Origin of the sequence: Anabaena azotica FACHB-119, assembly GCF_014697625.1 — a bacterium.
Lineage (GTDB): Bacteria > Cyanobacteriota > Cyanobacteriia > Cyanobacteriales > Nostocaceae > Trichormus > Trichormus azoticus_A.
The window spans coordinates 57,672-115,342 of sequence record NZ_JACJSG010000023.1 but is presented as its reverse complement, the minus strand read 5'-3'; the positions used below and the strand labels follow the sequence as shown (position 1 = coordinate 115,342).

The 57,671-nt window shown below is 42.2% G+C and carries 41 protein-coding genes, 1 tRNA gene and 2 pseudogenes (1 of these 44 only partly in view); 24 read left to right on the top strand and 20 right to left on the bottom strand.

The annotated features are described in order from the left end of the window. Window positions 1-379 precede the first annotated feature (379 nt). The 4 genes from H6G83_RS17655 to hetF all read left to right on the top strand — a co-directional run bounded on the left by H6G83_RS17655 (window position 380) and on the right by hetF (window position 8,556). Window positions 380-3,493 (top strand): coiled-coil domain-containing protein, encoded by a 3,114-nt coding sequence (locus tag H6G83_RS17655; protein ID WP_190474658.1) that lies wholly within the window; start codon window positions 380-382, stop codon window positions 3,491-3,493. Window positions 3,494-3,969: 476 nt separating this feature from the next. Then, complete coding sequence (gene psb28 / locus H6G83_RS17650; RefSeq protein WP_190474647.1) at window positions 3,970-4,305, top strand: photosystem II reaction center protein Psb28; 336 nt, start codon at window positions 3,970-3,972, stop codon at window positions 4,303-4,305. Window positions 4,306-4,445: 140 nt separating this feature from the next. After that, complete coding sequence (locus H6G83_RS17645; RefSeq protein ID WP_190474646.1) at window positions 4,446-4,949, top strand: MogA/MoaB family molybdenum cofactor biosynthesis protein; 504 nt, start codon at window positions 4,446-4,448, stop codon at window positions 4,947-4,949. 1,135 nt (window positions 4,950-6,084) lie between these two features. Next, window positions 6,085-8,556, top strand: coding sequence for a cell division protein HetF (gene hetF, locus H6G83_RS17640; RefSeq protein WP_190474644.1), 2,472 nt, complete (start codon window positions 6,085-6,087; stop codon window positions 8,554-8,556). 237 nt (window positions 8,557-8,793) lie between these two features. On the opposite strand, the gene H6G83_RS17635 is transcribed toward hetF, so the two are convergent. Further along, on the bottom strand, window positions 8,794-9,378 hold the full coding sequence (locus H6G83_RS17635) for a CAP domain-containing protein (RefSeq protein WP_190474642.1): 585 nt from the start codon (window positions 9,376-9,378) through the stop codon (window positions 8,794-8,796). Between the two features lie 365 nt (window positions 9,379-9,743). Between H6G83_RS17635 and H6G83_RS17630 the strand changes: the two genes are divergently transcribed. After that, entirely contained in the window at window positions 9,744-10,466 is a 723-nt protein-coding gene (locus tag H6G83_RS17630) for a SnoaL-like polyketide cyclase (RefSeq protein ID WP_190474640.1), read from the top strand. Between the two features lie 67 nt (window positions 10,467-10,533). On the opposite strand, the gene H6G83_RS17625 is transcribed toward H6G83_RS17630, so the two are convergent. Then, window positions 10,534-11,583 carry a glycosyltransferase family 4 protein gene (locus H6G83_RS17625; protein ID WP_190474656.1) on the bottom strand — a complete coding sequence of 350 codons (1,050 nt, stop codon included), beginning with the start codon at window positions 11,581-11,583 and terminating at the stop codon, window positions 10,534-10,536. Window positions 11,584-11,954: 371 nt separating this feature from the next. Here H6G83_RS17625 and H6G83_RS17620 point away from each other — a divergent pair, with 371 nt between their 5' ends. From H6G83_RS17620 to H6G83_RS17600, 5 genes are all read left to right on the top strand, one after another. Beyond that, complete coding sequence (locus H6G83_RS17620; RefSeq protein ID WP_190474638.1) at window positions 11,955-13,211, top strand: nucleotidyl cyclase domain-containing protein; 1,257 nt, start codon at window positions 11,955-11,957, stop codon at window positions 13,209-13,211. 167 nt (window positions 13,212-13,378) lie between these two features. Beyond that, window positions 13,379-14,953, top strand: a complete 1,575-nt coding sequence (locus tag H6G83_RS17615; RefSeq protein WP_190474636.1) for a mechanosensitive ion channel family protein — start codon at window positions 13,379-13,381, stop codon at window positions 14,951-14,953. A 445-nt stretch (window positions 14,954-15,398) separates the two neighbouring features. Then, window positions 15,399-16,064, top strand: a complete 666-nt coding sequence (locus H6G83_RS17610) for a phytochelatin synthase family protein (protein WP_190474635.1) — start codon at window positions 15,399-15,401, stop codon at window positions 16,062-16,064. A gap of 55 nt (window positions 16,065-16,119) precedes the next feature. Further along, the gene (locus H6G83_RS17605) at window positions 16,120-16,341 is read left to right on the top strand and encodes a hypothetical protein (protein WP_190474633.1); all 222 of its coding nucleotides are present in this window, start codon (window positions 16,120-16,122) and stop codon (window positions 16,339-16,341) included. Between the two features lie 193 nt (window positions 16,342-16,534). Next, window positions 16,535-16,696 carry a hypothetical protein gene (locus H6G83_RS17600; protein ID WP_190474631.1) on the top strand — a complete coding sequence of 54 codons (162 nt, stop codon included), beginning with the start codon at window positions 16,535-16,537 and terminating at the stop codon, window positions 16,694-16,696. Window positions 16,697-16,951: 255 nt separating this feature from the next. Here the strand turns inward: H6G83_RS17600 and H6G83_RS17595 are convergent, their stop codons facing one another. From H6G83_RS17595 to H6G83_RS17565, 7 genes are all read right to left on the bottom strand, one after another. Beyond that, the gene (locus tag H6G83_RS17595) at window positions 16,952-18,316 is read right to left on the bottom strand and encodes an NAD(P)/FAD-dependent oxidoreductase (RefSeq protein ID WP_190474628.1); all 1,365 of its coding nucleotides are present in this window, start codon (window positions 18,314-18,316) and stop codon (window positions 16,952-16,954) included. A gap of 115 nt (window positions 18,317-18,431) precedes the next feature. Then, the gene (locus H6G83_RS17590) at window positions 18,432-18,671 is read right to left on the bottom strand and encodes a hypothetical protein (RefSeq protein WP_190474626.1); all 240 of its coding nucleotides are present in this window, start codon (window positions 18,669-18,671) and stop codon (window positions 18,432-18,434) included. Window positions 18,672-18,708: 37 nt separating this feature from the next. Further along, window positions 18,709-19,377: a cytochrome c oxidase subunit 3 gene (locus tag H6G83_RS17585; protein WP_190474624.1), complete on the bottom strand. Its 669-nt coding sequence runs from the start codon at window positions 19,375-19,377 to the stop codon at window positions 18,709-18,711. 198 nt (window positions 19,378-19,575) lie between these two features. Next, on the bottom strand, window positions 19,576-21,252 hold the full coding sequence (locus H6G83_RS17580) for a cytochrome c oxidase subunit I (protein ID WP_190474622.1): 1,677 nt from the start codon (window positions 21,250-21,252) through the stop codon (window positions 19,576-19,578). Next, on the bottom strand, window positions 21,242-22,159 hold the full coding sequence (locus tag H6G83_RS17575; RefSeq protein WP_190474620.1) for a cytochrome c oxidase subunit II: 918 nt from the start codon (window positions 22,157-22,159) through the stop codon (window positions 21,242-21,244). The genes H6G83_RS17580 and H6G83_RS17575 overlap by 11 nt, the downstream gene beginning before the upstream one ends. A gap of 19 nt (window positions 22,160-22,178) precedes the next feature. Next, a complete protein-coding gene (locus H6G83_RS17570) occupies window positions 22,179-22,784 on the bottom strand; it encodes a DUF2231 domain-containing protein (RefSeq protein WP_190474618.1) in 606 nt (201 codons plus the stop codon). Further along, complete coding sequence (locus tag H6G83_RS17565; protein WP_190474617.1) at window positions 22,781-23,275, bottom strand: DUF2231 domain-containing protein; 495 nt, start codon at window positions 23,273-23,275, stop codon at window positions 22,781-22,783. The genes H6G83_RS17570 and H6G83_RS17565 overlap by 4 nt, the downstream gene beginning before the upstream one ends. 1,133 nt (window positions 23,276-24,408) lie before the next feature. Between H6G83_RS17565 and H6G83_RS17560 the strand changes: the two genes are divergently transcribed. Next, window positions 24,409-31,554 carry a DUF4347 domain-containing protein gene (locus H6G83_RS17560; RefSeq protein ID WP_190474615.1) on the top strand — a complete coding sequence of 2,382 codons (7,146 nt, stop codon included), beginning with the start codon at window positions 24,409-24,411 and terminating at the stop codon, window positions 31,552-31,554. 118 nt (window positions 31,555-31,672) lie between these two features. Here the strand turns inward: H6G83_RS17560 and H6G83_RS17555 are convergent. From H6G83_RS17555 to H6G83_RS17545, 3 genes are all read right to left on the bottom strand, one after another. Beyond that, window positions 31,673-31,745, bottom strand: a tRNA-Ala gene (locus H6G83_RS17555). 49 nt (window positions 31,746-31,794) lie between these two features. Next, window positions 31,795-32,523 carry an HAD family hydrolase gene (locus H6G83_RS17550; protein ID WP_190474613.1) on the bottom strand — a complete coding sequence of 243 codons (729 nt, stop codon included), beginning with the start codon at window positions 32,521-32,523 and terminating at the stop codon, window positions 31,795-31,797. A 4-nt stretch (window positions 32,524-32,527) separates the two neighbouring features. After that, a complete protein-coding gene (locus tag H6G83_RS17545; protein ID WP_190474611.1) occupies window positions 32,528-33,421 on the bottom strand; it encodes a class I SAM-dependent methyltransferase in 894 nt (297 codons plus the stop codon). A 795-nt stretch (window positions 33,422-34,216) separates the two neighbouring features. On the opposite strand from H6G83_RS17545, the pseudogene H6G83_RS17540 reads away from it, so the two are divergent. Both H6G83_RS17540 and H6G83_RS17535 read left to right on the top strand, forming a co-directional pair. Then, window positions 34,217-34,678: pseudogene (locus H6G83_RS17540) on the top strand (RtcB family protein); the annotation flags it as partial. A gap of 325 nt (window positions 34,679-35,003) precedes the next feature. Further along, window positions 35,004-35,723, top strand: a pseudogene (locus H6G83_RS17535) (RtcB family protein); the annotation flags it as partial. 306 nt (window positions 35,724-36,029) lie between these two features. Here the strand turns inward: H6G83_RS17535 and egtB are convergent. Then, a complete protein-coding gene (gene egtB, locus H6G83_RS17530; RefSeq protein WP_190474609.1) occupies window positions 36,030-37,325 on the bottom strand; it encodes an ergothioneine biosynthesis protein EgtB in 1,296 nt (431 codons plus the stop codon). Beyond that, window positions 37,300-38,088: an ergothioneine biosynthesis protein EgtC gene (gene egtC / locus H6G83_RS17525; RefSeq protein ID WP_190474607.1), complete on the bottom strand. Its 789-nt coding sequence runs from the start codon at window positions 38,086-38,088 to the stop codon at window positions 37,300-37,302. The genes egtB and egtC overlap by 26 nt, the downstream gene beginning before the upstream one ends. Before the next feature lie 96 nt (window positions 38,089-38,184). Here egtC and H6G83_RS17520 point away from each other — a divergent pair, with 96 nt between their 5' ends. Together H6G83_RS17520 and H6G83_RS17515 are read left to right on the top strand one after the other, a co-directional pair. Beyond that, the gene (locus tag H6G83_RS17520) at window positions 38,185-38,532 is read left to right on the top strand and encodes a DUF6717 family protein (protein ID WP_190474605.1); all 348 of its coding nucleotides are present in this window, start codon (window positions 38,185-38,187) and stop codon (window positions 38,530-38,532) included. Window positions 38,533-38,753: 221 nt separating this feature from the next. Continuing rightward, window positions 38,754-39,995 carry an HhoA/HhoB/HtrA family serine endopeptidase gene (locus H6G83_RS17515; RefSeq protein WP_190474603.1) on the top strand — a complete coding sequence of 414 codons (1,242 nt, stop codon included), beginning with the start codon at window positions 38,754-38,756 and terminating at the stop codon, window positions 39,993-39,995. A 79-nt stretch (window positions 39,996-40,074) separates the two neighbouring features. Here H6G83_RS17515 and H6G83_RS17510 read toward each other — a convergent pair whose 3' ends face one another. From H6G83_RS17510 to H6G83_RS17490, 5 genes are all read right to left on the bottom strand, one after another. Then, on the bottom strand, window positions 40,075-40,446 hold the full coding sequence (locus H6G83_RS17510) for a sulfite exporter TauE/SafE family protein (RefSeq protein ID WP_190474600.1): 372 nt from the start codon (window positions 40,444-40,446) through the stop codon (window positions 40,075-40,077). Between the two features lie 24 nt (window positions 40,447-40,470). Beyond that, window positions 40,471-41,436: an acetamidase/formamidase family protein gene (locus tag H6G83_RS17505; RefSeq protein ID WP_190474599.1), complete on the bottom strand. Its 966-nt coding sequence runs from the start codon at window positions 41,434-41,436 to the stop codon at window positions 40,471-40,473. A gap of 107 nt (window positions 41,437-41,543) precedes the next feature. After that, a complete protein-coding gene (locus H6G83_RS36270) occupies window positions 41,544-42,437 on the bottom strand; it encodes a WGxxGxxG-CTERM domain-containing protein (RefSeq protein WP_190474597.1) in 894 nt (297 codons plus the stop codon). A gap of 746 nt (window positions 42,438-43,183) precedes the next feature. Beyond that, window positions 43,184-45,106 (bottom strand): Hsp70 family protein, encoded by a 1,923-nt coding sequence (locus H6G83_RS17495; protein ID WP_190474594.1) that lies wholly within the window; start codon window positions 45,104-45,106, stop codon window positions 43,184-43,186. A gap of 147 nt (window positions 45,107-45,253) precedes the next feature. Continuing rightward, entirely contained in the window at window positions 45,254-46,147 is an 894-nt protein-coding gene (locus H6G83_RS17490) for a hypothetical protein (RefSeq protein WP_190474592.1), read from the bottom strand. A 565-nt stretch (window positions 46,148-46,712) separates the two neighbouring features. On the opposite strand from H6G83_RS17490, the gene H6G83_RS17485 reads away from it, so the two are divergent. The 9 genes from H6G83_RS17485 (at window position 46,713) to H6G83_RS17445 (ending at window position 56,947) form a co-directional block, all read left to right on the top strand. Then, entirely contained in the window at window positions 46,713-48,077 is a 1,365-nt protein-coding gene (locus H6G83_RS17485) for an LLM class flavin-dependent oxidoreductase (protein WP_190474590.1), read from the top strand. A 272-nt stretch (window positions 48,078-48,349) separates the two neighbouring features. After that, window positions 48,350-49,876: an amidohydrolase family protein gene (locus tag H6G83_RS17480; RefSeq protein WP_190474589.1), complete on the top strand. Its 1,527-nt coding sequence runs from the start codon at window positions 48,350-48,352 to the stop codon at window positions 49,874-49,876. Between the two features lie 135 nt (window positions 49,877-50,011). Next, a complete protein-coding gene (locus tag H6G83_RS17475) occupies window positions 50,012-50,677 on the top strand; it encodes a carboxylesterase family protein (RefSeq protein ID WP_190474586.1) in 666 nt (221 codons plus the stop codon). Between the two features lie 82 nt (window positions 50,678-50,759). After that, window positions 50,760-51,383, top strand: coding sequence for a GDSL-type esterase/lipase family protein (locus tag H6G83_RS17470; RefSeq protein ID WP_190474585.1), 624 nt, complete (start codon window positions 50,760-50,762; stop codon window positions 51,381-51,383). Between the two features lie 364 nt (window positions 51,384-51,747). Next, window positions 51,748-52,746 carry an aldo/keto reductase gene (locus H6G83_RS17465; RefSeq protein ID WP_190474583.1) on the top strand — a complete coding sequence of 333 codons (999 nt, stop codon included), beginning with the start codon at window positions 51,748-51,750 and terminating at the stop codon, window positions 52,744-52,746. 90 nt (window positions 52,747-52,836) lie between these two features. Then, window positions 52,837-53,877, top strand: a complete 1,041-nt coding sequence (locus tag H6G83_RS17460) for an ABC transporter substrate-binding protein (protein ID WP_190474581.1) — start codon at window positions 52,837-52,839, stop codon at window positions 53,875-53,877. A gap of 244 nt (window positions 53,878-54,121) precedes the next feature. Then, window positions 54,122-55,945: an ABC transporter ATP-binding protein gene (locus H6G83_RS17455; protein ID WP_190474579.1), complete on the top strand. Its 1,824-nt coding sequence runs from the start codon at window positions 54,122-54,124 to the stop codon at window positions 55,943-55,945. A 195-nt stretch (window positions 55,946-56,140) separates the two neighbouring features. Then, a complete protein-coding gene (locus tag H6G83_RS17450; protein ID WP_190474577.1) occupies window positions 56,141-56,482 on the top strand; it encodes a hypothetical protein in 342 nt (113 codons plus the stop codon). Between the two features lie 36 nt (window positions 56,483-56,518). After that, window positions 56,519-56,947 (top strand): type II toxin-antitoxin system VapC family toxin, encoded by a 429-nt coding sequence (locus H6G83_RS17445; protein ID WP_190474575.1) that lies wholly within the window; start codon window positions 56,519-56,521, stop codon window positions 56,945-56,947. A gap of 80 nt (window positions 56,948-57,027) precedes the next feature. Here H6G83_RS17445 and H6G83_RS17440 read toward each other — a convergent pair whose 3' ends face one another. Continuing rightward, on the bottom strand, window positions 57,028-57,671 hold the end of the coding sequence (locus H6G83_RS17440) for a hybrid sensor histidine kinase/response regulator (protein ID WP_190474573.1). The gene runs 5,941 nt beyond the window's last position; only the last 644 of its 6,585 coding nucleotides appear in the window; the start codon falls outside the window, past its right edge — the gene reads right to left on this strand; its stop codon occupies window positions 57,028-57,030.

Sequence of the window (57,671 nt, the reverse complement as noted above, 5' to 3'; positions counted from 1 at the left end):
GAATAATTTCTACCTCTATCATTAGATATAGATGAGGTTTTTTAATTAAAAATAATCAATATCTTTCAGATAAAGTTGGGGAAATTGGTGAGCTTATTTCTAATAAATAAAGATTTATGATCATTTGTAAAATTAGTAGATTGGCATTGCCTAGCAAAACCATTACACAAAAAATACTAATATTGTTTTTAAATCAACTGGGATAACCATAGCAAAATATGGTGCATCTTGTATTAGATAAATAAAAAATATTACTTTTGATAAATGTAAGTATTACCTGGGAAAGTGTAGGGCGCTGTCAACAATAAATAGACTGGGATATGAGCCATTCAGATAAGTAATGGGCATTTCATCTATCGGACGTAAGAAAAAAAGTCCTATGCTTAATAATTTTGTCAGTTTGTTGACTTCTCCCTGGCTATCGTTGGGAATAGTACCAGCAGATAGCACAACAGCCACTATTGATTTTTCCGCTACTAAAATATTGGTGGCTTTGTTAGCTGGTACTTTGATGGCGATCGCCTTTCATTTACTATTAACTAATCTTTCTGTTGCTGTGGGAATTTCCACATACGGAAAGACCCCATCTAGTGATGATGATGACGATTCCGAAAGCCTTGGTGAACAGGTTCGAGAAATAGAAGCTAAAGTTGGCGGTTGGGCGATCGCTACCGCCAGTATCGCCTTATTTGCTGCTAGTTTTTTAGCAGTAAAATTGACCTTTATTCAAAGTGCAGCTTTAGGCGCAATTAGTGGTGTAGTCATTTGGTCTACCTACTTCTTCTTAATAGCTTGGTTTGGTTCCTCCGCCGTAGGTTCCTTACTAGGTTCGATTATCAGCACCGTCAGTTCTGGGATACAAGCTATCACCGGAACAGCTACTAGCGCCATTGGTGCGGCAACAGCTAGAAATCAAATGGTATCAACAGCAGAAGATATTACCGCCGCCGTCCGGCGGGAATTAACTGCTGGCTTGGATCAGGATACTATTAGAAATACCCTCCAATCCTCTTTATCCGCCCTACCAATACCAACATTAAATTTAAACGAAATTCGCAGCCAGTTTGATAAAGTTTTGGGTGATATTGATTGGCAATCTTTGGGTGATAGTGATTTACTACGCAATGTAAATCGGCAAACTTTTGTTGATTTAATTAGCGAACGCACCAATTTATCCAAAGCGGATATTAATCAAATCGCCGACCAATTACAAGCAGCTTGGCAACAAACTTTTAATCGCCGTAACCCCACAGAACAAGTAATTAATTTACTGCAAACTGCCACACCAGAAGAATTAAAATCAGCAGATTTGGGTCAACGTTTACAAGAACTAGTGACAACTAGAAAAAATGGCAATGGCAGAAATGGGGTGATACAACAAGCAGTACAATATGGTATTGGTGCTGCTATACCTGCTGTGTTAGACCGAGTAGACCTTTCCGACATTGATGTAGATAGAATTAGCAATCAAATACAACAGTTGCGAGGCAAAGTACAAGATATTGATGTCGAAAGAATTACTCAACAACTGCAACAAATTAGAGAAAAAACGACTGAGAAAATCAGTCAAACATTCACACCTCCCAACGATAACACTGTCAAAACAGACGTAGAAGAATACATCCGCAATTCTTTTCCTTGGCATTTCAACCGCCTTACCATTAGAAATGAATTTCCAGATGTCATCTACGACCCACAGGCAGATTCTACAAATGTCCGCCAGCAAATTGAACAACTGAATACGGATGATTTTATTAACTTGTTGACTCAAAGAGGCGACCTCAGCGAAGCTAAGGTGAGAGAAATCGCTCAAGAAATGGAAAGCATTCGTCAGCAAGTTTTAGAAACAGTGCAGTTATCGGAGAAATCGGAAAAAGGTAAAGAAATTCGCAACCGCATCGCAAATTATCTCCGTGCTACTGGTAAGCAAGAACTATACCCGGAAGCAATTGACCGAGATTTTGGTAATCTGCTAAGAGAAGCAGACCAAGAGTTTGCAGATATCAGCAGTCGCTTACAAGGATTTGACCGGGAAGCGTTTATTCAGTTATTATTGCAACGTCAAGATTTCAGCGAAGAAGAGGCTAATAATATTGTTAGTCAACTCGAAAGCATCCGCGATAACTTCTTAACTCAAGCTAGGGAAAGTCAAGCACAAGCAACAGCTAAAGCTGATGAATTATGGCACAGGGTGGAAGACTATCTCCGCAATACTAACAAAGAAGAGTTAAATCCTGATGCTATTAAGCGTGATTTGCGAGTATTGCTAGAAGACCCCCAAGTGGGAATTAACTTGTTGCGATCGCGCCTATCTCAGTTTGACCGTGATACCCTAGTGCAACTACTCAATCAGCGTCAAGATTTAAGCGCAGAACAAATCAATCAAATCATTGACCAAGTAGCAGCAGTTAGGGATAATGTATTACAATCACCGCAATTAGTGGTAGACCGAGCTAAAGAACAATATGAAAAAACTACCGCAGCGATCGCTAATTATCTCCGCAATACTCATCTAGAAGAACTCGATCCCGCAGGTATCAGACAAGATTTGGAAACTTTACTCAGCGACCCCAAAGAGGGTGCTGTGGCTTTACGACACAGGTTGTCACAAATTGACCGGGAAACCTTAGTCACCCTCCTCAGTCAACAGCAAAACTTGAGTGAAGACCAAGTTAATCAAATTATTGACCGAGTACAAGACGCTATCCGCGATATTATCAAAGCGCCGCGCCGTTTAGCTCAACGCACTACGCAAAGAATCGTAGACTTTGAAGCTAGTTTAGAGGATTATCTGCGTCAAACCAATAAAGAGGAATTGAATCCTGATGCTATCAAACGGGATTTACAATTACTCTTGCAAGACCCCCGCTTGGGAATTGGTACTTTAAGCGATCGCCTTTCCCGATTTGACCGTTCAACGGTTGTGGCTTTACTATCGCAACGGGAAGACATTTCCCAAGAAGAAGCCAACCGCATCGCCGACCAAATTGAGTCAGTTCGCAGTAACATTGCCAAACAAATACAGCAAATTCAGGATAGGGTACAGTCAGCAATTGATCAAGTGTTTGATAAGATTCGTAACTATCTCAACTCCTTGAATCGTCCAGAACTCAGTTATGAAGGTATCCGTCAAGACTTTGCGAAATTGTTCGATGACCCCCAAGCAGGGTTTGAGGCGTTACGCGATCGCCTCAGCCAATTCGACCGTGATACCCTAGTAGCCATCCTCAGTTCCCGCGAAGATATCGCCAGCGAAGATGTCAACCGCATCATCGACCAAATCGAAGCCGCAAGGGATAATGTATTGCATCGCGCCGGACGCATCCAACAGGAAGCACAAAACCGCATCAAAGCCATTAGAAGACAAGCGAGAAAGCAAGCCGAAGAAACCAGAAAAACCGTTGCTAGCGCCGCTTGGTGGCTATTCGGTGCTGCTTTTTCTTCCTTAATAGCTAGTGCGATCGCTGGTGCATTAGCTGTTACAGGAGTGTAAGGGGGTAGGGGTGTAAGGGTGTAAGGGGGTAGGGGTGTGCTGACAGGTGTAGGTTTTTTATTGGTGTTCCAAAAACCTTGGTTTGGGGTGTAAGGGTGTAGGGGTGTAGGGGTGTAGGGGTGGATGAAACAATGATTTTCTCGTTAGTAGGGGCGGGTTTACCAAGATCATCATCAATCATCAAAGGTATTTATCAACCCGCCCCTACAACTCACTGCTATATTAAAAACCTACACTTGTGAGGGTAGGGGTGTGAGGGTGTAAAAAAGGATTAATCTTGAAAGAAAGATACCACCCTCTATTTAGTTTCCCTAAACCCCTAAACCCCTAGACCCCTATACCCTTACTTATTTCCTAACCCCCAAACCCCTACACCCCTATACCCCTATACCCTTATTTCCTAACCCTAGTCTACTGAGTTCTAAATGATGAGAGAATATTAAACTAACCATCACAAAACTTTAAACTTATCCATCATGGCAAAAATCCAGTTTTCCAGGGGAATCGACGAAGATGCAATTCCAGATGTACGCTTAACGCGATCGCGCAGTGGTGATAGCGGTACTGCAACATTCGTTTTTGTCAATCCCAAAGCTTTAGATCAAAATACCACTGATGATATTACCGGAATGTACCTCATCGACGAAGAAGGGGAAATCATCACCCGTGAAGTTAAAGCTATATTTGTCAATGGTAAACCGGAAAAACTAGAAGCTATTCACCTCATGAAATCTAGTGACGAATGGGATCGTTTCCTCCGCTTTATGCAACGTTACGCCGAAGAAAACGGTTTAGATTTCCAGAAATCTTAAATGGTTATGAGTCATTAGTCATTAGTCATTAGTCAGTCATGTCTAGACTATGGACTATTGACTATAGACTTCTGCCATAAAATCCTGATAGCAAGCGACTTTTTACCCAGTCCCCAGTCCCCAGTCCCCAGTCCCCTGCTATGACCCAAAAACCTCATCCCGATGCGCCGGGAATTACCATCAATTGTGCAGTTGTCACCGTTAGCGACACACGCACGCCAGAAACAGATAAAAGCGGTCAACTGATTCAACAGTTGTTAACTGACACAAATCATACTGTATTAGCTTACGTAATTATACCTGATGAGCCAGCCCAAATCCAAGCCCAGATAGAATTTCTGAGCCAAAAGGGTAATCTAGATGCAGTAATTTTTAATGGCGGTACAGGTATTGCGCCTAGAGATAATACGTATGACGCTATGGAAAAATTGCTAGAGAAAACCCTACCAGGATTTGGGGAGATATTTAGATATTTAAGTTATCAGGAAATTGGCTCACGAGCGATCGCATCCCGTGCAGTTGCAGGCGTATATCAAAATAAACTAATCTTCTCACTTCCCGGTTCTAGCAATGCAGTGAGATTAGGGATGGAAAAACTCATCATACCAGAACTTCCTCATCTAGTCAGCCAAATGCGAAAATAAAACGTTTCCTTATCCTGAACTCAGGGAAATTAGCCAAAAAAAAGCCCCCAGTTAGTGTCAGCCAACTAGGGGAGTTAGTTATCAGGGTGCATCTACCATTTAATTGTTCTACCTCTAGTCAGTCTGTTCCGGATGAATTTGCAGATGATGAGTGCAGATTTTTAAGCATAAAAAAGCCCTAGTGGTGGCAGCCAACTAGGGGAGTCAGTTATCAGGGTGCATCTACCAACTACTTTTTCTCAATCCAATTATGCCTTTCCGGATAAATTTGCTTAAATAATGATGCTATTTGCTGCATTTAAAAATTATAATTACAGGACTTACGCACCAAGGTTATGTGTTAAGGCTGGGTATAGGGGAAGTGTTTAAAACCCTTACACCCTTAACCCCCTTTGGACATGAGGAAATTTTGACTCTCACCGGACTGAAGTCACGGTGATTCAAACTGTTGTTTTGATTGAGGCTAAAGCCATCAATCTCCACAGTCATCTTTCAAGGGATAACCTTGTGGGACAGTCAAAAGTCCCCTACCGTACTTGGCTAAACTAGCATGGTTTAGCTGTGACGTTACCTAGTTTTTTCTAGTTTCCACTCTTCGGAAGTCCACATATTTCACAAATTAAGACGCTCCCAATCCTGCTATTATTTGCCAGTGGTATAGGCGACGATTACACGGCTGACTTACTGTGCGGGAGTTCCACCCCTACTAGGATTGTTCAATGCGCTCTTGGTTATTCCTACTCACGTTGAAACTAAAGCCATTTTACCAGAACTGGTAGGTTAAAACCTACCAAATAGTTTTCATCCCTGGACTGAAGTCACAGGGTTTTCAACATATCTTTTATAAATTTCCCTGACCAAGAAAGTATAATTATCTCAGTATATGCTAGTAATAGAAAAAACCCCTAGTCGGTACCACCCAACTAGGAGAGTTGAAGATCAAGGTGCATCTACCATCAAAATGTTCTGGGCGGATGCTGAATAATCCGGATAAAGTTGTAAATGTAGACAAAGCAAAACCATTGAGTAGTCAAACATTCTGTGGTTTGGTGCATCTCAAGTAACATAAGGAGTGGGAAATTGAATTGAAACTTTGGCGTTTCAAAATAGATTTAGGAGGCAAGCAGGAGTAGTTGTGTCCCAGGAATTTCACATTTCTGTTACCCCAGTAGGTAAGAATGACTACTTGGTGCGGACGGAACAAGTCGCGCCTGGGGTTCCTTTGGCTGAAGAACTGGTGACATGGCCTGTGGCTGATTGGTTGGCGGCGGCTGGTCATTTGATGAATGACCCATTAAAGTCTGTATTACAGGGAGATATGTTTCTCTCTAATGGCCGGGAAAGTGCGATCGCCAGAAATTCTGTTAACTTAGTCACACTGGGTCAACAACTATATAATGCACTGTTTCAAGGCACTCTGCGAGATAGCTGGATTACTGCCCAAGGAATTGCCCAAAACCATCAACAAGTACTGCGTTTACGGCTAGGTCTGAAGGATACTAGGTTAGCACGTCTGCCTTGGGAAGTGATGCACGCAGGCGATCGCCCTTTGGCAACTGGCCCCTATATTGCTTTCTCCCGCTACCAAAGTGGCATTTCTCCTGTGTCTCGTTTACCTTCAACTAACAGACTCAAGCATTCAGAAGATGGTGTTGTCAGAGTTTTGATGGTACTCTCATCACCCGCAGATCAAGAGAGTTTGGATCTGCTGAAACAGGAATCTATCAAGCTACAAGCCGAACTGCATCGTCAACTACCCAGATCAATCGAAGGCGGCAATTATCTGCCAGAAATTGACCTAACTTTACTTAACCAACCAGGTAGAGAAGAATTAACCCAAGCCTTAGAACAAGGCAGATACCAAGTTTTACACTACTCCGGTCATAGCAACTTAGGGCCGAATGGTGGGGAAATTTACTTGGTAAGTAATCGGACTGGCTTGACAGAAACCCTCTCTGGCGATGATTTAGCGGGTTTGTTGGTGAACAATAATATCCAAATGGCGGTGTTTAATTCCTGTTGGGGTGCATACTCAGCTACACTAGAGAACAACGACACAGGAGAACGCAACCTCACAGATAGCTTGGTTAAGCGTGGTATTCAAAGCGTTTTGGCGATGTCAGAACGCATTCCTGATGAAGTGGCTTTGACTCTGACACAGTTGTTTTACCGCAACTTGAGTCAAGGATATCCAGTAGATTTATGTGTAAGTCGGGTACGCCAAGGATTAATTTCCGCCTATGGTTCACACCAACTTTACTGGGCATTACCAATTTTATATTTCCAACCGGGATTTGATGGTTTCCTCGGCTCGAAAATTGCCGCCGCCACCAATGTAGACTCATTAAATGAATATAATTCACCCTTACCAGTCAATACCACAGTCGCTTACTCTGGTGTACTAGATGACCAGGAAGTGTCTTTTCCGATTGAAGAGATGATTCCCTCTGGTTTGGGGCGTGATGTGGGGTTGGACTGGTTGGGGGAGGAAACCTGGGGCGATCTCGTCGATGAAATTGAGTATGATGATCCCACTTATGCAGAAGATTCTGCTTTTGTCTCGGATATATTTCGTCAACTAGACCAGCAGAGTATCACAGATGAAGAACCTGATTTACCACCAGAACTTGTCCAACCTCCACAAGAGGGTGTTTTAGAAAGGCAGATTCCGGCTGTACCCAAGGAAGATTTATCCCCTATAGTGCCACCTGTAACTCAGCATACAGCCCAAAACCAGAGTCAGGAGTTAGAAAATTTTCGGCTTGTGGCGGCGAAAAATCGTCTGCGTCGCCAGCGTTGGCTGGGCGGGATCATTGGGGCTGGTGCGATCGCCACTTTACTTATTTTTGGTTGGTGGTGGCATCGTCGGTCACAAGATATACCCCCCATTCCCGCCTCATCGGTATCTGTAGAGAAGCAACCAACGGATGTAAGGCAAATGACCACAGCAATGGTTACAGCCACGGCTACAACAAAATTCAATCAAGGCGATTTACAGGCGGGGTTGGCGGCTGTGGAAGAATTACTCAATCGCAACGCCCTCGAATTTGCCCAAGCAGCTTTAAATCTAGTTCCGTCCAACCAAAATAACCAAGCATCAGTTAACTTCCTGCGCGGAAGATTAGCTTGGCAAGCTGTGCAAACAGGAGATAAAAAATACAGTATTGATGATGCCCGTCGTTATTGGGAAACTGCGGTGAAAGCTAACCCCAACTCGTTTGCATATACCAATGCTTTAGGATTTGCTTATTATGCTGAGGGTAATGTCAATCGCGCCAATGCTACTTGGTTTCAAGCATTAAATTTAGCATTGAAACAAGGTAGTACAACTGCCGCAGAAATACCCCCTAGTGCAGATGTGCCGCTTGAAGCTTTACCAGCCTATGCTGGTTTAGCCTTGGGGATGTATAAATCCGCGCGTGATATGCCTCGTGATAAACAGGCAGAATATATGAATGAAGTCCTGAAATTACGCCAAACCGTGCTAGAAAAAGACCCCGTTAATTATCAGCTAGATGAGTTGAGCAAAAATTGGCTATGGACAGAAGCAATTTTACAAGACTGGCGATCGCTTCTGCAATATAATCCCAAGCAGAGTAAGCAATAGCACAACTAGTGGACTGTCTAGACTAAATTTGTGCATTAGCAAACTCTTGTGGGATGGGCATCTTGCCCGTCCAGTGCAGGCAAGATGCCTACACCACAAGTACCTGTAGGGTGGGCATTGCCCACCTTATCATGGTTTTGTAAGTCATAGCCCTACCTACTGTCGCATTCTTTTTGCAAATTGCTATGATATTTAATTCTTTCCCCTACACCCCTATACCCTTACACCCTTACACCCTTAAGGCCAACCAAGAGGCGATCGCCGCAAGAACAACTGAGTAATATAATAGGTGTTGCCTACCCGCCACACTCCAACACCTGTCTCCGCAAATACAGGACGGAGGATATTTTCACGGTGTCCAGGGCTATTCATCCACCCTTCAATAGCTGATGGTACAGGGCGAGGAATATTTGTACTTGTGTATAGATTCTCACCAACTACTAAATAAGAAATACCACCAGCCCGGACTCTATCTGCTAGGGTGCTACCATCCGCACCAGTATGACTAAAGAATTTCTTCTCTGCCATTTGTCGGCTATAATTCCGGGCTACTTGTGCTAATTGGACGTTATTTTTTAAAGGTTGCAACCCGTTTTTTTGCCTGACTTGGTTGATCCCTTGGCGCACTGCTGCTTCCATTTGGGCAGTTGTCGCAGATTCAACGGGGATTTGTGGTCTGGGTGGCTGATTTGGCGGTAATTCGACTACTGGTAGAGGTGGCAAAGATTCAATTATTTGTTCGCAGCCAGTGGATAATAAGGCGATACCTACGGTAAGCTGCGCTAACGCACCCCACATTACCCAACTCTTTCTTAGTAACATATTTCTATAATTGCGACGTAGATCCACTTTGATGTCCTTAAATAGCAGTCTTTCTGTATTACCTGAGTCAGTTTAATTTTTAGTTATTCGATATTTCCTGAATAGGATAAAAACTACTTATTGCTAATTATTTAGCAATCTTTAATGGATTTAACCTGCTAATAGGCTCTAAATTAACAGCCTTAATTAAGCTAACTGGCATAATTATGAAAGCAGTAAATACAGATAAGTGACATAGTGCAAACATGACAAATAATCAATAAATTAACAGTTGATAATCTGTATATTTAACTGCAAAAATGAGGGGAGTTAACTGCGGAATTGTAGTAATTGTTATTTTTTACATTGATTTCGCAGAGGGGTTTATGAGCCAAATCGACATTGAAAAACTTCATCTTTGGGTACAAGACAGAGACACGGTGTTAAAATACAGCACTCATGTAGAGTGGCGTTATGGTAAAAAACCAGACTATACCTATTCTAATGAAAAATTTGCCCAAGAAAGTACACGTAATCACTTACCCAATACCCTAGAAACACTGGTACAAAACTTAGTCCGCACCTTTGATATTGAAGCCAACTTCAAGACAAATCCCGCTCAATGGCTTTCTGTTGTTCCCGATCAATTTCGCATGAGTATCAATGGTGGTTCTCGCTACACCATCACAGACTTGATTAATTCAGGTACTTACAAATTGATGATTGGTAATACCAAAGATTACAAAGCCAGCGAAGAAAATTTTACCACTTCAACTAATCTATTTCATACAGCCTTTCCTGATGGCTTCTTGTGGGAAGTGCTAGAAGTTTATTCGGGGCCGCCGTATATTGTTTATAAATGGCGACACTGGGGACAATTTACAGGGGCATTTAAAGACTATGCACCCACTCTTGAGACTATAGAAGTCATTGGTACTAGTGTTGCTCACGTAACAGATGATTTTAAAATCCTGTCTTTGGAACAATATTACGACAATACCAACTTCCTCGCAAAGCTGACATCAGGCGGTAAGTTAGTCAAAACACCCGAAGAACAGCCAAAACCCAAGTCTTTTTGGCAGAAGTTGAGGTTAGGGGCTAGGGGTTAGGGGTTGGGGATTGGGGCTTCCCTTTCCCCTTTCCCCTTTCCCCTTTAACCTTTTCCCCTCATCTCCCTCATCTCCCCGCTAAAATATCTCTAAACCACTGTTCGATGCGATCGCCCATTGCTTGTTGAGAATATTCCCTCTCTACTTGTTGGCGACAAGTATGGCGATCAATTTGATCTAGTTGTTTAATTGCATTGACTAACCCATCTACACTATCTGGTTCCACAAGAAAACCCGTTTCCCCATCCTTGACAATTTCCGTTAGTCCACCACGACGATAAGCTATCACAGGTACACCACAAGCTAAAGCCTCAATCGCCACATTACCAAAGGCTTCTACCCAGCGAGGCGTAACCAATAGCGCCCGACATTGACCCAGTTCTTGTTGCAGTTCTGCTGTAGGTAAGAAACCCCGATAGATAATAGGCGCATCAGGGTATTTTTGACAAATATCTTGCCAATATTGCTCATTTTGCTTGACTCCAAAAATTTTTAGGGGAATCCCTGTAATTTTCGCGGCGGAAACTGCATCCTCTAAAGCTTTTTCTGGGGCTATCCTCCCTACCCAAGCTAAAAAGTTACTCGGACGGGCGCAAAATTGATATATGGATAAATCCATCCCATTGGCTAGACAACGACATTTATCTGCAAAGGTAAAAGTCTGTGCTTGAGACAGGCTATGTACACCAATGGTTTGGGGAAAATTAGTTGCTATCTGCTCAATTATCGAGTCCATTGCATCAGTCAACGAACCCATACTAATCAAATGTGCTATGGGAGTGTTAAAAAATGGCGTTAAATATAAAGGCAACCAATCATAAGCATAGTTGACAATCACATCATAATCTGATTGCACTTGCCGAGCATAATCCCACATATTTGCTAACACCGAGTTTTTCGGTAAAACAATCGGTTCTGCACGGGTTTGAGTTTGGGCTGGTATTTGCGATTCACCAGCAATTTCTACAATAGGTACACTTTTAACTACCGACCCTTGAGGAGCGACAATTTTAACAATATGCCCACGCCGGATCATTTCTAGGGCAATATTGGTGAGAGTGAGTTCAACCCCTCCCCCAATACCTGAACCAATTGCACCTACAGGTGTAGATAACATCAGCAACTTGAGTAAGTTGCTTTGGTCTGTAGTCACGTTGCTGCGCTCCCCATTCAAAATTCAAGATTATAGCAGAGGAGTAGGCAAGAGGGGAAAAGCTAACTCTAAACCTAATCCCCCAGCCCCCTCAGCAGGGCTGTTTCATTCCACAAGGGCAAGTATTGTGTGAATATCATTTGTAGTATAAGAGCTTTCGCCAGACCCACATCATAATTTTAAAAGTTTTATAAAGCAATTAAGCTATTACATTAAGTTTAGTTAAATGTTGGCTTAACTGTCTTAACTGTCTTAACTGTCCTTGCATTTTTAATAGTGCTTATTAGAAAATACAAAACCTATCACACCTCAAGATATTATGTGAGTGAGAATATATGACTACGACAAGGAAATTTACTACAGAACAGTATAATCCAGCGTTATTCGACATCAGCCAAGATATTATCGGGAGCCTACCACTGACACTAATTAAAAATTGGTTAGTGAGTGAGCAAACCCAGCAAGCAACGTTAGAACTGCTAGAACCTTACAAAGTCAAGGGTTACGCCATATCTTCCGATTCTGCTGGGCTAACTAAGCTAACTAAACAAAAAGGCTTATTAGAAATTTTGGCAATTATTAATCAACCAAAAGAAATTGTATATAGTGTTGGGACTGCTATTGGTGGAGAAGGTGTCGGTATTTGGGCTGCTGACAATACTCAAATGTTTTACCCAGCATCAGTTCAGCCTGAAACCCTTCTGTCTGCGTTACTAACTATTCAACGCCAAATTAGTGAAACTTGTCAAATCAAAATCGGACTCGGCGCACATTATGGAGAGTTTTACTACATTAACGGTGGTTTGTATGGTTTAGAAGCTGATGTGATTGAAGAAATTGCCGAAAACGACACTGAAGGTGGTGAGATAGTAATTAGTCAGGGTTTTTATGAACTCTTACCAGAGAACCACAATTTTACAATTACTCAAAAAAGCGAAGTAGTAACCCAAATAGGTAAGCTTTTCCGGGTTGTAGACGGGCCAAGTTTGACAGAAATACCATCTTTAAACCCGCAATATCCTATTCCTTATTCTGAAGATTTTTATGCTGACCTATTAGCATATGGAAATCGTCTAACTGATACTGAGTTTGGCAAACAATTAGCCGATAAATACTTACAAAACAAAGTAGTTGTTCTTATTGAACGGGAAACTGAAGAAGCCCAATCCCATGAAATCGGGATGTTTACTAACTTAGCTCTTACGGCTGAACTGAAAGATACGGGCTTGCAACTTTTGCAAAAATATAATGGTGTGGAAGTTAAGGTAGTCGGTTCGATAGGAATTTATGTTTTTGATGAAGCCGATACCGCACTCAACTTTGCCCAAGCATTCCGTCAAGAACTAGCAGCACAAAATATTGCTTCTCGTACAGGTATTGATGCTGGTTCTATTTTACTTTTTGACTTGGCTGCTGGTGGTAGAGACATTGCTGGTAATCCAGTTAATGTTGCATCTAAAATGGCTCAAGATAAAGGACAGTTTGGCAAATTATATTTAAGTTCCACGCTGAAAACATTGGTGGACGTGAGCCAATTTACACAGATTACTTACACCGTTTCTGGCGTAGAAATTACTATCTACGAAGCTTAGAACTACACAAGGCGAAGCAACAAGAATCTTTGTATTGAGTGGAATTAAACTGCGTTGTACTTTTTTAGGTACATCGCAGGATTTTCTAGATAACGACATTATCTCGCCTTTTAGTACTATGTATTTTTTTAAAAACCAAATACTAGTTTTATATTTATACTCAAAAGATGAATATACTAATTATCCTGGCTGAAATCATATTTTTAATAGTCATATTTTGGTTATTTAACTGGCTGATTGGCTTAATCTTCAAACAATTCACTAAAGTTTCTTGGCTGCAAGAGAAAACTGCCAATATTACCTTTGTGCGCCGGAGTATTGGCAGAGTTTTATTTCTGACTCTTGTGGTGTTATGTCTGGCGCTGGTTGGTGTGAATGGGATGGTGATTTATCGAGGTGGAAACATTCAGGAATTTCAACTTAATTTGATTCGCAGTCTGCCTACTCAATTTTGGCTCAATCTCTTCATTGCAATTTTAAAATCTGTCAGTTTGCTGATGCTAGTTAAATTGAGCATACCAGCAGTAAATTACAGTATAACCTGGGTTGGCAATTATATTAAGCAGGTCGATCACATCAAGGCTAATGATGAGAGTACTGAGGCTTTTTTTAGAGCCTTAAAAAGAATTACTATTCATAGTATATGGATAGCTTCTGCTATCCTATGTGCTAAATTTCTCTATCTCCCTGAAGTCATTCCCAAATATATTTACATTGCCTTAAAAATCTACGTTACTATCTCAGTTGGTTTACTCATTGTCAAAGCTGTAGCTACTATAGTTGATACTCTCGATGCCCTGAGTCTTAAATACTCTAGTTCTAGTAATCTACTGAGTTTATATGAACATTTACGTGATCTCATACCCCTGTTCAAAAGGTGTTTGGAATACATTCTCTATGTCGGTATAGTAAATCTCATTGTTCCAGAAATAGAACCTATAGCTTGGATCAGTTCTTATACCCCTGTAATTGTGCAGATTATTGGGGTTTTCTTTATTAGCAACGTTTTGGTGGAAGTCGTTTACTTCATTCTTGATGAGTTCTACTTAAAAACTACAGATGTCAATGATTCAAAACGACAGAAACGGCTAACGCTGATTCCCTTAATGCGGAGTTTTGCCAAATATTTCGTCTATTTTACCGCCACCGTGACTATACTCAAGCTGATTGGCATTGATCCTGCGCCTATCTTAGCAGGTGCAGGAATTGTGGGTATAGCAGTTGGTCTGGGAGCGCAAAACCTGATCAACGATGTTGTTTGTGGATTTTTAATTTTGTTTGAAAACTATTATTTGGTGGGTGATTATGTTGAAGTTGGGAAAGTGGAGGAGAGAAATATTGAGGGAGTTGTCGAGGCTATTGAATTGCGAACTACTCACGTCCGCCATCCCGATGGGCAATTGCAGATTGTTCGCAACGGTGATATTGGATCTATTATTAATTACTCCAAGCAGTATATATATGCAAGGGTGGAAGTTAGCGTTTCTTATGACTCCAATTTAGATCATGTATATAGAGTAGTTGACAAGATAGGACAGCAATTAATGGTGGATGAAACAGATGTTCTTGAACCGACGCGAGTAGCTGGACTAGAACATTTTGGGGAGAGTAACCTATTGCTGCTGACGTTGACAAAAGTTAAACCGGGAAAACACCTGCATATTCAACGTGTTCTTCGCAAGTTGTTGAAGGATACATTTAGCAAAGAAGAAATTGAAATTTGTGGTTTTTCCAAGAATTGAGACTAGTTTATCCTCATATAATACCATAATTGAGGCGCGATCGCCGCAGGGTCGCAAGCATTTTTCCTTAACTATCTTAACTGTCTCCAAAATTTTCTTAAATGTCTTAAGTTTCCTGGCATCTTGAATAGCGATCGCACTTATGATACAAGCAAGGTCTTTATAAAAGCTAACACAACAATGCTGAACCAGTGTCAGGATCAATGGTAAAGTTAGTGATGTGATCATCTTAGTAATTAAAGAGGATGAATTTAACGATTTGAAGTTACCTTTTTTCTCACTTCCACAAAACAATAATTAAAGCCAAGTCTTGGCATTTGGCATTAATTAAAGTTTAAGGCAATTCTCGATCAAGCATTAACTCACTCTTGCTATTATTCCATTTTGAAAACAGATGTTTTCCAACATCGCTCTAAATTAATATATGTAACAAAGGAGTAAAGAAATGGATTTAGATAATCTATCTCAAATTTCTAAGCGAGATTTAGAAATCATCCAACTACATCAGTTTCAGCAACCTATTTACTGTTGTAATGTTACAGCGATCGCCTATGCCTTCACTGCACTGGGATATCTGACAACTGTTGATGAGATTTTTTATACTACCCAACTGCCGATATCATCAGTTTTAGATGATGGCATGACATTAGCAGAAACCTACGACACCTGCAAAACTTACATTGAAAGAAAAGGAATACCTCTATCGATTCGGATAGAGCATTTTGATAAACCGAGTATGACACTTGAAGCCTTCATCCGTGAAGTAGAAAGCGCCGTTTGTAATGAATCTGATGTTCACATTCTTAACTTTAACACTCGTATTGCTCATGAAAACCCTAGTTTAGAAGGCGGTCACTTCTCCTTATTGGCAGACTATGACCCTAAGACTCAAGAAGTCACCATCGCAGATACAAATCCCAAACGCTATACCCGGTTTTGGAAATGTCCAATTCAACGTTTATATGCTGCTTGCGTTGATAAGGATTCCTCATCAAATCGCTCTCGCGGTATGATTGTGCTTCGCAGACAGGAGAAAGCCATGTTAGCAGGTAATGGAGTAACTCATCCAGCAGAAATTGCCTTGAAAGTTCTCCATTCGGAAAACAGTTGAGTTAACTGCTTCACATACGGGTATTAAGTAACAACTTCACTGGAGTGCTTCCCATGTGGTAGCAGGGATTACTAGAGCAATTACGTCTCCTAATATTTCGCCGCTACCCTTCATTGCTCCAAATGCTGGGCGTGGGGTCTCTATACCGAAGCCGATTGGCTATTTTCTTAACAGAAAGTACACAGGCGAGCAACTACCATCTCAACCAATTGGCCCTTGCTTAGGTGCTGATGCACAAAAAATTCGTGACATACTCCTACTGGCGTGGCAAGCCTAAACTTGTGCATTAGCGAAAAATCTATCATCTTGTTCATCTGCGTTCATCTGCGTTCATCTGCGTTCAAATTTATCCAAACCTATTGCCACATTTTAGCCTTGCCAGTCCACTACACTGATGCTATCGCATACAGTGTAGGCTTCTCACCAAATCCAGCTATCGCTTCGGATACTCGATGAGCTTTAAGAACCGGATGCCCCTCGGCTCTTTTTCTGACTACAATGGTGGCGTTGTGGTCACGCTCCAAGGAACAACCGCAACTGCATTTGTGCCATCGTTAATTATTATTGTTGGCTCCAGTCAGGGAGGAATACCAATTCTTCTTCAGCCTGATGCAAGCTCTACACAGCGTTGATCATCTAGCATCCCCTGGAGACTCCCGCCACATCCGTTGTTGTTTGATCAAGTTAAAGCAGATTAATTTCCACTTGCAATTTCAGACCCATCATGTCTATGCGAAATGCACCCAATTTGATAATTTAGCGCATCTTCATACAGAAATGGTATTACCGTTAAGCCAATAGCTCTAACTCTTTTTACTTGTACATCAATTTGACTAGGCGTAGTCATTAATAAATGTCCTTCTTATCAAAAAAATCATCTTCACGCCCTATTTTTTCTCCTCATCTCCCAACATTTGTAATAACTTCCTTGCCACTAAAACACCCACAACTCCAGCACCAACTAATTCCACCGCCTGCACAACTTTTTTACCTACATCGTGAGAATCGAGATGGTGATGAAATACCTCTTCATCTAACCATTCTGTAGTCGCTTTAAAGTCATGAATTGGGGTTGGCAATAATGTTAAATAAGTGCCTTGACGAATTAAGTGCGCGGGTTCGCCTGCAACTTCAAAAACATTGAATAAGTTAGCAGCAGCATCATTTAACCCTAATTTTAATAAAGTTCCCCGGATGTTCACCTTGGCAGGTTTGGGTTCTTCCCCTAAAGCCAGTGCTTTCAAATTCCGCGCAATATTTGCTCCTTGTTGATAAGCTACTTGGGCTGTCGGTGGTAGTGAATTATCTTGAACTGCTGCACAATCACCACCTGCAAAAACTTCGGGAAAATCAAGCAATTGCATTGTGGAAGTGACTAGAGGACGACCATGATGGTCTCGATGTTCTTGAGGAATTGGTAACTCTTGAATTAGGGGATGGTTAGAAGTACCAGCTGTCCAAATTGTCGTATGTGTCGCCAATGTTTTAATTTCATCATTGCTTTTATATTCAATTGCATGGGGATGAACCGCAGTGGCTTCTGCTCCTGTGAGAATTTCAACTGGGATACTACGTTTTTGTAATTCTTTCTGGGCAATGGGACGCAAGGGATCATTAATATCACCATCAAGAATTTCTTGACCATGATTGAGGAGAATTATCCGAATTTCCGCAGCATTACCGCCTAAAGCACCATACCAATGGGGAAGAAAATCTGCTAAAGTTGCTGCCATTTCCACACCGGAAGCACCACCACCAACCACAACTACTGTTAATAATTGGCGACGTTGTTCCATATCATCGGTTTGCACGGCTTTTTGTAAGCAGTCACGTAAATGACGGTCTAGTGCGATCGCATCAGCTTGTGTCCAAAAAGGAAAAGCATTCTCTCTCGCACCAGCAACATGATGATAACCAGTAACGCTACCTAAAGCTAATACTAAATTGCTGTAATTGTAGGAGTTACCCGAAGCTAATTTTACTTCCCGTTGATGTAGGTCTATTGACTGTAATGTATCTTGCACAAAGATGACACCACTACCTTTAAGTAATTCCGAAAAACGCGGTACTACTTGAATGGTATTCATCTCGCCATCGAAATATTCGTAAAGCAATGGCTTAAAACAAAATCGCTCATTCTGATCAATTAAAATCACCGAACGAGGATAGTGTTCATGTGCTAAATGTAAGGCGGTAAATAATCCGGTAAAACCACCACCGAGAATCAAAGTTTGATAAACTGGTTTGTTCATAAGAAGGGAGTGGTGAGTAATCAATTCAAAATTCAAAATTCAAAATTAAATATTTCTGCCTTCAGGCTCCTGCTGTTGACTATAGACTGTTGACTATGGACTAATGACTAATCGGCTACACAAATAAGAAGAAAGCAATGAGAATACCGCTCAGAAAAAAGGCGAAGATAATAGCGTATTCAAATCTGCGGCTAAAAAATCCTACAGCCGCGACTAGGGCGATCGCTAATCCAATAATCCCGATGTACTGTTCTTTCTGCAACCCTTTGGCAATCAGGGGGTCTTGATTTTTTCCAGGGACGGGAGTTTCTTGAATTGCTTTTGGAGATGGTAATTCTTGTGCTAATAACTTCATCAAATCACTCCTAAAAATCACTAATTTTTAAATATTTTTATGGTTGCCAAACATAGAGAAGGGAGAATAAAAATACCCAAACTATATCAACAAAATGCCAAAAGAAAGTGGTAGCACTCACACCGAAATGACCTTTATCATAATTACTGGGAATGAAGGAGCGGACAAGCATAATTATTTGCAAAATCACACCAGTAAGAACGTGCAGTCCGTGAAAACCTGTTAATACATAGAACGTAGCACCAACTAATCCTGTACTTAAGCCAAAATCAAGGTTGCTCCATTCAATTCCTTGACCAATTAAGAAATAAGTTCCCATACATATTGTAATCAGCCATAGCCAACGAAATTTATTTAGCTGATGATGCTGGAGAGAATTTTCTGCGGGTTGAATGACAAAGCTACTCGATAGTAAGACTACCGTGTTAATAATTACAAAAGTAGACAACTTTGGCCCGGAAATACCAGGTGGTAGCCAATTGCCTGAATGTGTTAATCGCAGACCGACATAAGTAAAAATAAAGCTCAAAAAAACTATACTTTCTGATAACAGAAACACGGTAAATCCGAAAATTGCTTTGCCATGATGATCTTGGGAACGTCCACCACGGGTTGGGAGGAAACGCTTGAGCCAATTTGGTAGGTATTTGCGCCACCGTTCTAAACGGATGGGACTTTCATCTACATGAATTACGCCACGGTTCATAGGTTCTGGGGACTGGGGACTGGGGACTGGGGATTGGTATTAGTTTTGTAGTTTTGTAGGGTGGGCATTGCCCACCATTCTCTGATTGAAAAAGTACAATATCTCAGATGTCTTAATCTATCCAGCAACTGATAAACCATTTTGGATTTTTTAATGGAAATTACTTTCTGCATTTAACTTTTTAATTATCAATTTGTATTAATTTTCTTGCTGATGATAGTCAGGAGGTTCAATAACTGAATATTTAGGATCGCCATAATCGTAGGGTGGTCTTTTGACAATCGGAATTTCTGCAAAGTTGTCGCGTGGTGGTGGTGAGGTAGTCGTCCATTCCAACCCAGTAGCAAGCCAGGGATTATTACTTGCTCTTTGTCCGTATAAACAAGAACCCACCATATTGGCAATAAAAGGTAGTATGGATACTCCTAACAAGAAGCCGCCTAAACTAGCGATAATATTCCATCCTTGATAACGTGGGTCATAGGAGGAAATGCGGCGTACCATTCCCTGTAAACCTAGTGGGAGCATGGGAAAGAAGGTTAGGTTAGCACCAATAAAGGTCAACCAGAAATGCAATTTACCCCAACCTTCAGCGTACATCCGTCCGGTAATCTTGGGAAACCAGAAGTAGATGGCGGCAAAGATTGCCATCGTGATGGTGTTAAAGACAATGTAGTGGAAGTGTCCCACTATAAAGTATGTATTGTGGACGTGGAGATCAAATGGTACTGCTGCTAACATCACACCAGTGACACCACCAAGCAGAAACATGGCTGCACCTCCCATAGCAAATAGCATGGGTGTTTCCAAGTGCAGCTTACTTTTCCAAATTGTGGCAGTCCAGCCAAATGCCTTAACACCAGTAGGCACAGCAACTAACATCGATGTCACCATAAATAACATCCGCATCCAGCCAGGGGTGGCGCTGGTGAACATATGATGTACCCATACAAAGATGCTGACTAAGGCGATGCCTAAAGAGGCAATAGCTAATGACCGATAGCCAAATAGGGGGTTACGGGAAAAGGCTGGTAGAACCTCGGCAAAAATACCAAAGGCTGGCAGTGCCATGATATAAACTGCTGGGTGGGAGTAGAACCAAAATAAATGTTGATAAATAATTGGGTCGCCATTTTCTAAGGGTTTGAAGAATTGCGTGCCTAAACTGAGGTCAAATAACAGTAGGATTAATGCACCTGTGAGGGAAGGTAAATTAATTAGCTGCAACAGTTGGGCGCTGAGAACAGACCAAACGAACACAGGCATTCGGAAAAATGTCATTCCTGGGGCGCGCATCCAAAAAATGGTGGTGACAAAGTTAACAGCCCCCATAATTGAGGAGATGCCAATTAGGACTATACTGACAATCCATATAAATTCGCCGTTAATTGGTTGACCTGGAGGAACTTGCAGACTAATTGGTGGATAAGACCACCAGCCGGATTGTGCTGTACCATTGGGTAGCAAGAAGCTAGATATTAACAAAAGCCCACTTGGGGGAATCATCCAGAAAGAGATGGCGTTGAGTAGAGGAAACGCCATATCCCGCGCCCCAATCATTAGTGGTACTAAGTAGTTAGAGATACCTGCATTAAAGGGGATAATCCATAAAAAAATCATGATTGTCCCGTGCAAGGTGAACAAGCCGTTGTACAGGGGACGATCTACTACATTTGACGGTGGCGTAATTAGTTCAGCACGGATGAGCATGGCTAAGAGTCCGCCAATCAAGAAGAAGATGAACGTCGTCACCATGTACTGAACGCCGATCACTTTATGGTCTGTGCTGAAGCCGAAGTATTGCCGCCAGTTATTCTCGGATTGGTTTTCAGGCTCTCTATTCTGCGTAATATTATCACTAGTATTATGTGTCATTCATTACTTTCCTTTCCTCGGCGATCGCACTTTGCTCTGGTGCGACAGTGTACCAGTTGCTCTTAAACATTGTTTTTGGCGGCTGCATATACTCAGCCACCGCCTGATTTTTCATACTTGCTGGTTCGCGTTGGACTTTACTCAGCCACTGGTTATATTGCTGGGGAGATTCAATGTATACATTGGCTTCCAACAAAGCAAAGTAAGTACCGCTAAATAAAGCGTCTTTGAGCTTGTATTCGCCTGTGCGAGTGGGGGTCACTACAAGGTCAATATCGCGTCCAGGGACTATATATTGCTGTAAGCGGAACTCAGGCACGTAAAAACTATGGAGTACATCCTTGGCTTGCAGATTGAGGCGAGTACGAAGATTTACAGGTAAATGTAATTCATTACTAATAACATTATTGGGATACCGAAAAGACCAATCCCACTGCTTGACAAAAACATCTATGGTTTCTGCAGATGGTTTAGGTTTATCATCACTGGCATAGGCTGGTGCTTCTAATTCTAGCGGTGTATGCAAATGTACGATTTGCCCTAAACCTAGAATATTTAATTGCTGATAAATATTGAAGCCTTGGAAAGCAATCCACAAAACTAGTAAGGTTGGAGCCGCCGTCCATAAAATCTCTAGCCTAATATCTCCTCTAGATGGGTGTCCCTCGCTGTAGTCATTTTTGGGTGCGCGAAAGAAGAGTACCGAATACACCATCATTCCTAGAAGCCCAAGGACAATAAACGCACCAATTGAGGTTAAGAAGCTAAACAGACTGTCTACCTTTTGCGCTTCTTCGGTAGCTTCCACAGGCATCCAATTATAAGCACATTGCCCAATCCAATGACTGACAACGAGCAGAACCGCAATATAACCAGCTATCAATAAATATTCTAAAAATCTCGGCATAAACTTAGAATACTTTCCTTTATTTGGGTAGTAAGCTTGGGTTTGCTCCCTGTTGGACTAACTTAGCAGCCGTAACGTGAATCCCGAACTCTGAGCCTAATTGCCCTCCTAAAGTTCCGTGGACAAACAAAATTCCGAACATTGCCACACCTACTAACAAGTAACTCCATTGCACCTGTCTAGATTCATTCTTGCGCCAGTGGTAGCGTTGTAAACCTCGCCACCAGGTCATGGCAGCGATCGCTCCCAATAACAAAATCCCACCCAAACCATGCAAAACCATTGTCATAGAGGCATTTAACCCCCAATCACTTTTTTGATTAATTGGTGGGTTTGCCAGTATTAACTCAAAAAAACCAAATGCAACAGTAAAAAAAGTGACAATAGATGCTCCTATCAGGTTATACCAGCCAACATTGAAGAAGCCAGAACGCAAAGCAGTCAAACCCAAGAATTTAAAGATGGGTCTTTCTATCGGAAAAATTGCCCCTGCTATGTCAAACAAGATGGCAATAATAAATAAGCCTAATGTCAAATGCACCAGTTTTGGGTGTATGGGAATTTCGTAGGGTAGCCCGTTAATGCCTAATCTCAATTTTAAAGAGTCAATTAGTTGCGAGTTCATGGCGATATCCTCTGCTGCATCGCTTCAACCACTGGCTCAACGTGCAAGCCATATACCCAAAACAGCTTACTGCCTAAATATACTTGCAATAACACTAGACATACCAAGAACGTTGCTGCACCAAGGTAAGCAGGCGGAACTTTGCGGGGGTTGCGATTGCGAATCACGAACCGCCAAGCTGTAATCATGGCAACGATCGCCCCTAGTGACCAACCCATGATTGTGTGAAAATTTAGTGTGGGCTGAACTGCTGGATACACTTGCGCTAACCCTGCTTCAAACTGTCCAAAAATGATGGCGACAAAAATGGCGATCGCCGCCACAAATATATTCCAAAAACTGACCTCAAACAAACGTACATTGCCAGTAAAGTAACCTAATACATCGCAAACGAAGGAGAAAAGCACCATCGCTATTACAAAATGGACAACTATCGGGTGTATGGGGTCGGGGTATGGGAGATTTTGGTTATTGAGAGGCAGAGAGAACATTGCTTTCTCCTAGCGATCGCCTGACGTTTTAATGTTAATTAAACCTTGTTAACAATTCAAAATTCACGCATTCGCGCATTAAAGACATTTTGCCTACGGCACGCTACGCGAACAGTTGGGGATTTAAACCCCAACTGAAAATTTGCTACGTACAGACGTAGGGGTCTTTAACCCTCGGAATTACGATAAATACATAACTTATTATTAAGTTTTCACTTGGCAAATTTATTTACACAAAACTATTCTTAGTAACTCTTATCTTACAAATAAATTAAAAACTCCTATCTCAAGGGTGATTTATTAGCAATAAAGGTCATCTATCTGGAACAGTAGGTGATGCGCCAGCTGTGCTGATGATGGTGCAGTTTGACGAGACACCAAGTCATAATTAAACTAACTGTAGTAGCGTGACCGGACTAAAATGTGGCAATAGGTTTGGGGAAAATTGAACGCAGATGAACGCAGATGAACGCAGATGAACAAGATGATAGATTGTTGGCTAATGCACAAAATTAGTCCGGTCACGCCAGTAGGGTGCGTCAGCCCGAATAATTTCGTATACATTCTGTGAATTTTCCACATCTGACGCACCCTACCCTAAGTGCCAGTTGCATAATTCCTGCAAGAGTCAATGTTGTATAAAATTTGTATTAACTACAAAACTTGATTTGTTTGGGTGATTTGTAGTATAGCAATTTCTCATCAAATAAAGTACACCCTGCCTAGCTTCTAATCTTAACGAGATGTACCTCACTAATACCATTTCCCAAAATGTTTGTAATAAATGAATCAGCTGTAGGGATGCAGCCTCCCTACTTATGTATCTGTATCAATTGTTCCCTGAAAATGACAAACGCATAGCAATATCTCTCGTTGAAAACTCTTCACAGTATCTTAATAGGATTTCAGAAAATATATCGATGAAATTAATACTGAATCTCTGCAAAATATCATTAGGATAACTGCTGTGATTCTTTTGTTTAAAGATTTTTATTCAAATGTATAAATCTAGCTGAGTTATTAAATAGATTACTGGCTCATCGTTTCTAATTGCCTAAAATCCAATCTTTCCGATATAAACAGCGAGTTTTTATGGTTATGAAAACTCCCAATTAACTCATGAGAATAATACAATGAATATTGCAACCACACCCATTATTTTCATTGACCATGCAGTCACAAGTTACCAAAAATTATTAGATGCCATTGTCACTAAAACTGAGACAGTAATCCTTGATCAACATCGGGATGGAGTAGAGCAAATTACTCAATTATTATCACAGTATCGTAGAGTTGAAAATGTACATATTATTTCTCACGGTTCCCCTGGTTGCCTCTACTTAGGTAATACTCAACTTAGCTTAAATACATTGCAACGATATACCCAGGATTTACAAACCTGGTTTTCCGCATCTAGCCATCTGTGCATTTCTCCTTCTCTGTTACTTTATGGTTGCAATATTGCTGCAAAAGACGCAGGAGCAGAATTTATTGACAAGTTGCACAAGTTGACAAAAGCTAGTATTGCGGCTTCTGCCAACCTGACTGGGAATGCGGCTTTAGGCGGGGATTGGCAGTTAGAAATCAGGCGAGGTGAGGTAGCAACTGTTCCCATATTTCAGCCAGAAATTTTAGAGGCTTATAACTTTGTTTTACCCTCTGCAAATGACAATTTTGCTAACAGAATTATACTTACTGGTAACGTAGGTAGTAGTACAGGTAATAATGTCGGAGCCACAAGTGAAATAGGTGAGCCTACTCAGTCAGGAAGTACCAACTCTATCTGGTGGAGTTGGACTGCTCCCGCTTCGGGAAACGTTACTTTTGACACTATAGGTAGCAATTTTGATACCTATCTTTTCGTTTATAGAGGTAGTGCTGTCAACAATTTAACTCTTGTTACCTCCAACGATGATATTAGTGGAAGTACGGCTAGTAGAGTTAGTTTTGCAGTCACTGCGGGGACTACTTATCATATTGCTGTAGATGGGTTTAGTAGTAATACAGGCAATATCATTCTCAACTACTCTTTCACCTCTGGTAGTAGCACATCGACAAATACTGCGCCTACACTCATCGACACCGTTGTTAGCCTCAATTCAGTCAACGAAGATGCGATCGCACCATCCGGGGTAGTGGGTACTCTAGTTTCCTCTTTGGTGAGTTTAGGTAACAATGTCAGTGACCCCAATAGTGGAGCAGTGACTGGCATAGCCGTGACTGCTGCCGCGACTAGCTTTGGTAGTTGGTGGTATACTACTAATAATGGCGTAAACTGGTATCAACTTGGTACAGTATCCAGTACCAGCGCCCGTCTGTTGGCTGCAAATGCTAGTACACGTCTTTACTTTCAGCCTAATGCCAACTTCAACGGCACTATCAACAACGCCATTACCTTCCGCGCTTGGGATCAAACTAGTGGCACAAATGGTGGGTTGGCTAGTACAACTACGAATGGTGGCTCCACAGCTTTTAGTACTGCTATTGACACAGCCTCAATTACAGTTAATCCTGTCAACGATGCACCTGTAGTTACACCTATTAATCCTTTCACCATTCCCCAGAATGCCAGCAATGGTACAGTCATTGGGACTTTAACTGCTACAGATGTTGATGGCAATACTACCTTTTCTAACTGGGCGATCGCTAGTGGTAATCTAGACCTAGATGGTGATGGTAATCGAGCCTTCCGTCTTAACCCCAATACCGGACAGTTGATTATCAACGACATTGATGACCTTGACCCCAGAATTAACTCTACCATCAATTTGCAAGTCAACGTCAGCGATGGTATTGCCACTAGTGCCAACCAAAACATTACTATCAAGCTCACATCTAACCCTGGGGAACTCGATGTGGGATTTGGTAATGCTGGTATAGTAACCACTACTGCTAATCGTTATGCTCGCAGCGTCGCTATTCAGACGGATGGCAAAATTGTTGTCTTCGGTGGTTATGGTCAGTTTGATTTAGCTCGCTACAATATAGACGGTAGTTTAGATACCAGTTTTGGCAATGCAGGTATCGTTAACACTTCTGTTGGTAGCGGCGCGGAAGACGGATATAGCGTTGTGCTTCAGCCCGATGGTAAGATTGTGGTTGCTGGGTATATTTGGGACAGTACCCAACCTAACCAACCAGATTTTGCTCTAGCTCGTTATCACCCTAACGGTAGCTTGGATAGCAGCTTTGGTAACGGTGGTACTATTATTACCAACTTTGGCGCAGACTTCGGTCGCAAGCTGTTAGTTCAGCCAGACGGCAAGATTATTTTAGCTGGGTATATCGGCAATGGGAACGCAGATTATGTTTTGCTACGCTACAACACCAATGGCAGTCTAGATACCAGCTTTGGGAATGGTGGGAGGGTAAATGGTACAAATGGCTATGCCGTGGCGATTGGGACTGATGGTAAGATTTTGGTAGGGGGCAAAGTTGGTAGTGGTAGTAGTAGTGATTTTGCCCTCACACGCTATAACCTTGATGGTAGCTTGGATAATAGCTTTGGTAATAGTGGGAGAGTTCAAGCTGCCATCGGTATATCCGGTGAAGAAATTCACAGCATGGCGATCGCCCCTGATGGCAAAATTGTAGTTGCTGGCAGAGTATGGAAGTATGTCAATGGTAGTAGCTCTAATCAAGATGACTTAGCCATTGCCCGTTTTAATGTAGATGGCACTCTAGACGCTAACTTTGGCAATGGTGGTAAAGTAATTACACCTCTGAGCAATAGCACTAGCGATCGCGCCAATAGTTTGTCGATTCAGGTAAATGGTAAAATTGTTGTCGCTGGCTATGTGGAAAATCCTAATAACAACCTGAGTCGCACCACTGTTCTGTTAGCTTACAATCCTGATGGCACTTTAGATAATAGCTTTGGCACAGGTGGTCAAGTTGCCACTCCCATTAACAGTCAATACGATGAGATTGATGTTTTAGCTACTCAATCGGATGGTAAACTAGTTGTTGTCGGTGGAATTAATGGCTCCTTTGCAGTAGCACGCTTTGTCGGCGTTTCTAACTCAGTACCGCCTGCGCCTACTAACACAGCACCCACTTTATTTGATACCATCGTCACCCTCAATGCCGTCAACGAAAATACAGGCGCACCTTCGGGAGCAGTTGGTACTTTAGTATCTTCCCTAGTCAGTACAAATACTAACGTTTCCGACCCCAACAGTGGCGGTTTAACAGGTATCGCCATCATCAACGCCAATACTACCGACGGTACTTGGTGGTTTAGTACTAACAGTGGCACAAACTGGAATCCTTTAGGTTCGGTGTCTGAAAGTAACGCTCGTTTGCTAGTAGCAGATGCCTACACCCGCATTTACTTCCAACCCAGGCTTAATTTCAGTGGCGAAATCAGTAATGCAATTACATTCCGTGCTTGGGATAGAACCGTCGGTCTTAACGGCAGTAATTTTAGCACAGGTAAAAATGGTGACGATAATGCTTTTAGTATTAATACAGATACCGCCTCAATTACAGTTATATCTGTCGGCCCTGCTTATCATCAATTAGCACTGAGTGACTTTAATCAAGACTGGTCAAACACAAACCTGATTACTACTGATGATGACTGGAGAAACGTACCCAGCATCAGAGGATACCGAGGCGATAATTTAGTCAACCCTACGTTTAGTATTGACCCACAAACAGTTTTGCTAGACGGTTCTACAACTCCTATTGATGTTAATGCTAATCAGACCGATCCTAGTACCTATACAAATGCCGGGGTGGCGGAGTTCACCTATGAAGGCAACCCAACCATTGCCCTGCGCGGGTCATCAACGGCTGTAGCACCGCATTTAGTCATTTATTTAAACGCTACTGGACGGCAGAATCTCCGGCTGAACTTCACAATCAAAGATATTGATACCTCAACAAGCGACTCAACTCAATCTGTTGCTGTGCAGTATCGCCTTGGTAATACCGGGAACTTCATCAACTTACCAGCAGCTTTTGTCCCTGATGCTTCCAATAACGCCCCAACTTCAAACCCTTATGAAGCCAGGGAAGCACGTTTGAGCGTTTTGTTACCATCTGAAGTTGCTAATCAGTCGCAAGTGCAGATACGCTTCATTACTACTGATGCCTATGGGGAAGATGAGTGGATTGGTATTGATGATATCAAAGTGACGAGTACAGCAATTAGCACCAATCAAGCACCAGTAGCGACAAATGACACCTATTTAATTGGGGAAAATTCCTCCTTGACGACTGGTGCTGCAATTACTTCACTGATATTAGATGGTACGCGGGGTTACTATATCGGTGAAAGTGATTATTACAGCTATACTCCCCTCACAGGTAATTTTACAGCCTCACGCGCTGACCTAATGAGCAATAATGCTGTACGAGTTAGTTACTCTGAGCCTGGAACTGCTGGCAAATGGTGGGATCTCTCATTTGCTGCACCATATGACGCACCACTGGCAACAGGCGTAACATATATGGGTGCAGCACGTTTCCCATCTCAAATTTCTGATCAGCCTGGTTTTGATGTGAATACTGATGGTCGTGGCTATAACATGATCACTGCTGATTTTACTATCAACCAAATTATTTACGGGATTGGTAACGAAATTATTAGCTTTGATGCCACCTTCCGCGAGAGGACTGTCGGTAGTCCCTCCTATGAAGGTTTCGGAGGCCGTGTCAGATACAACGCTACATCTGGTGATTTACTGCCTGGTGTACTCACAAATGATACAGATGCTGAAAAAACAGCATTAAAAGCAACTCTTGTGTCTGGGACAAAAAACGGGAGCTTGTTGTTTAATGCTGATGGTTCTTTTAGTTACACACCAAACGCTGGCTTTAAAGGTATTGATAGCTTTACCTATCGAACCAATGATGGCATTGTTGATTCTCATATTGCCACAGTTACCTTAAAAGTTGGTGTGAGTGATGCCCCGAACCTCAGCTTGCCAACCAGTAATATTTCATATACTGAAAATACCTTTGCTACCTTTATTGCTGCTGATGCCACCGTTACAGACTCTGATTCTATTAACTTTGATCAAGGCATCTTGACAGTTCGTTGGACATCTGGTGGTAGTGATAGCGATCGCCTGATGATTAGCCAATCGAATCAAATCTATCTGAGTGGCTCATCTATTATGTATAACAATACCTCTATTGGTCAATTCAGTGGAGGTAATGGCACTCAACCACTGGTAATAACGCTCAATGCCAATGCCACAACAGAAATTGTCAGATATTTATTAAACGCAATTACTTACACCAACGTCTCGGAAAACCCTTCAACTAGTCCGCGTACCGTCGAGTTTACCCTAACAGATGGTGATGGCGGCACTAGTAATTCAGTGACTAGGACAATTGATGTGACAGCCATCAACGATGTCCCGGTGATTAATTGGCATCTCTACAATGGCAGTTTAGTTCTGTACGATGGAAATAATCCAAATAAATTTCCTACATCACAATATTCTGCCACTAACAATCCCTGGTTTTCGCATCTGTTCATGACTGGAGGACAGGGTAATTTATTAACAATGCAAGGCCCTGAAAGTGATGGTATCAGTCATACATCTAGCATTGCTGTCTTATCAGGATATACCAACTATAAACTAGAGAGCGACTTTATTTCTGGATACGGAAGTGTTGTTTACCTAGATTCTCTGCCTGTGAATGAAAACTTCCCTATACTTGACCGCAAACATGGTTATACCCTCAGATTTAATACTCAACTGATTTCGGAAAATCATACCTCATCAGGTATTGTCGATAGCAACGGTGATGGGAAAGCAGATAATGCTGGTATGAGCGTAATTGTGATAGGCAACGATCGCCAGGGTATCGAACTTAGCTTCTGGACAAACCGTATTTGGGCAAAGGACGATAATGCACAACAGGCTAGCAACTTGCTCACGCAAGCCGAAGGAGTAAATTTCACTACCACTAATCAAGTGAGCTATGACCTAGTAATTTTGGACGGGAATTACAATCTCTACGCCAACAATAATCTTATCCTCAGTGGCAGACTGCGTGATTACAGTGCCTTCCAACCGCCTACTCCCGAAGGCAAAACTTTAGCTGACCCTTACGAGAAACCTAATTTCATTTTCATAGGAGACTATTCTGGCACGGCTGAGTCCAAATTTAAGCTCAGTAATGTGACACTAACCACAAACTCTGCTTTAGGTCAAGCCAGAGAAGATGTGCCAGTGGCAATTTCGGGTCTTGTAATTACTGACCTGGATGCTGTTTCCCCCCTGACTGTTACTCTCACGGTGACTCAAGGTACAGTTACAGTGAGAAGCGATGTATTGGGTGGTTTAACCGCAAGTGAGATCAGCAACAATGGTAGTAGCAGTGTGACGCTCACCAGTTCACTCAGCAAGATTAACGCTATCTTAGCGGACGCTACCGGAGTAACTTACTTGGGTAATGCCAATTTTTATGGTACTGACACCTTGACAATGGTGGTTAACGATGGTAATCTAGGCATAACTTCTAGAACTCTGTCAATTACCATTAATTCCATCAATGATGCTCCTGTGATTACCCCAGGACAAAGCTTGAGCATTAAGGAAAATAGCAGTGATGGTACAGTGGTTGGTAGCTTAGTTGCTACTGATGTGGATGGCACTAGCACCTTCTCCGACTGGACAATTACAGATGGTAATCTTGACCGTGATGGCGATGGTCAGGTGGCTTTTAACATCAACGCCAATAGCGGACAAATTACCGTTAACGATGGTGATGAGCTTGACTTCGAGAGCAACCCTAACATTCCCTTGCAAGTTACTGTGAGCGATCGCACTAACACTAGTAACAAACAAACTCTCACAATCAATCTTCAGGATGTCAGCGAAATTTATGGTACGTCATTAGCTGATACGCTCATCGGCACTACAGCAGATGATACCATCTATGGCTACGATGGCAATGACTACCTTGATGGCGGTCTGGGTAATGATACCCTGCTGGGTGGTAGCGGAGAAGATATTTTCAGCTTCTCTTCCCCAATCGTTGATGGTATTGACACCATTACAGACTTTAGCATTATTGATGACAAGATTCGTGTAAATGCTGCTGGGTTTGGTGGTGGACTTGTAGCTGGTAATTTAGACCCATCTCAGTTTATCTTGGGTTCAGCCGCCGCAGATGCAGGCGATCGCTTGATCTACAACCAAACAACCGGCGCTCTGTTGTTTGATGTTGACGGTACAGGCTCTAATGCTGCGGTGCAAATTGCCACTGTGGCGAATAAACCTGCAATCAATTTTACGCACATTGTGGTTGTTTAATGAAAAAATTATCACCAAGCTACTTAATAGCTTGGTGATGCACTTGCATATCAGTTGCCGGTTAAATACCATTAGGACAGTTAAGATAGATTTACAGCGTCTAGAAGGCGCAGCCTGATGGAGAATAGGGAACTCGAATCCCTGACCTCTGCGGTGCGATCGCAGCGCTCTACCAACTGAGCTAATTCCCCTAAAATTGTTGAGTGTTGAGTTAATCACACTCGTCCATCATATAGTATTTTAACATTCGCTGAGAGATGGCTGAGATTCCTTGCCAGAAAAAACAGCTTGTACTCGCTCTAGTTCCAATTCGCTCAGATAATCCACAGTCCAGTTACAGCAGCGTTGCAGCATATGGAAGGGGTAGGTATTGGCTACGCCTAAAACCTGCATTTGCGCTCGTTTAGCGGCTCCAATACCTGCTGGGGTGTCTTCAATTGCCAAGCATTCCTGAGCTTGGAGATTTAATTGAGGATATGCTTGATTTAGGCGTTCTATCGCCAACAAGTAGCCGTCTGGTTGGGGTTTACTCGTGGTGATGTCATCGCCTGCGACGATAATTTTAAAATACTCTGTTAGTTTAGCGCGGTTGAGAACTAAATCAATTTCTGTACGTAGCGCCCCACTAACTATACCTAGTTTGAGATTACGCGATCGCACCTGATAGATCAAGTCTTCCACACCAGGATATATTGGCAGTTTATCTAATTTTTCCAATTCCAGCGCGTAGGCTTGGGCTTTGCGGTTGAGTAAGCCTGTTAAATATTCCTCACTGACCACTCTACCACGACTGGCGAGTAATTCTTGAAAACAAGCGCGATCGCTCCGCCCTAACGAAGCTTGACGTTCTTGCACTTTCTGGGGTTGGAGATTCTCTTGCACGAGAATCTCATCTATTAATTGTAGGTGGATGCGCTCATCATTAATGATCACGCCATTAAAATCAAACAGGACTGCCTTTAAACTCATGCCGTTATGCCAAAACTGGAGATTCTAAACCCTCCAAATTATTATTATCTATTGCTGGCAAATATTGCCTGTCTTTTACGTTAACAGTCCTATCAGTTGCGGAAATAGGTTTAACACCGCTAGTTAACTGATGTATCCACCACACATCCTCAGTACTTACTCTGTCAAACCCAGCCGCACCCATCCACGCATCTACGCTGTCAGCAGCATACTCATGGATGTAAGGTTCCTCAAAAATCTTATTCAGCCATTCTAATTGACGTAGGCTTTTCTGACTCCCATCCAGAATTAATACTTGCCCACCAGTTACCAACAACCGCGAGCATTCTTGTAAAATTGCTTGGGATACTGCCACAGGTGTTTCGTGAAATAATAAAGCAGCAGTGATCAAGTCAAAAGAAGCATCGGGAAAACTGGTTTTTTCTGCGTTCCCTTGTCGCCAAGTAATATCTAAACCCGCAGTTTTGGCTTTATCTTCTGCTCTTACCAGCATATAGGGTGACAAATCCAAACCGATGACATCTGCTTGGGGGAAAGCCTGTTTTAACATGATTGTGGTGGAACCCGTACCACAACCTAAGTCTAATATGCGTCTTGGCTGGACTTTTACCGCATTAATCAAGGTTTGACGCACCCAAGTCTCATTCGGTGGTGTGACGTATTCCGTAATTGAGTCGTAGCTGATGGCTGCAATACAATTGAGATATCCTCCCTCAATGCCGTGAAAGTTCTGGCTACTGTAGTACGAGGGAATTATGACATCATGTCTACGGAGGCGATCGCATTCTTTCTCCCAATTGATACTTTGAGCGTAACGCCGCAACTTATCCTCATCAATCAAAAACCTGAATATAGGAGATAAAAAGGTATCCCAAATAGTTTTTTTCCCTGCTGGCATAAACTTAAGTAAATTTAGTTATATTATTTACTGATTTATTTAATACCACGGTACAGAAGTCACAAGAAATAGGGAACATACTCAAACACAACTAAGTAAATATCCTAATGTTTAAGGTAAAAATACTATTGCATTTTTGTAAATACTCATACATTCAAAATGTCCTCATCTATGGTAGTTCAGTTGCTACATAGGTTAGGACGAGAATAATTCATCAAATCTTGATCACAAGCAACTTTTGAGCCTTTACCCTGTCCCCTGCTATCAGTCTGCCAAAATTAAATTTCCTTCACAGGCTGATAAATATTTTTGCTCGCCTAATTAGTTGTAATTCGGTGCATCTGTGCAAAAAGGTGAAAACTCTTTCTCCCCCTGCTCCCTGCCCCCTTGCAGTCTTAATGATAAGTCTTTTACCGGACAAGATATGACAGGTGGAACTAACCCCTTGTCCTTCAATATGACTTGACATTAAAAATCATATATACTACATATGTAATATGCTATTGTCCAGCCTCATCAAGATATTATGCAAAATTTACACATAAACTCATAGGACTTACCCAAGTGTCATAATCAAACTAACTGTAGGGTGCGTCAGCCCCAATAATTTCGTACAGATTTAAGGATTTTATACATCTGACGCACCCTACCCCATGTGCCAGTTGCGTAAGTCCTGAACTCATATATTTAGAGAAAAAATTACACCAAATATTGCTAGTTAATTGCCTATGCGAAAAGAATCAAACTTTCTTGGCGATTTCCCACTCCCTACTTATTACTCTCCATTTTCAGACTATGCCCTACGAAAAATTAGAAATTCAAACACCATCGCCTGTATTATCTTGGGCAAATCATGAACTAGGTCATGAAGAAACCAAAATGGCGAAAAATGTGGCATCGCTACCATTTGTGTTTAAACACGTAGCATTAATGCCAGATGTTCATTTAGGAAAAGGAGCTTTAGTTGGTTCTGTAATTGCTACCAAAGAAGCCATAATTCCGGCTGCTGTGGGTGTTGACGTGGGTTGCGGTATGTCCGCCATCAAAACCCCATTTACTGGCGAACAATTAGAAGGCAAACTAAAGAAAATACGCCTAGATATTGAAGCAGCAATTCCTACTGGTTTCAATGAAAATAAAGAGGTAGAAAAATCTGTTTCTAACTGGCAACGTTGGAGTGATTTTAAAAATTTACACTCCGGCGTGCAAGATTTGCAAACCAAAGCAATGAGACAGATGGGTTCTCTAGGCGGGGGTGAAAGATTGCCCCTTACTGTAGTAATACAGTAATCAAAACTCGTCCAAATCGGTGAAGGCTGAGAAATGGTAAAGATTTACCTGCTAATACCGAGGGAAGCGGTAAAACGCCCCGTAGAGAGCAGAGGGACTTGGGCATCCTAAATTATTTAGGATGAAGGTATGCTCCGAACTATACCGAAAAGGAAGGTATAGAATCAAGCAGAAATGACTTGATCGATTGTAACTTTCATGTATGAATGAAAGTGCTTAATAGAAGTCGAAATAGCATAGAAATGAGGTTGTGGAGACTGAATAAATTAAGCAAGCAATTAGTAACAAATTGAATCACTTTATAGAAGTGTGCCTAGATACAGAGAACCAAGTTTGGCTGATGCTACATTCTGGTTCGCGCCATATTGGTAATAATTTGGCTCAATGCCATATTAGTACAGCAAAGGAATTAGCAAAACTAGCTGGTAATCATTTACCTGACCCTGATTTAGCTTATTTTGTCGCTGGGACACCAGAATTTCAAGCATACTGGAACGATTTACAATGGGCGCAAGATTATGCGCGTGTCAACCGTGATGTCATGATGGCGCGTTTCAAACGCATCGTCGAAAAGCATCTAGCTGGAGGAAAGCAAACTAAACCTTTATTGCAAGTAAATTGCCATCACAATTACGCCGAAAAGGAAGTACATTTTGGCGAAGATGTGTATGTAACTCGTAAAGGTGCAGTCCGCGCGCAAACAGAAGATTATGGTATTATTCCCGGTTCAATGGGAGCAAAATCTTTCATTGTCAAAGGTAAAGGTAATGCCCATAGCTTTTGTTCTTGCTCTCATGGTGCTGGTCGTTTATTGTCGAGAAATAAGGCAAAAAATGTCTATACTCTCGATGATTTGATTGAGCAAACTAAGGGTGTAGAATGTCGTAAGGATACTGGAGTTTTAGATGAAATTCCCGGTGCTTATAAGCCAATTGACCAAGTGATGGAAAATCAAGCTGATTTGGTTGAGGTTGTCGCTACACTCAAACAAGTTGTTTGCGTGAAAGGTTAAACCAATTCGCAATTCGCAATTCGCAATTACGTGTTGTAACGGGGATTTAAACGCCGCCACAACACTTGCGGCTTGATAGTAGGGTGGGCATTGCCCACCAAAACCATGATATGGTGGGCATTGCCCACCATACCTATGTTTCAAAAATCAAGTATAAATCCTATTACTAACAGGACTTACGCAAGTGTCACAATTGGTGGTTGGTGCGTGACGCTACAAGTCTGATTACTACGTTCAAATATTATCGCCAGTCACACACCCTACAGAGAAAATATGCCAGTTGCGTAAGTCCTAACTAAATACCCTCTAATCTTTAACACAACGAAACCCGGCGAAAATTTGCCGAACTTGGGGATAATACCAGTTGCGGAAACTAGCACGTAATACCCAGGGACGAGTCGCCCAACTACCACCTTTTAACAAGCGATGTTTTTGGTCAAAATAAACTTGCGAGTAGCCTTTATATGGGTAACTAGCAAAACCTTTGTAACCATCAAACCAAGTTGCTGTCCATTCCCAAACGTTACCTAAAGTGTCGTATAAACCATAAGCACTTTGCCCTTTTGGGTAAGCATTGACTGGGGTGGTTGTTAGCCCATCATAATTACAATGTTGAGGTGTGGGTATGTCTTCACCCCAAGGGTAGGTGCGGTGATGGTTGGCTTTAGTGTCCCAACTGGCGGCTTTTTCCCATTCGGCTTCTGTGGGTAGACGTTTACCAACAAACCGGGAATAAGCCTCGGCTTCGTACCAACTGACACCATAGACTGGGTGATTTTGTTGTAGGCGATCGCTATTCCAGTAAAGTGGTTGTATTACCCCTTCAGTCTGTAACCATTCCCAACCCGCTACAGACCACCACTGAGGATTTTCATACCCTCCAGCCTCCATAAATACCTGATATTCACCACAAGTTACCGGATAACGGTCAATCCAATAACTATCTAAATAAATTCTATGTGCAGGACGCTCATTATCTAAAGCATCCATCGAATCATTACCCAACTCAAACTCACCTGCGGGAATTTCTACCATTTCCCCTACATGACTATTGACTATTGACTGTTGACCATTGACTATGGACTGTTGACTATGGACTATTGACTGTTGACTATGGACTATTGACTGTTGACCATTGACTATTGACTGTTGACTGTTGACTAACTTCAACACCATACGAATAATTTCGCAGTGTTGGCTTTCATGCTGAATTAAAAATCGCCACAGTCTTTCTTGTTCTTGAATATCAGCTACTTCCAGATATTCAAGAACTTTTGTTCTAACTGTCTTTAAGTAATAAATAACTTCTTCTATTTGTGGTAGTTGAACTCGTTGTGATTTGGGTAAACCATCAGCCGCAAATAACTGATGATATTGGGGAAATAAACATGGTAAACCTGCCATATTTTCTAACACCCAAAAAGATTCTATATAGGCGATGTGTCCCAAATGCCAACCTACAGGGCTAAAATCATGATGAGCTTGACTACAAAATGTAGCTGCATCCACATCTACAAATAAACTTAGAGTTTTATCGCGGCATTCCTCCAAAGCAAAAGCAATATAATCTTTGAGGCTAGATGCTTTCAATTTTGATATCACAATCTTCTCCTACACTGATGATGCTATTTTCTGGGCAAGCAGTCCAATTCGCTGCAAATAATGGTTCAGATGCAATAATGACAGAATTGGGAAACATTAAATCATCTTTTAACCAATACAAAGACGGTGGTTTGGAAGAGGAAGCAAACCGAGAGGCGATGAGACGCTGACCATCACTAAAAATTACATTTGCTGAAGCATCTACTTGATGGCGTTTTGCCATCTCTGCAAGCATAAGTAAAGTATTACGTAAAACCAACTCTAAGGGACGATGTTGATTGTTTTCAATTTGGGAAAGTAGTAACGCCAATATATGTTCAGAGTCTGTACTACCATTGATATGTTCGTAAAAATCGGGGGTTAAAGCACTACGGATTTTCCGATGTAAGCTTTGGCGAAAATTTTCAATGCGTCCATTATGAATAAATAAGAACTTTTGATAGTGAAAGGGTTGACAATTGGCAAAATCTAGGGCTTGTCCTGGTGTAGCGCTCCGAACATAAGCTAGCACACACCTAGATTCAACATAACGGCTCAGACTAGGTAAATTAATATCGTTCCAAATAGGGAGAGTATTTTTGTAGGTAAAAGGCTCAGTATCTTTTTGACTATGATACCAACCAACACCAAAGCCATCCGCATTTACTACCCCAGAAGTCATTTCACGGGGTTGATAGCTTTGCACTATCAATGAATGTTCTGGTTTATACAACAAATGTTCCAGAGAAACAGGGGAGCCGAGGTAAGCAAGTAGACGGCACATAATGAAAGAATTAGCAGCAAATTCTTGTATAGAATAAACTGTATTGGTGTTTTTTTACGCGATCGCACAAAAAATTTCATCATCCTTTATCTGACAATGAATAACTCAATAATGGTAATTTTTCCCTATCGACACAATCAAACCTGGGTATTTGATGATGAGCGTATGGGTTTAGTTCAGGAACCATTTGTTAGTGGTGTCCCAGAAATGATTGAGTTTTTAATTCGAGAGATTCCTCATGTTGATGAAGGGTTTAAACTTTTATTTTCTGCTAGTCCTTTTCCTGGCTACCAAGCGGAATTAAGTTGGTTAAGGGAAGAGTATAATGGAAATTGGTATGCTTGGAGTCAAAACAATATGGAAGGATGGCTATGTCCTGCATTGTTTAAATACTTTAATCAGCCACCAGAGAAAATTTATTGTCGGGCAGAAAGTTTATATTAGCTGGAAGAAAGGGAGTAGGGAGCGGGGAAAGAAACATTTTTTATTTCCGGTTGTGGTGTTCTTTCCATAATTAAGTATTAATGAAAGCCTTCCCTTGCCACTTAATACTTAAAGATTGAGTAAAATTTGCAACTTTTCACAAAAAAGCAACAACAGCGCAACAAAACTGTCATAACTGCTATCTAAAGTAGTAATAAGTATCGATTTCTCTGCACACTGCCATGCGAAACCAAGTACACGATGAATCTCAACCGTTAAATCCTCAAAACCATAATCATGCACATTGGAAAAAAGCGGCTGCATCTCTATCGTTAGTGCTGCTGGGATCTGGTATGACTTTAGCTGGCGGCTATCTAGCTGGAAACCAGCAGCAGTTAGCGCAGAAAGCCTCTAACTTGGCGGTGAGTCGAGTAGATGCAGCACCGCCGTTACCAAATAACGCTGATCCTAATTTTGTCACTCAAGTAGTACAAAGAGTAGGCCCAGCTGTGGTGCGTATTGAATCTTCTCGGACTGTCACATCTCGCTTACCAGCAGAATTTAACGACCCATTTTTCCGTCGTTTCTTCGGTTCCCAACTACCTCAACCACAACAGAGGGTAGAAAGGGGAACTGGTTCAGGGTTTATTATTAATTCCAATGGTAATATTCTGACTAATGCTCACGTTGTGGATGGTGCAGATACTGTGCGAGTCATTCTCACAGATGGGCGCAGTTTTCAAGGTAAAGTATTGGGTACAGATAAATTAACAGATGTAGCCGTTGTCAAGATTCAGGCTAATAATTTACCAACTATCACAGTGGGTAATTCTGACCAACTGCAACCAGGACAATGGGCGATCGCAATTGGTAATCCTTTAGGTTTAGATAATACAGTTACCACAGGTATCATTAGCGCTACCGGACGCACCAGTAACCAAATTGGCGCACCCGATAGACGTGTAGAATATATTCAAACAGACGCAGCAATTAACCCAGGTAACTCCGGCGGCCCCTTGCTGAATTACCGTGGTGAAGTTGTTGGGATGAATACAGCTATTATTCAAGGCGCACAAGGACTAGGTTTCGCCATCCCCATCAAAACAGCACAACGTATTTCTGAGCAACTCATATCTACAGGTCAAGTAAAACACGCTTACCTGGGTATTCAAATGGTAGGCTTAACACCACAAATTAAGGACAGCATTAACTCTGACCCCAATAGTGGTTTAAGTGTAGATACAGACAAAGGTGTTTTAGTTGTCAAAGTCATGCCTAATTCTCCCGCCGCCAAAGCCGGACTACGCGCAGGCGATGTCATTCAAAAGCTCAATGGCCAAGCAGTTTCAGATGCTAGCAACGTCCAAAGAGCCGTAGAAAACACTGGAGTCGGTAAACAATTGCAAATGGAATTGTGGCGTAACGGAAGAAACATTAACTTAGGAGTACAAACTGGTGCTTTCCCCGTTGGACAGGTAGAGTAAGGAGACTTAATCAGTGAACAGTTATCAGTTTATGTTAACTGTTCACTGATAACTGATAACTGACAAGCCTATTCCCCAGTCATCGTATGAACAAATACCTGAAACCAATGATTAACAAAAAGATGCCATAAAGCTTTTTCATGGTTTCACTACTAATAAATGGTTGAGTGGCAAACATGGCTCCGAATAAGTTGCCAATTAATAAACCTGCTGCAATTAACAGGGCATATTTAAAATTAATATTGCCGCTACGATAATAAACTGCTGCTCCTAAAAGTCCAATGGGTAAAATTTGCGCTGCAATAGAAGTACCCGTGGCAAATTTTTGATCCATCCCCACTAATAACACCATTGCAGGAACCATAATTGCTCCGCCACCAATGCCAAACATTCCTCCAGCAACGCCAGCAACTAGCCCAATTAGCAACATTTGCACAAGTACATTAGACATAAAAAATTGTGATTTTTTCGTTAATTACAAATTAATTTTAGATGAGAAGATTGCTTTAGATAGCAAACCATGCACACCTTTATTCGGGCTGTTGACAACTTGGGTGATGCGAAAATTTACAGCTAAACTACATAAAACATAAGCATCTTCTGGTGATAAATTAACAAAACGTTCCAGAAAATCAAGCATATTTTTCAGAGCTTGTTCTAATGCTGCATCTAAAGTTGGTGCAAACCCCATTGTGATAATATCAGTCGGTGTTTCTGCTATGGGTGTATTGAATTGCAAATCTTTGCGAAGTTGCAACTGGATACGCCCATTCATAGAAGTTTCAATTGCAGTGACATTAACTTCGCCGTCTCCCTGGGCTGAATGTCCATCACCAATGGAAAATAATGCACCAGGAACGAAGATAGGTAAAAATATGCGGGAGCCTGCTTGTAGTTCACGGTTGTCGATATTACCACCATAGTAGCCAGGGGGGACGGATGAACGAGCATCTTCTGGGGTGGCGACTCCCAGGATACCAAAAAAAGGTTTGAGGGGAATTTGTATACTGCTACCTATAGGAAATTCTGCCTTGTTGTTGACTAAATCTAGGGGAATGAATCTTAAAGCAGGTTGAGTAAATTGATGGGGTAAGGCTCCCCAACCTGAGCGGATGGCGTTAAATCCAACTGGTAAACTAGGTGCGATCGCCTCTAATCTTACCTCTAAAACATCCCCTGGTTCAGCATCACGCACATATATCGGCCCAGTGAGTAAATGCGGCCCCTTAGCAATTTTCCGTTCTGGCGGTAGGTTTTGGCAGATATCCAGAAATTGGGCTGTGAGAAATTCTGCTGGTGCTTTGTCGTGGATGTAATAACCAGTGTAAGTTTCTACATCAACGGTGTCGCCAGAATCAACTTTTAGTGCTGGTTCTAGTTCATGGGAGAAGCCACCTAAATGCACAGTTGATTTGGTGGCTTTTAAGATGTGGTGAGTCATCGCCGCTATCCTAGTTATTCAGTATTATCGCTTAAGATAGCTGAATTTTTATGAAAAAAGTCCTCACTAGACTAAGTGAGGACTTTTTCGTTGATACCAGAAGGATTTTACAGTCTAGTGCTACCAGAACGTACTTCATTAGGGTCGCGGTAAGCTGTGGTTTCTTGGCGCTTGCGAGCTAAACCAGCTAAACCAGCTAGACCTAGCAAACCTAACCAACCCCAGTTAGAATTATTGCGATCGCCTCTCACATCATTAGTTCCTTGGTATGAGGTAGTACCTGTTGTACCTGTTCCTGTTCCATCAGTACCTGTTGTGCCTGTACTTGTTCCATCAGTACCTGTGGTTCCCGTACCTGTACCATAGTTACTTGTAGTACCTGTACCTGTGGTTCCCGTACCTGTGGTATCTGTACCTGTACCTGTGGTTCCCGGACCTGTTGTACCTGTGCCTACACCAGTACCTGTGGTTCCCGTACCTGTACCATCAGTGCCTGTACCTGAAGTGCCTGTACCTGTACCATAAGTACCCGTACCTGAAGTGCCTGTACCTGTTCCTGTAGTGCCTGTACCTGTACCATAAGTACCCGTACCTGAAGTGCCTGTACCTGTGCCTGTTGTACCCGTACCTGAAGTGCCTGTACCTGTTCCTGTAGTGCCTGTACCTGTACCATAAGTACCAGTGCCTGTTGTACCAGTGCCTGTGGTTCCCGTACCTGTACCATAAGTACCTGTGCCTGTTGTACCAGTACCCGTACCTGTGCTAGTTCCTGAAGTTCCTGAAGTACCCGTACCTGTGCTAGTTCCTGAAGTTCCTGAAGTACCCGTACCAGTACCAGTAGTACCAGTAGTACCAGTAGTACCTGTGCTAGTTCCACTACCTGAAGTACCTGTACCACCTGTGCTACCAGTTTGAGCAGAAACTGGTATAGATACAACAGCAGCGAAACTGAGGGCAAATAAACTAGCTAAAATAGACTTGGATAAATTAAGAGGTTTCATGCTTTTGATTCCTTGTATGCTCTAGATTCTGTGATTTATTAACTACTCAAGATGCTGGATAGTATTTGCTGACCACTATCCTGATGCTAGACATTGCAAAATTGGGCTTATACTCGATGAAAATAAGCCATCCTGAATCTAAGAAAGTTATTCAACGATATCTAACTGAGTTAGTTAGATTCCTGAAAAAAGCCTTGCTAAAATCTTCCTTTTTTCCTTGCCCAACCAATTAATAATTGATTATCATTCCCGTGTTTAATTTAAGCAAATAGTGCAAAATCACTTGAACTTTCCTCTTTAGATTCTTGCTGATTGTTAACGATAAAGCCTCTTGCTGGAGATATAAGTTACTATTTGCTAATTAACAGCAAAATGGAGGATTTAAAATTAGTCCTATGGCATTATGTCCGCTATTTCTCTTGTCTTTTGATAGCAGTTACTATGTAGATTAACGTGAGTTCGATGAACCTCTCCCTCCCAACCTCCCTCTCCTAAAAGGCGTTCGCGTAGCGTCTCCGTCAGGAGAGGGAGGAGAAACGAAAAAATCACCGTCTTACTCCCCTCTCCTCGAAGGAGAGGGGTTGGGGGAGAGGTCAAAACAACGCTTGTCGAACTCACGTTAGATTAGGACAGATAGGATTCACACTTGATTTTTGAAAGATACGTAGGGCGCTGTAATGCCCACCCTACAAATACTGTTCCCTGTCACCTGTACCCTACTATACTTCTAACTCTTGAGACGTAGATTATTGAATTAAAATAATTGCCTCTTGCACCTTAGTAGATAGAGCTTTTTGCAATCCTTGCTCAACTTTACTAATAAGTTTGTCAAAAGCTTCTTGATTCGCTGTTAATTGTTCTTGAATAACTTTTTCCAACTCTGGTTTTAGTTGTTTGCTCATATCGTCTATTTTCCTATCATTCAGCAAACTAGAACGCATCCAACTAGGAACGTTGACATTTGTTTTAATTGTCTCCTTCACAGTCTCGCGGTTTAACTCCATACCAGCAGCTATCACCGAAGCCCCGTAAACTAACGCAATAGGCCAAGTCAAATGACCAGTCAGTATGAGAGTGATGATGCTGGCGAGAGTTCCCCCACCAATTAATACATTGACAATAAAAGCTACCGTATCCCCAAGAATAACATCACCAATGCGTAGTTCTGGGTTAACCAAAGCAGCCTCGATGCTATCTTCAAACCTTAAACTACTTCTAGGTATTTGAAACTTACGGCATATTGGATCTGTTTGGGCGGCTAAGTCTGGTTGAATTTTCTGATTAAACCAACTAATACATTGACTATTAACTACCTTTTGCGCCATATCACCTTGCAGCCACTGTTCAGCACGCTGTTTCATTAAGGTTTCTAAATCAGCTAAAGTGCGTATTTCGTTTCTTTGCCAAGCTTTTACCCCAGGTCTAACTGCATTTTCAATTAACCCTTCTACTAACGGCTTGGTTAATGATGTAATTAACTCTGGAATATGCTTACCAATTAATTGTTCGAGTTTATTTGATTCCAACAGTTTATTTACTTCGCCTTTAAAAGCAGTGGCGCGTAAATCCCAACGTCCTACACGCGCTAACCCCAAAGCAATACAACGTTCAGGTTCTGGGTCTGGGCGTAGGAGGGTTTCTGGTTCGGGGAAGGTTTTCTGACATAGCTGATGGGTAAATTTCATCCGCGATGCACCGCCAGTCATTAGCAACAGTTTTGGTACGATAGCTTGGCTATCTAACTTTTGTTTAGCTTCATCTAAAGCTTCGTGAAATGATTGTAACCAACTTTTTTGCCCTAATTCGGGTAAAGGTTGGTTCAATATTTCCTCCATCATCAATTTATTAACTTGGGGGATAAAATAAATCTGTTCGTTGATAGATTCAAACCCCCGCGCAAAGGATTGAGGGTCACTATATAACTGTTCGTTAGAAAAGTAATCTTCTTTAGCTTTGCGACAAGCTAGTTCACAACGAGCTTGATGATGGGGATATTCCTTAAATACTTTTTCTAGTAGTGATTTTTGTTCATGTTGGGCGAGGGTGTGAGCAAAAATAGCTTTATCAATTAAGGATGCGCCTAAAGTATTGCTACCAAAATCTATAGGGATTTCTTGTAAGCTTTTAACTAAGGTGAAATCTGTAGTTGAAGAACCAATATCAACAATTAGCACCGAAGAAAGGAGTTTTTCATACTCTAATTTCCCGGCTTCCTTCGCCTGCATAAAAGCTGCTCTTGATTCAGGCACTACATTTAATAAAGAAATGCCCGACTCTTGCAAGAGTTTTTGATATTCTGTACGTTCGTTAATTGACCATCCAGAAGGACAACCAACATAAAAATAAGTAGTTTCTTGATTTTCAATTTGTCTACTTTCTTTTAATAGGTGGTAGTAGGTAGCAAGGAAGGTACTAATTGTTTGCCGATAGTTGGGATCGTTGTTTGGTTTTTGCTTGAATGTGATTGCTAATTGGGTAACGCCAGCTTGAATTAGGGCTTGTTCTCCAACTAAATAACCCAGTTGAGGATGCCAACCCAAGGCAGTGATTTGGTTCTTTTTGTTATTAATTTCCAACATTTGGGGCGGTTCAATACTCTCAACAATAGCCTTAGCTACTGCTGTTTCACCGTGTCCCAAATCAAAACCGACTGTTTCTAAAATTTCCATACTCTTGGTAATTGGTCATTAGTCATTAGTCATTAGTCATTGGTCAGTAGGGGCGGGTTCAGTAAAAAATTCATGAGGAAAACAAATATGTCAGTTAAACCCGCCCGTACAACAGTCAACAGCCAACTCAATTGCTTGGGTGGTGCTTTAAGAGTTGCGAAGGTCTGAGTAGGTTGGTTCAATTACCCTACCGCGTCTGAGCAAGCGATCGCCTTTCAGCAATGCGGGTGTAATTGTGACATAATCTTGGGTATCAGGGTCGATGCTTGGCTCAAAGTCGAAGTATGTGCGATCGCTACTCGGAGCTAGATAATTTTGTGCGCGAATCCCCTGAGATATTAAAATTTGTGGCAACAGTTTTGTTAGTTCAATCACCATCTGCGGTCTATTCAGGGATGATGCACCCAGCAGCCTTTGCAGAAAATTCAACAATTCCGGCAATTCTTCCATATTACGCTCATCTTGGTATTTGTCGGATTCTGCAAATCTTCCAACTACTAAGTCTATAGTATTGAGCGCATCAGCCAAGTTATCTAAAAGAATGTTGCTATCCACTTTCAGGACAGGTTGACTTACTTCCTTTACTTCTTGTGGAGTCGAATCATTTTTATCCAGTTGTAGCACCACTTCCAATCCCAGCAACACAGAAGCAAGTAAAATACCCATCCATGCACCTGGAGCCTTTTCTGTTAAATAATACAACCAACCTAAAATACCCACATAAAGTATTATCTTTAGCACCTTTAATATCAACCTATTGGGGGAAGACTTAAAAGGTAGATTATTAATAAGTTTATATTCTCGTGAACCAATCTCAACAATTTTCACTGCTGTCAGAGTTGCAACTGACTGACGTAGTACATCTAGAAAAAAAGCAGCCAGACGCACTTGAGTTAAATTAAGTTCGCTAATATAAATTCTTTCTAAATTATCTAGACGGTTTTGAATTACTTTAACTACATCTTCTACATTACCCGCATTATTAATCTCTGTCTGTAGTTGGTTACGTTCTGCGCTAAAAATCTCAACTATTGTTTTCATCACCATGCTGAAACCTTACAATATCATTTTACACTTATTTCACGTCGATATCTTCTTAATCCATGATTTTAAATAGAACCTTGAGAAAAGGTGCAAACTAAAAATTGTCATTCATCTACATAAAAAACAATCATCCAAAAGCTATTGAACTTACACAATTACTGATGAGATTTATTCAATACTGAGCAAGTATCTGTATGTCGATGCACTGCCTACCAAAACCCTGATCTGGTGGGCAGTGCATCGGCCTACTAGCGTGACCGGGCTAAAATGTTGCAATAGATTTGGGAAAAATTGAACGCAGATGAACGCAGATGAACGCAGATGATAGATTGGTATTGCACAAAATTAGTCCAGTCGCGCTACTACGTATACTGCAAGTCCCTAAATATCTACTTTGCAATCCTTAATATTAGTAAATCTAATAATTAGGATTCCACATTAATGTGATGGTCAGCACATCTTTTTCTTGTACCTATCATGTAAACTTTACCTACTGAGTACGATTGCTACATCAAACGAGCTATATGCAACCCAGCAATCACACTACAAGACAAGAAAAAGCATGAGTAAAAAACGCAAGTTTCGTTTAGGTGCATTCATTCAAGCCACTGGACATCATGTTTCGGCCTGGCGACATCCTGATTCACAAGCCGATGCTGGGCTGAACTTCGAGCATTATCAGGAAATTACTCAGACAGCCGAGCGTGGATTATTTGATGCGGTTTTCCTCGCGGATAGCCCTGGAGTTTGGGGCGGCGCTCCAGAAACTCAGAAACGTAATGGTAAGCTGGTGCATTTCGAGCCGGTCACACTGTTTTCAGCCTTATCTTCAGTGACCAAAAATATCGGCTTCATTGCTACCGCCTCGACTACCTACGAACAACCTTATACCTTGGCTCGTAAGTTTGCTTCTCTAGACCATTTGAGTAAGGGTCGAGCAGGGTGGAATGTAGTTACCACAGGTAATGAGAACGCCGCAGCTAATTTCGGGCTTGAGCATCACCCAGAACATAGCCAGCGTTATGAACGTGCCGAAGAGTTTGTAGAAGTTGTCAAAGGCTTGTGGGATAGCTGGGAAGATGATGCTTTCATTCGTGATAGAGCATCGGGTATCTATTTCGACCCCAACAAAGTACACGTACTCAATCACAAGGGCAAACACTTTTCTGTCCAAGGCCCTTTAAACGTCGGTCGTCCCCCTCAAGGTTATCCAGTGATTGTCCAAGCTGGAGCTTCCGAAGCTGGACGGGAGTTAGCAGCAAAGACTGCTGAGGTAATCTTCACAGCCAATCAAACCCTAGCTGAGGCACAGGAATTTTACGCTGACGTGAAAGGTAGACTGGCTAAATATGGACGCTCTCCAGATGATTTGAAAATCATGCCTGGGGCTTTTCCCATCATCGGACGCACCGAAGAAGAAGCGCAGGAAAAATACGAGTTTCTGCAATCTTTAATTCATCCTGATGTCGCTTGGGGTATTTTAAAGACCTATTACAAGGGTGTGGATTTATCTAAATATTCTTTAGATGATTTAGCGCCTGAACTACCCAACGACACCAACAACAACAAGAGCCGCCTGAAACTAGTCAAGGATTTGGCTACTCGTGGGACTTTGACGCTACGTCAGCTATATCTGGCTCTAGCTACTGCCAGAGGGCATCGTACCATCTTGGGTACACCGGAAACTATTGCTGACCAGTTAGAGGAATGGTTTAACAACGGTGCAGCAGACGGCTTTAATATCATGCCTCCCATCTTACCTACAGGATTGGATGACTTCGTGAACCTAGTCGTTCCCGTCCTCCAGAAACGCGGACTGTTCCGTACTGAATACGAAGGGAGTACCTTACGGGAAAACTTGGGGCTACGTCGTCCGCCTAATCGTTTCGCCGTTAAACAGGTGGATGAACAGTTGGTGTTGGTTTAGTCCATAGTCCATAGTCAATAGTCCATAGAACTGACTTTTCACGTCATGTGGAAAAGCTAACGACAGACCTAACCCCCCAGCCCCCTTCCCTACTAGGGAAGGGGGAGAAATCAAAGCCTCTCTCCTTGTAGGAGAGAGGTTTGGAGAGAGGTCTTCCAGATCCCGTGAAAAGTCAGGTCCATAGAAAAGGGAAAAAGTTTCTTCCCCAGTCCCCAATACCCAGTCCCCAGTCCCTAATACCCAGTCCCCAATACTTTTTGAAGGAGAAAAATATGACTGAATACAGCAGATTAAAAACTTCTCGTTCCGCCGCAATTAAGGCGACTCTGGATTATCCAGTGATTGATACAGACGTTCACACTAACGACTTTACCCCAGCTATTGAGGAATACATTGCTCATTACGGTGGGGCGCAACTTGTAGACGCTTTACGTAAGGCTGAATCTTCTCGTCTCAACTCTAAGAGCAATGGTAAAGATTGGTATCAACAAACTCCAGAAGAACGTCAGTACAACCGGACAATCAGATCGCCTTGGTGGGCAAGGGTAACTCGTAATACCTTAGACTTGGCTACGTACACTTTGCCGGAACTGTTCTATGAGCGTCAAGCAGAACAGGGTTCTGATTATTCGGTACTATTTCCTAACAATGTCTTAGCACCAACTGGCGCAGGCCCAGAACACCGTCAAGCACTGCAACGGGCGGTGAATCACTATCATGCTGACTTGTATCGTAAATATAGCGATCGCCTGACGGTGGTAGCTGGTATTCCCATGAATACTCCCCAAGAGGCTATTGAAGAGTTAGACTTTGCCGTAAAAACACTAGGTTTAAAAGTAGCGAATATTCCTGGTGGGGTGAAACGTCCAATTAAGGCGATCGCAGATAAATATCCAGCCGACCAGTTCCCAGAAATCGCCAAATATGCCTCATACATCGACTTCTACGGCTTAGATAGTGAATACGACTACGACCCCTTCTGGGCTAAAGTCGTGGAATTAGGTGTACCCGTTACTACACATTACGGTAGTCAAGGTTGGACTGGACGTTCTTCTATCAGCAACTACATGAACAACCACATCGGACATTTCGCCGATGGTTCTCAAGCATTTGCCAAAGCTTTATTCTTTGGTGGCGTTACTAGACGTTTCCCTGGTTTGCGCGTAGCTATGCTCGAAGGTGGTTCAGATTGGGGCGCTCACGTCTACATTCACTTAGTAGACCGCTTCTCCAAACGCAGTTTAGAAGGGCTACAAAACTACAACCCAGACCTGACCAATGCTGATGAGTTGTTTGAGTTGTTTGAACGTTACGGTAGCGAATTTCCTCAAGCAGGTTCCCTCAGCAAAGAAGAACTAACTAAAACAGTGCTTGGTTCTTCCTTCGCTCGTCATAGCCGCGTACCTGTTGGTGAGGAATTAGAAGACTTTGGCGCAGCCGGGATTAAGACCATTGAAGATATACGCGATCGCTGGGTGAACAGCTTCTTCTTTGGTTCCGAGTCCGACGACCGCACCATCGCCGCAGCCTTCAACGACAAAGCCAATCCCTTGGGTGTGAAAATCAACGCTATCTATTCCTCAGATGTAGGACATTGGGACGTACCCGACCTGACTGATCCTTTAGCAGAAAGCTGGGATTTAGTTAGAGAAGGCGTGATTAGCGAAGCCGACTTCAAGTCTTATGTATTTGCTAATCCCTACAAGTTCTACACCCAAGCTAACCCCGACTTCTTCAAGGGAACAGCTATTGAATCTAAGGTAAATAACATCGAAGTGCCTCAATTGGTAACAGCGTAAAAATTGGGGAGTAGGGGGAGATGGGGAAGAAAAATAGATGAGTTTAGTGACTAAGAAATATTATTTTTCCTTTCTCATCCCCCTCAGCCCCAATCCCCAGTCCCCAGTCCCCAATCCCCAACAGGAGTCAAAACTATGCCCGTCGAACAACGCCCTCAAGAAAACAGCAATGCTTCCTTGCCTTATCTTTTTGCGCCTGCTGCTGGAGATGTGAGTAAACCCGCGCCTCTGGTGTTGTTTTTGCATGGAGCGCGCGATCGCGGTAATGATTTGAATATTCTACTAAAATGGGGTTTACCTCGTTTCGTAGATTCCTCATCTGCATTACCTTACTTCTTTGCAGCACCCCAGCTACCAGAAGGGCAGACTTGGGTAGATAGAGAATCTGATGTCATTGCTTTACTAGATAATCTCATCGCTTCCCAAGCAATTGATCCATCCCGTATCATCTTGTCTGGGTTCAGCTTAGGTACGGCTGGGGCTTGGCATATCGCCGCTTCTCATCCTGGTCGCTTTGCTGGACTGGTAGCTGTGTCAGGTCGCGCACCTAAGACATTAGAACCAGCCCAACTAGCAGCACTCAAGGAAATTCCCATCCAAATATTCCAAGGTGGCAAGGATGAAAAACTGCCAGTGGAGGATACACAGCAGATTGTTGATACTTTACGTGCAGCAGGCGCAACAGTAGATTTTACTGTAATACCAGATGGTGATCATTTCATTGCTGATGAAGTATATGGTGATTCCCAGTTGCAACAATGGCTGATTTCCCAGCAGCGTCGTGCGTCTGTAGCTGTGTAATGCGTTTATTTTGTGAGATGATGAGTAAAATCATCACGCATCACGCTTCATACCAGCCAAAACCGTACTTTCAGCTTAATTAATGTCAGACTCTCGCCAGGAAATCAGAATTTGTTTTATTGGTGAATCCTTTGTCAATGGCACGGGTGATCCTGAGTTTCTGGGTTGGACTGGTAGAGTCTGCCGCAATACTGAGTCAGAGAAGTATGCCATTACCTACTACAACTTGGGTGTGCGGGCTGAGACAAGTCGGTATCTCAAAGAGCGTTGGCGATCGGAAGTTTCCTATCGTCTGCCTGTAGAATATGATGGAAGAGTGGTGTTTTCCTTTGGTGTCAACGATTCAGGATGGGCTGGACAAAAGCAGGGAATTACACTGGCAGAGTCCATCGCTAATACTCGCAGCATTCTTAAACAAGCAAATCAACTCTATCCTACTTTGATGGTCGGGCCGCCACCTTGCGGTGATGAAGACCAAGAAACAAAAAATCAAATTATTGCCAAGTTATCACAAGAGTTTGCTTGTGTTTGTCAAGATATAACTGTTCCTTATCTTGATGTGTTTTCTAGTTTAGTGAACTCGCCCGTCTGGTTAATAGAAGCAAAAGCCAATGATGGCGCTCACCCTAAAGCAAATGGTTATGCCGAATTTGCGGCGTTAGTACAAAACTGGGAAGGTTGGTTAAATTGGTTTCCGACTGAGTAACCTGATGGGTGTAGGGGTGTAGGGGTGTAAGGGTGTAAGGGTGTAAGGGTGTAAGGGTGTAAGGGAATGAAATTAAGTCTTCCTCACTAGGATTAATTGAATCAATTTAGTAATACTTTCCCCCTATACCCCTACACCCCCATACCCCTGTCTCTTAAGGGCAGGTTTTTCATAAAGTAATCAGTGAGGACTATAAGATTCAGGAAATTATCAGACTTTCATTTACCCCTACACCCTTATACCCTTACACCCTAAAATCAGTGTTTTTGGGTCGAAGTGTAAAAAACCTGCCCTTGAAAGCATACCCCTGTACCCTTGCACTCGCCCCATATCTAAAAGTTGCGTTTATTCAGCAATCATAATCATGACATTACCAACAACTAAACTTGGTCATACTGGACTAACCGTTTCTCGCCTTGTACTTGGGACAATGACTTTCGGTTTGCAGACAGATGAAGAAACTTCTAGACGCATTCTCGATACAGCCGCCGATGCGGGAATTAACTTTTTAGATACCGCCGATGTTTATCCTTTGGGGGGTGGGTTGGCGACTGCTGGTAGCACTGAAGAAATCATTGGACGTTGGCTCAAAGGCAAACGCGAACATTTTATTGTGGCGACTAAGGCTGTGGGAAAAGTCGGCCCTGCGCCTTGGGATCAGGGTGCTTCGCGCAAACATATATTAGATGCGATCGATGCTTCCCTCAGACGACTGGGAACTGATTATGTTGACCTATATCAATTGCACTCTGATGATGCTTCCACGCCTCTTGATGAGACTTTGGAAGCATTGGATACAGTAGTGCGTTCAGGTAAAGCCCGTTACATTGGGGTTTCTAACTTCTTGGCTTATCGACTCGCCCGCGCTTTGGGTCGTGCTGAGGTGCGTAATTTGACTCGTTTCGTTTCCATTCAACCGCGTTATAACCTGTTGTTCCGCGAAATTGAGCGAGAATTATTACCTCTGGCAAAGGAAGAAGGGTTGGGTGTAATTCCTTACAATCCTTTGGCGGGTGGTTTACTGACTGGGAAACACAGTTTGGCTCAAGGCCCAACAGCCGGGACTCGTTTTACTTTGGGTACTGCGGCTGAACGTTATCAAGAGCGCTATTGGCGCGATCGCGAGTTCCAGACTGTGGAAGAATTGCGTACAGTAGCAGATTTGGCTGGATTATCACTGACTACTTTGGCTATAGCTTGGGTACTGGCTAATCCCATTATCACCGCTCCTATCATCGGTGCTAGCCGTCCAGAACAACTTGCTGATACCCTCAAGGCTGTGGAAGTGAAACTTGATGAGAATTTACAACAAAAGTTAAACGATATCACCGCCGAATATCGTCGGGGAGATGCTTTGCGCTAGCTAATACCAATTCCCAATTCAGCCATTTAGAGAATTGGGATTACAAATTATCAATTTTTACATTGAAAATATCTCATAGATCGATAGGATATGATTAAACGCCGTCGCTTTCTTAATACTGCTGCATCTGGTTTGGGTGGATTTTCTTTGGCTTATTTATTGGGAAGTTGTAGTCAAGAAAGTCAACAAAATGTGGTAAATAATGGTGGTTCCCTGGGGATAAAAGCGAAGGTTCTACGCATGGGGTATCAGAGTGCAGGGGATCTGGTTCGCAATCGGCAAGTTTTAGAAAAACGCTTAGAACCATTGGGAATTAAGGTGGAATGGGCGCAATTCGTCCAAGGGCCTCAACTGATGGAAGGAATGGCGGCGCGTAAGGTTGACGTGGGGTCTGTAGGAGAAACGCCGCCAATTTTTGCACAAGTCGCTGGCTCAACACTTGTTTATGTCGTTGGTACACAAAGAACTGCAACCACGGGAAGAAGTAGTGTAATTGCTGTCCCGCCTGAATCTCCCATAACAAAGTTTGAGGAAATTAAGGGACAAGAAGTATATTTTCAAAAAGGCTCGGCATCACATTATTTTATTCTGAGAGCGTTGCAGTCAATTGGTTTGACTATCAAAGATATCAAAATCAGAAGTATGCCGACTATTGAGGCGCGGGGCGCTTTTCTGGAAGGAAGGATTCCTGTGTGGATGACAGGTGATCCTCACTATGCGATCGCCGAAAAGATGGGGCGTATTCGTGTTATTAAAGATTCGGTTGGGCTAGATTCTCCAGGCGGATATTACATTGCTGACCGGAAGTTCGCTGAAGAAAATCCAGGCTTATTAAAAATAATCATTGAAGAACTTCATGGGCTGGATAAATGGGCAGAGGCGCATCGAGATGAAGTGAAACAATTGATGATTTCCGAACAAAAACTTGACCCAGATGTAGCTGAACGGGTAATGTCGCGCCGTACATTTGCTGGGCGCAGGGGTCTTAGTCCTGCGTTGATTGCCGAACAACAACGGGTGGCTGATTTATTCTTTGAAGCAGGTGTTATTCCTAAGAAAATTGATATTAAAGAATTCTTACTTCCACCTGATTTATATGCGGCAATTACACCAACGGAAATCATGGTTTAAATTCAGTTATCAGTTATCAGTTATCAGGTCAGTGCAGCGCCATACTGTTAACTAATATGCAATTCGTAATAGCCTACGACGAGGCTTAGGTCTAAGTGATGCGTAATTCTTTCAGTAAAAGAAAGATTGGAGCAATTTTGCACGAGTCGCGACGAGGATTTTTAACGCTATGGGGCGGCTAATTTAGCCGTCTATTTTTGTTTGCCATAACAGCAAAAAGTTACTACTAGAACAAACGATTTTCATGTTAAAAAAGGTCAGACTTTCTAAATTTCAGCGTGCTGCTAGTGCGCCAAATTTACCGAATACTCCATTTAGGTTTGTTTGCTATTTTGTTAACCAGTTTCGCTGGTGGTATTTAGTAATGGTGATTCTGGAGGCGCTACACGCAACCTGTGGTATTATGTTACCCTATGCGATCGGTGAGATTATCCGCAGTGTGACACGCGCAAGCGGTAACAGCAAGCTGATTTTTGATACTATCAGTCAACCCCTGATGCTGTTCACTGCTTTGAGTATAGGTGAAGTGGTATTCGGGCGATCGGCTGGACTTTTACAAACTATCCTCCATCCTATCCACCGCCAGCATATTGTCCGCTCTTTGTATGCCTACCTGCAACATCATTCCCATCGTTACTTGAGTAGTAGTTTTGCTGGGGCGTTAGCACATCGCATCGGTGAAACCTCTCTCGGTGTGACGCAGACGATGCAAATGCTGATTACGGAGTTTATGTCTGTAATCATTGTCTATATAGTCTCCACAATTATACTGTATCGTGCCTATCCTCCACTGGCTGCATTCGTTGGTGTGTGGGCAGTTCTGTTTATTAGTATTTCTTTCTGGTTGGCTACTCGTTGCCGAATATACTCCCGTAGAGCCGCAGCCGCTAGAAGTCATACGACGGGGATCATTGTCGATGCGGTAACAAATCTGAGCAGTAGTCGCTTGTTTGCGCGTCTGGGTTTTGAACGTCGCTATTTGAATGAACAGTTAAGGGATGAACTCAAAGAGGTGAGGAAGTCGAACTGGTATTCAGAACGCATTCGCTGGTTTCAATTCATCTCCGCCGCGATTCTGAAAATTGGTACTCTATATTACTCGCTCTCTCTCTGGAGTCAAGGGTTAATTGCTACTGCTGACTTTGTGGTGGCTACTAGTTTATCACTGTTAATCATCAGTGAAGCCAGGAATTTGAGTCGGCGGTTTCTGGAATTTTTTGAGCATATCGGTAATATTGCCAATGGTGTCTCTGTCATCGTCCAACCCCATGAGTTGATTGACAAAGAAGGTGCGATCGCTCATCCTATCACTCAGGGTAAAATTGAGTTTCGGCAAGTTAATTTTAATTATTCTGCTGAGAAGAAAGTATTTGAGAATCTGTCAATTACCATCAAACCAGGGGAACGTGTGGGACTAGTGGGTTTCTCCGGTTCGGGAAAATCTACCTTTGTGAATTTAATTTTACGGATATTTGACCCCCAATCAGGGCAAATTCTCATTGATGGGGTCGATATTCGTGATATGACTCAGGATGCTTTACACGCCCAGATTAGCTTGATTCCTCAAGATCCATCTCTGTTTCATCGCACATTAATGGAAAACATCCGTTATGGGCGCATAGATGCAACTGATGAGGAAGTTATCAAAGCCGCCAGTAAGGCTCATGCTCACGATTTTATCGCCCAGATGAAGGAGGGCTATAATTCTCTGGTGGGTGAACGTGGTGTTAAACTGTCTGGGGGACAAAGACAACGAATTGCGATCGCCAGAGTAATTCTCAAGGATGCACCAGTTCTAATTTTGGATGAAGCTACTTCTAGTCTTGATTCCATCACCGAAAAAGCAATTCAAGACACGTTAGATTTAGTCATGAATGGCAAAACCGTGATTGTAGTTGCTCACAGGTTATCAACAATTGCCCATTTAGACCGGATTTTGGTATTCGATCATGGTCGCATCGTCGAAGATGGTAGCCACGACCAACTCCTAGCCAGGGGCGGTGCTTATTATAGATTGTGGAAAATGCAGGCTGGGGGATTTTTGCCTGTGGCGGCGGGAAGTGAATAGTGAACAGTTAACAGTTATCAGTGGACAGTGGACAGTGGACAGTATTTGTAGGGTGGGCATTGCCCACCAAAACCATGATCTGGTGGGCAATGCCCACCCTACGTATATTTCTACGTATATTTCAAAAATCAAGTATGAGTCCTATACTTCTGCACTGTATGCTAGATGTATTGGAGTAAATAATTAATTAAATATATGGTTATGAATTTCTTGAACTTAACGTTCCCTCAGCCTGAAAACTTAAAGTTACATATTTTACTAGAACGTAATAATGAAGGAAATTTTATAGCTTCTGTCCTAGAAATTCCCAACACTCAGGTTGAAGCACCTACCCAAGAACAAGCTGTACAAGAATTGAAAAAGCTTTTGTCAACTCGTCTTGAAAAGATAGAAATTATTCCAGTAGAAATTAAATTGCATCAAGAAGAAGTAGAAAATCCCTGGATGAAATTTGCAGGTGTGTTTAAAGATGATACAGATTTTGCTGAAATTGCAGATGCTCTTAGAGCAGAACGTAACGCAGTAGAGGAAGATTAAAAAGCTAAGGGTTAGCTCCAGATTGAGAAGGGCAGGATGAGTTTTTATATACTTGACACCGACCATGTTTCGCTTTTACTTCAAGGAAATCAAGCTGTTAAATCTAAAGTTACTCAAGTTTATCCCCATCTAGCTATCACCATCGTCACAGTCCAAGAAATTTTTAACGGATGGGTAGTCAAAATTAATGACCGGACTGAATCTACAAACTTAGTAAATCTTTATACAAAACTCTGGACTACTCAAGAGTATTTTAAAGCAGTGAAAATACTCAACTTTGATACTGCTGCCTACACTTGCTATCAGCGTTTACTTAGAGAAAACCAGCAATTAAATAAAAAAAGACTACAGAAAGATTTGCGAATAGCAAGCATCGCTCTTTCAACAAATGCGGTGATGGTTACTCGCAACCAAAAGGATTTCTCTCAAATTCCTGATTTGGTGCTAGAGGATTGGACAGAGTAAAATATAAGCATTTTTTTGGTAGATTGTCAATTGTTAATTGCCCCCCCAGTCCCCAGTCCCCAATCCCCAATCCCCAGTCCCTACCGATACAACCAAACACGCAACAGAGACAGCAACTGTTCTGTATCGACTGGTTTGGCGATGTAGTCGGATGCGCCGGCGGCGATGCACTGGTCGCGATCGCCTTGCATAGCTTTGGCGGTGAGGGCAATAATAGGTAGGTTCCTAAATTGTTCTCTTTGGCGTATTAGCCTGGTGGTTTCGTAGCCGTCCATTTCTGGCATCATCACATCCATTAACACCACATCAATATCTGGTGTGGTTTCTAACAGGTTAATTCCTTCTCTACCGTTTTCGGCATATAATACCACCATTTGATGGCGTTCTAGCATACTGGTGAGGGCGAAGATGTTCCGCACATCGTCGTCTACAATTAGCACTTTTTTACCTGTTAGGGAATAATCATGGGAATGCAGTTGTTCGAGGATTTCGCGTTTGGGTGCGGGTAAGTTTGCTTGGACGCGGTGGAGAAATAAGGCGGTTTCATCAAGGAGACGTTCGGGCGATCGCACATCTTTAACTATAATTGTCTCAGCCATGCGTCGCAGTTCTGTTTCTTGATTTTTACTGATTTCTCTACCTGTGTAAACGATAATTGGTAAGTTTACGCCGTTGGGTTCTAGCTTAATTTGTTCGATCAGTTCAAAACCTGTCATATCGGGTA

Bases quoted from the DNA above. Each gene is read 5' to 3' on its own strand.
- H6G83_RS17655 (WP_190474658.1), top strand. From the start codon at position 380: ATGCTTAATAATTTTGTCAGTTTGTTGACTTCTCCCTGGCTATCGTTG.
- psb28 (WP_190474647.1), top strand. From the start codon at position 3,970: ATGGCAAAAATCCAGTTTTCCAGGGGAATCGACGAAGATGCAATTCCA.
- H6G83_RS17645 (WP_190474646.1), top strand. From the start codon at position 4,446: ATGACCCAAAAACCTCATCCCGATGCGCCGGGAATTACCATCAATTGT.
- H6G83_RS17635 (WP_190474642.1), bottom strand. From the start codon at position 9,378: ATGTTACTAAGAAAGAGTTGGGTAATGTGGGGTGCGTTAGCGCAGCTT.
- H6G83_RS17630 (WP_190474640.1), top strand. From the start codon at position 9,744: ATGAGCCAAATCGACATTGAAAAACTTCATCTTTGGGTACAAGACAGA.
- H6G83_RS17625 (WP_190474656.1), bottom strand. From the start codon at position 11,583: ATGTTATCTACACCTGTAGGTGCAATTGGTTCAGGTATTGGGGGAGGG.
- H6G83_RS17620 (WP_190474638.1), top strand. From the start codon at position 11,955: ATGACTACGACAAGGAAATTTACTACAGAACAGTATAATCCAGCGTTA.
- H6G83_RS17615 (WP_190474636.1), top strand. From the start codon at position 13,379: ATGAATATACTAATTATCCTGGCTGAAATCATATTTTTAATAGTCATA.
- H6G83_RS17610 (WP_190474635.1), top strand. From the start codon at position 15,399: ATGGATTTAGATAATCTATCTCAAATTTCTAAGCGAGATTTAGAAATC.
- H6G83_RS17600 (WP_190474631.1), top strand. From the start codon at position 16,535: ATGCCCCTCGGCTCTTTTTCTGACTACAATGGTGGCGTTGTGGTCACG.
- H6G83_RS17595 (WP_190474628.1), bottom strand. From the start codon at position 18,316: ATGAACAAACCAGTTTATCAAACTTTGATTCTCGGTGGTGGTTTTACC.
- H6G83_RS17590 (WP_190474626.1), bottom strand. From the start codon at position 18,671: ATGAAGTTATTAGCACAAGAATTACCATCTCCAAAAGCAATTCAAGAA.
- H6G83_RS17585 (WP_190474624.1), bottom strand. From the start codon at position 19,377: ATGAACCGTGGCGTAATTCATGTAGATGAAAGTCCCATCCGTTTAGAA.
- H6G83_RS17580 (WP_190474622.1), bottom strand. From the start codon at position 21,252: ATGACACATAATACTAGTGATAATATTACGCAGAATAGAGAGCCTGAA.
- H6G83_RS17575 (WP_190474620.1), bottom strand. From the start codon at position 22,159: ATGCCGAGATTTTTAGAATATTTATTGATAGCTGGTTATATTGCGGTT.
- H6G83_RS17570 (WP_190474618.1), bottom strand. From the start codon at position 22,784: ATGAACTCGCAACTAATTGACTCTTTAAAATTGAGATTAGGCATTAAC.
- H6G83_RS17565 (WP_190474617.1), bottom strand. From the start codon at position 23,275: ATGTTCTCTCTGCCTCTCAATAACCAAAATCTCCCATACCCCGACCCC.
- H6G83_RS17560 (WP_190474615.1), top strand. From the start codon at position 24,409: ATGAATATTGCAACCACACCCATTATTTTCATTGACCATGCAGTCACA.
- H6G83_RS17550 (WP_190474613.1), bottom strand. From the start codon at position 32,523: ATGAGTTTAAAGGCAGTCCTGTTTGATTTTAATGGCGTGATCATTAAT.
- H6G83_RS17545 (WP_190474611.1), bottom strand. From the start codon at position 33,421: ATGCCAGCAGGGAAAAAAACTATTTGGGATACCTTTTTATCTCCTATA.
- egtC (WP_190474607.1), bottom strand. From the start codon at position 38,088: ATGTGCCGTCTACTTGCTTACCTCGGCTCCCCTGTTTCTCTGGAACAT.
- H6G83_RS17520 (WP_190474605.1), top strand. From the start codon at position 38,185: ATGAATAACTCAATAATGGTAATTTTTCCCTATCGACACAATCAAACC.
- H6G83_RS17515 (WP_190474603.1), top strand. From the start codon at position 38,754: ATGCGAAACCAAGTACACGATGAATCTCAACCGTTAAATCCTCAAAAC.
- H6G83_RS17510 (WP_190474600.1), bottom strand. From the start codon at position 40,446: ATGTCTAATGTACTTGTGCAAATGTTGCTAATTGGGCTAGTTGCTGGC.
- H6G83_RS17505 (WP_190474599.1), bottom strand. From the start codon at position 41,436: ATGACTCACCACATCTTAAAAGCCACCAAATCAACTGTGCATTTAGGT.
- H6G83_RS36270 (WP_190474597.1), bottom strand. From the start codon at position 42,437: ATGAAACCTCTTAATTTATCCAAGTCTATTTTAGCTAGTTTATTTGCC.
- H6G83_RS17495 (WP_190474594.1), bottom strand. From the start codon at position 45,106: ATGGAAATTTTAGAAACAGTCGGTTTTGATTTGGGACACGGTGAAACA.
- H6G83_RS17490 (WP_190474592.1), bottom strand. From the start codon at position 46,147: ATGAAAACAATAGTTGAGATTTTTAGCGCAGAACGTAACCAACTACAG.
- H6G83_RS17485 (WP_190474590.1), top strand. From the start codon at position 46,713: ATGAGTAAAAAACGCAAGTTTCGTTTAGGTGCATTCATTCAAGCCACT.
- H6G83_RS17480 (WP_190474589.1), top strand. From the start codon at position 48,350: ATGACTGAATACAGCAGATTAAAAACTTCTCGTTCCGCCGCAATTAAG.
- H6G83_RS17475 (WP_190474586.1), top strand. From the start codon at position 50,012: ATGCCCGTCGAACAACGCCCTCAAGAAAACAGCAATGCTTCCTTGCCT.
- H6G83_RS17470 (WP_190474585.1), top strand. From the start codon at position 50,760: ATGTCAGACTCTCGCCAGGAAATCAGAATTTGTTTTATTGGTGAATCC.
- H6G83_RS17465 (WP_190474583.1), top strand. From the start codon at position 51,748: ATGACATTACCAACAACTAAACTTGGTCATACTGGACTAACCGTTTCT.
- H6G83_RS17460 (WP_190474581.1), top strand. From the start codon at position 52,837: ATGATTAAACGCCGTCGCTTTCTTAATACTGCTGCATCTGGTTTGGGT.
- H6G83_RS17455 (WP_190474579.1), top strand. From the start codon at position 54,122: ATGTTAAAAAAGGTCAGACTTTCTAAATTTCAGCGTGCTGCTAGTGCG.
- H6G83_RS17450 (WP_190474577.1), top strand. From the start codon at position 56,141: ATGGTTATGAATTTCTTGAACTTAACGTTCCCTCAGCCTGAAAACTTA.
- H6G83_RS17445 (WP_190474575.1), top strand. From the start codon at position 56,519: ATGAGTTTTTATATACTTGACACCGACCATGTTTCGCTTTTACTTCAA.